Source organism: Streptomyces sp. NPDC088747 (assembly GCF_044751025.1).
GTDB lineage: Bacteria > Actinomycetota > Actinomycetes > Streptomycetales > Streptomycetaceae > Streptomyces.
Genome location: NZ_JBIVKZ010000025.1, coordinates 55487 through 112676, shown reverse-complemented (window position 1 = coordinate 112676; position 57190 = coordinate 55487). Strand labels below are relative to the sequence as shown.

49 protein-coding genes and 3 pseudogenes (2 of these 52 cut by a window edge) are annotated in these 57190 nt (G+C 70.6%); 20 read left to right on the top strand and 32 right to left on the bottom strand.

All coding sequences use genetic code 11. The features are described 5' to 3' along the window. A protein-coding gene (locus tag ACIP79_RS39740; protein ID WP_401232164.1) for a hypothetical protein crosses the window boundary here: on the bottom strand, positions 1 to 961 show its 5' portion. It extends 548 nt beyond the left edge of the window; only the first 961 of its 1509 coding nucleotides appear in the window; its start codon is at positions 959 to 961; the stop codon falls past the left edge of the window. Between the two features lie 334 nt (positions 962 to 1295). On the opposite strand from ACIP79_RS39740, the gene ACIP79_RS39735 reads away from it, so the two are divergent. Continuing rightward, positions 1296 to 2564, top strand: coding sequence for a cutinase family protein (locus ACIP79_RS39735; RefSeq protein WP_401232161.1), 1269 nt, complete (start codon positions 1296 to 1298; stop codon positions 2562 to 2564). Positions 2565 to 2736: 172 nt separating this feature from the next. On the opposite strand, the gene ACIP79_RS39730 is transcribed toward ACIP79_RS39735, so the two are convergent. Next, on the bottom strand, positions 2737 to 3270 hold the full coding sequence (locus ACIP79_RS39730) for a TetR/AcrR family transcriptional regulator (protein ID WP_401232159.1): 534 nt from the start codon (positions 3268 to 3270) through the stop codon (positions 2737 to 2739). A 22-nt stretch (positions 3271 to 3292) separates the two neighbouring features. Continuing rightward, on the bottom strand, positions 3293 to 4129 hold the full coding sequence (locus ACIP79_RS39725) for an alpha/beta fold hydrolase (protein WP_401232156.1): 837 nt from the start codon (positions 4127 to 4129) through the stop codon (positions 3293 to 3295). Positions 4130 to 4380: 251 nt separating this feature from the next. On the opposite strand from ACIP79_RS39725, the gene ACIP79_RS39720 reads away from it, so the two are divergent. Then, on the top strand, positions 4381 to 5181 hold the full coding sequence (locus ACIP79_RS39720; protein WP_401232154.1) for a hypothetical protein: 801 nt from the start codon (positions 4381 to 4383) through the stop codon (positions 5179 to 5181). Between the two features lie 86 nt (positions 5182 to 5267). Here the strand turns inward: ACIP79_RS39720 and ACIP79_RS39715 are convergent, their stop codons facing one another. The 9 genes and pseudogenes from ACIP79_RS39715 to ACIP79_RS39675 all read right to left on the bottom strand — a co-directional run bounded on the left by ACIP79_RS39715 (position 5268) and on the right by ACIP79_RS39675 (position 13460). Further along, positions 5268 to 6143: an ABC transporter permease gene (locus ACIP79_RS39715; protein WP_401232151.1), complete on the bottom strand. Its 876-nt coding sequence runs from the start codon at positions 6141 to 6143 to the stop codon at positions 5268 to 5270. 2 nt (positions 6144 to 6145) lie between these two features. Then, entirely contained in the window at positions 6146 to 7159 is a 1014-nt protein-coding gene (locus ACIP79_RS39710) for an ATP-binding cassette domain-containing protein (protein ID WP_401232148.1), read from the bottom strand. Continuing rightward, positions 7156 to 7584 carry a lasso peptide biosynthesis B2 protein gene (locus ACIP79_RS39705; protein WP_401232145.1) on the bottom strand — a complete coding sequence of 143 codons (429 nt, stop codon included), beginning with the start codon at positions 7582 to 7584 and terminating at the stop codon, positions 7156 to 7158. The genes ACIP79_RS39710 and ACIP79_RS39705 overlap by 4 nt, the downstream gene beginning before the upstream one ends. Beyond that, positions 7581 to 7841 carry a lasso peptide biosynthesis PqqD family chaperone gene (locus tag ACIP79_RS39700; RefSeq protein ID WP_383688510.1) on the bottom strand — a complete coding sequence of 87 codons (261 nt, stop codon included), beginning with the start codon at positions 7839 to 7841 and terminating at the stop codon, positions 7581 to 7583. Before ACIP79_RS39700 ends, ACIP79_RS39705 begins: the two co-directional genes overlap by 4 nt. After that, positions 7838 to 9682, bottom strand: a complete 1845-nt coding sequence (locus tag ACIP79_RS39695; protein ID WP_401232142.1) for an asparagine synthase-related protein — start codon at positions 9680 to 9682, stop codon at positions 7838 to 7840. Before ACIP79_RS39695 ends, ACIP79_RS39700 begins: the two co-directional genes overlap by 4 nt. 417 nt (positions 9683 to 10099) lie before the next feature. Beyond that, positions 10100 to 10225 carry a lasso RiPP family leader peptide-containing protein gene (locus ACIP79_RS39690; protein ID WP_383690461.1) on the bottom strand — a complete coding sequence of 42 codons (126 nt, stop codon included), beginning with the start codon at positions 10223 to 10225 and terminating at the stop codon, positions 10100 to 10102. Between the two features lie 193 nt (positions 10226 to 10418). Then, positions 10419 to 11093 (bottom strand): LuxR C-terminal-related transcriptional regulator, encoded by a 675-nt coding sequence (locus tag ACIP79_RS39685; protein WP_401232138.1) that lies wholly within the window; start codon positions 11091 to 11093, stop codon positions 10419 to 10421. Positions 11094 to 11302: 209 nt separating this feature from the next. Further along, positions 11303 to 12127: an SDR family oxidoreductase gene (locus tag ACIP79_RS39680; protein ID WP_387184374.1), complete on the bottom strand. Its 825-nt coding sequence runs from the start codon at positions 12125 to 12127 to the stop codon at positions 11303 to 11305. Between the two features lie 128 nt (positions 12128 to 12255). Then, positions 12256 to 13460, bottom strand: a pseudogene (locus tag ACIP79_RS39675) (hypothetical protein). Between the two features lie 313 nt (positions 13461 to 13773). Between ACIP79_RS39675 and ACIP79_RS39670 the strand changes: the two are divergent. Continuing rightward, positions 13774 to 14391, top strand: coding sequence for a TOPRIM nucleotidyl transferase/hydrolase domain-containing protein (locus tag ACIP79_RS39670; RefSeq protein WP_401232134.1), 618 nt, complete (start codon positions 13774 to 13776; stop codon positions 14389 to 14391). Between the two features lie 170 nt (positions 14392 to 14561). Here ACIP79_RS39670 and ACIP79_RS39665 read toward each other — a convergent pair. Next, positions 14562 to 15277, bottom strand: a pseudogene (locus ACIP79_RS39665) (SDR family oxidoreductase). A 235-nt stretch (positions 15278 to 15512) separates the two neighbouring features. Beyond that, positions 15513 to 16637 carry a glycoside hydrolase family 88 protein gene (locus tag ACIP79_RS39660; protein WP_401232131.1) on the bottom strand — a complete coding sequence of 375 codons (1125 nt, stop codon included), beginning with the start codon at positions 16635 to 16637 and terminating at the stop codon, positions 15513 to 15515. Positions 16638 to 17061: 424 nt separating this feature from the next. Between ACIP79_RS39660 and ACIP79_RS39655 the strand changes: the two genes are divergently transcribed. After that, on the top strand, positions 17062 to 17850 hold the full coding sequence (locus tag ACIP79_RS39655; RefSeq protein WP_401232128.1) for an SAM-dependent methyltransferase: 789 nt from the start codon (positions 17062 to 17064) through the stop codon (positions 17848 to 17850). Between the two features lie 135 nt (positions 17851 to 17985). Here the strand turns inward: ACIP79_RS39655 and ACIP79_RS39650 are convergent, their stop codons facing one another. From ACIP79_RS39650 to ACIP79_RS39635, 4 genes are all read right to left on the bottom strand, one after another. Further along, entirely contained in the window at positions 17986 to 18264 is a 279-nt protein-coding gene (locus tag ACIP79_RS39650; RefSeq protein WP_401232125.1) for a hypothetical protein, read from the bottom strand. Positions 18265 to 18611: 347 nt separating this feature from the next. After that, positions 18612 to 19448 (bottom strand): family 1 encapsulin nanocompartment shell protein, encoded by an 837-nt coding sequence (locus ACIP79_RS39645; protein ID WP_401232122.1) that lies wholly within the window; start codon positions 19446 to 19448, stop codon positions 18612 to 18614. Next, on the bottom strand, positions 19445 to 20512 hold the full coding sequence (locus ACIP79_RS39640) for a Dyp-type peroxidase (protein ID WP_401232120.1): 1068 nt from the start codon (positions 20510 to 20512) through the stop codon (positions 19445 to 19447). Before ACIP79_RS39640 ends, ACIP79_RS39645 begins: the two co-directional genes overlap by 4 nt. A gap of 117 nt (positions 20513 to 20629) precedes the next feature. Then, positions 20630 to 21265, bottom strand: a complete 636-nt coding sequence (locus ACIP79_RS39635) for a DUF1345 domain-containing protein (protein ID WP_401232117.1) — start codon at positions 21263 to 21265, stop codon at positions 20630 to 20632. Positions 21266 to 21642: 377 nt separating this feature from the next. Between ACIP79_RS39635 and ACIP79_RS39630 the strand changes: the two are divergent. Next, positions 21643 to 25706, top strand: a pseudogene (locus ACIP79_RS39630) (discoidin domain-containing protein). Between the two features lie 164 nt (positions 25707 to 25870). Here ACIP79_RS39630 and ACIP79_RS39625 read toward each other — a convergent pair. Beyond that, positions 25871 to 26884 (bottom strand): LacI family DNA-binding transcriptional regulator, encoded by a 1014-nt coding sequence (locus tag ACIP79_RS39625; RefSeq protein ID WP_401232114.1) that lies wholly within the window; start codon positions 26882 to 26884, stop codon positions 25871 to 25873. 144 nt (positions 26885 to 27028) lie between these two features. Here ACIP79_RS39625 and ACIP79_RS39620 point away from each other — a divergent pair, with 144 nt between their 5' ends. Together ACIP79_RS39620 and ACIP79_RS39615 are read left to right on the top strand one after the other, a co-directional pair. After that, positions 27029 to 27931, top strand: coding sequence for an amidohydrolase (locus tag ACIP79_RS39620; protein ID WP_401232111.1), 903 nt, complete (start codon positions 27029 to 27031; stop codon positions 27929 to 27931). Beyond that, entirely contained in the window at positions 27928 to 28428 is a 501-nt protein-coding gene (locus ACIP79_RS39615; protein ID WP_401232108.1) for a cysteine dioxygenase, read from the top strand. The genes ACIP79_RS39620 and ACIP79_RS39615 overlap by 4 nt, the downstream gene beginning before the upstream one ends. A 79-nt stretch (positions 28429 to 28507) precedes the next feature. Here ACIP79_RS39615 and ACIP79_RS39610 read toward each other — a convergent pair whose 3' ends face one another. Then, positions 28508 to 29452, bottom strand: coding sequence for an alpha/beta hydrolase family protein (locus ACIP79_RS39610; RefSeq protein WP_401232105.1), 945 nt, complete (start codon positions 29450 to 29452; stop codon positions 28508 to 28510). Between the two features lie 234 nt (positions 29453 to 29686). On the opposite strand from ACIP79_RS39610, the gene ACIP79_RS39605 reads away from it, so the two are divergent. Beyond that, positions 29687 to 30283, top strand: a complete 597-nt coding sequence (locus tag ACIP79_RS39605; protein WP_401232102.1) for a TetR/AcrR family transcriptional regulator — start codon at positions 29687 to 29689, stop codon at positions 30281 to 30283. A gap of 61 nt (positions 30284 to 30344) precedes the next feature. On the opposite strand, the gene ACIP79_RS39600 is transcribed toward ACIP79_RS39605, so the two are convergent. From ACIP79_RS39600 to ACIP79_RS39575, 6 genes are all read right to left on the bottom strand, one after another. Further along, positions 30345 to 31883: a DEAD/DEAH box helicase gene (locus tag ACIP79_RS39600; protein ID WP_401232099.1), complete on the bottom strand. Its 1539-nt coding sequence runs from the start codon at positions 31881 to 31883 to the stop codon at positions 30345 to 30347. Positions 31884 to 32203: 320 nt separating this feature from the next. After that, positions 32204 to 32407 carry a cold-shock protein gene (locus ACIP79_RS39595; protein WP_126388790.1) on the bottom strand — a complete coding sequence of 68 codons (204 nt, stop codon included), beginning with the start codon at positions 32405 to 32407 and terminating at the stop codon, positions 32204 to 32206. Positions 32408 to 32781: 374 nt separating this feature from the next. Then, entirely contained in the window at positions 32782 to 33399 is a 618-nt protein-coding gene (locus ACIP79_RS39590; protein WP_401232275.1) for a DinB family protein, read from the bottom strand. 88 nt (positions 33400 to 33487) lie between these two features. Further along, positions 33488 to 35035, bottom strand: a complete 1548-nt coding sequence (locus ACIP79_RS39585; protein WP_401232094.1) for a helix-turn-helix domain-containing protein — start codon at positions 35033 to 35035, stop codon at positions 33488 to 33490. 401 nt (positions 35036 to 35436) lie between these two features. Beyond that, positions 35437 to 36009, bottom strand: a complete 573-nt coding sequence (locus ACIP79_RS39580) for a transcriptional regulator (protein ID WP_401232091.1) — start codon at positions 36007 to 36009, stop codon at positions 35437 to 35439. Positions 36010 to 36218: 209 nt separating this feature from the next. Next, positions 36219 to 36881, bottom strand: a complete 663-nt coding sequence (locus ACIP79_RS39575) for a fibronectin type III-like domain-contianing protein (protein WP_401232089.1) — start codon at positions 36879 to 36881, stop codon at positions 36219 to 36221. On the opposite strand from ACIP79_RS39575, the gene ACIP79_RS39570 reads away from it, so the two are divergent. After that, the gene (locus ACIP79_RS39570) at positions 36845 to 37738 is read left to right on the top strand and encodes a LacI family DNA-binding transcriptional regulator (RefSeq protein ID WP_401232086.1); all 894 of its coding nucleotides are present in this window, start codon (positions 36845 to 36847) and stop codon (positions 37736 to 37738) included. The genes ACIP79_RS39575 and ACIP79_RS39570 overlap by 37 nt on opposite strands. A gap of 204 nt (positions 37739 to 37942) precedes the next feature. Then, a complete protein-coding gene (locus tag ACIP79_RS39565; RefSeq protein WP_401232083.1) occupies positions 37943 to 38557 on the top strand; it encodes a TetR/AcrR family transcriptional regulator in 615 nt (204 codons plus the stop codon). Between the two features lie 216 nt (positions 38558 to 38773). Here ACIP79_RS39565 and ACIP79_RS39560 read toward each other — a convergent pair whose 3' ends face one another. Both ACIP79_RS39560 and ACIP79_RS39555 read right to left on the bottom strand, forming a co-directional pair. Continuing rightward, a complete protein-coding gene (locus ACIP79_RS39560) occupies positions 38774 to 39082 on the bottom strand; it encodes a hypothetical protein (protein ID WP_401232080.1) in 309 nt (102 codons plus the stop codon). Positions 39083 to 39704: 622 nt separating this feature from the next. Continuing rightward, entirely contained in the window at positions 39705 to 40058 is a 354-nt protein-coding gene (locus ACIP79_RS39555; protein WP_401232077.1) for a hypothetical protein, read from the bottom strand. A 700-nt stretch (positions 40059 to 40758) separates the two neighbouring features. On the opposite strand from ACIP79_RS39555, the gene ACIP79_RS39550 reads away from it, so the two are divergent. Continuing rightward, a complete protein-coding gene (locus tag ACIP79_RS39550; RefSeq protein WP_401232074.1) occupies positions 40759 to 43803 on the top strand; it encodes a glycosyl hydrolase in 3045 nt (1014 codons plus the stop codon). Between the two features lie 76 nt (positions 43804 to 43879). On the opposite strand, the gene ACIP79_RS39545 is transcribed toward ACIP79_RS39550, so the two are convergent. Then, entirely contained in the window at positions 43880 to 44782 is a 903-nt protein-coding gene (locus ACIP79_RS39545; protein ID WP_401232071.1) for a LysR family transcriptional regulator, read from the bottom strand. Between the two features lie 97 nt (positions 44783 to 44879). Between ACIP79_RS39545 and ACIP79_RS39540 the strand changes: the two genes are divergently transcribed. Then, complete coding sequence (locus ACIP79_RS39540; RefSeq protein ID WP_401232068.1) at positions 44880 to 46037, top strand: nuclear transport factor 2 family protein; 1158 nt, start codon at positions 44880 to 44882, stop codon at positions 46035 to 46037. Positions 46038 to 46698: 661 nt separating this feature from the next. On the opposite strand, the gene ACIP79_RS39535 is transcribed toward ACIP79_RS39540, so the two are convergent. After that, positions 46699 to 47232, bottom strand: coding sequence for an SRPBCC family protein (locus ACIP79_RS39535; protein WP_401232065.1), 534 nt, complete (start codon positions 47230 to 47232; stop codon positions 46699 to 46701). A 142-nt stretch (positions 47233 to 47374) separates the two neighbouring features. Between ACIP79_RS39535 and ACIP79_RS39530 the strand changes: the two genes are divergently transcribed. From ACIP79_RS39530 to ACIP79_RS39505, 6 genes are all read left to right on the top strand, one after another. Further along, on the top strand, positions 47375 to 48307 hold the full coding sequence (locus ACIP79_RS39530) for a helix-turn-helix domain-containing protein (RefSeq protein WP_401232062.1): 933 nt from the start codon (positions 47375 to 47377) through the stop codon (positions 48305 to 48307). 179 nt (positions 48308 to 48486) lie between these two features. Further along, a complete protein-coding gene (locus tag ACIP79_RS39525; RefSeq protein ID WP_401232059.1) occupies positions 48487 to 49509 on the top strand; it encodes a hypothetical protein in 1023 nt (340 codons plus the stop codon). Positions 49510 to 49610: 101 nt separating this feature from the next. Continuing rightward, positions 49611 to 50516 carry an MBL fold metallo-hydrolase gene (locus ACIP79_RS39520; protein ID WP_401232056.1) on the top strand — a complete coding sequence of 302 codons (906 nt, stop codon included), beginning with the start codon at positions 49611 to 49613 and terminating at the stop codon, positions 50514 to 50516. 80 nt (positions 50517 to 50596) lie between these two features. Beyond that, positions 50597 to 52051: a carboxylesterase/lipase family protein gene (locus ACIP79_RS39515; RefSeq protein ID WP_401232053.1), complete on the top strand. Its 1455-nt coding sequence runs from the start codon at positions 50597 to 50599 to the stop codon at positions 52049 to 52051. 606 nt (positions 52052 to 52657) lie between these two features. Further along, entirely contained in the window at positions 52658 to 53509 is an 852-nt protein-coding gene (locus ACIP79_RS39510; protein WP_401232050.1) for an MHYT domain-containing protein, read from the top strand. A gap of 203 nt (positions 53510 to 53712) precedes the next feature. After that, positions 53713 to 54237 carry a hypothetical protein gene (locus tag ACIP79_RS39505; protein WP_401232047.1) on the top strand — a complete coding sequence of 175 codons (525 nt, stop codon included), beginning with the start codon at positions 53713 to 53715 and terminating at the stop codon, positions 54235 to 54237. A gap of 479 nt (positions 54238 to 54716) precedes the next feature. Here ACIP79_RS39505 and ACIP79_RS39500 read toward each other — a convergent pair whose 3' ends face one another. Then, positions 54717 to 55184 carry a winged helix-turn-helix transcriptional regulator gene (locus tag ACIP79_RS39500; RefSeq protein ID WP_401232045.1) on the bottom strand — a complete coding sequence of 156 codons (468 nt, stop codon included), beginning with the start codon at positions 55182 to 55184 and terminating at the stop codon, positions 54717 to 54719. Between the two features lie 93 nt (positions 55185 to 55277). On the opposite strand from ACIP79_RS39500, the gene ACIP79_RS39495 reads away from it, so the two are divergent. Next, positions 55278 to 55778 (top strand): PaaI family thioesterase, encoded by a 501-nt coding sequence (locus tag ACIP79_RS39495; RefSeq protein WP_401232042.1) that lies wholly within the window; start codon positions 55278 to 55280, stop codon positions 55776 to 55778. Between the two features lie 117 nt (positions 55779 to 55895). On the opposite strand, the gene ACIP79_RS39490 is transcribed toward ACIP79_RS39495, so the two are convergent. Further along, positions 55896 to 56528: a TetR/AcrR family transcriptional regulator gene (locus ACIP79_RS39490; protein WP_401232039.1), complete on the bottom strand. Its 633-nt coding sequence runs from the start codon at positions 56526 to 56528 to the stop codon at positions 55896 to 55898. A gap of 177 nt (positions 56529 to 56705) precedes the next feature. Here ACIP79_RS39490 and ACIP79_RS39485 point away from each other — a divergent pair, with 177 nt between their 5' ends. After that, positions 56706 to 57190, top strand: partial view of a zinc-dependent alcohol dehydrogenase family protein gene (locus ACIP79_RS39485; protein WP_401232272.1) — the 5' portion only. It continues 484 nt past the right edge of the window; 485 of the gene's 969 nt are visible here — the first part of the coding sequence; it begins with the start codon at positions 56706 to 56708; the stop codon falls past the right edge of the window.

Here is a 57190-nt window from a genome sequence, read left to right as displayed (position 1 = left end):
CATCCTTGTCGATGGCGTCGGTCAGCCCGGCCTGCTCCGCCGGCAGCCTGCGGGCCTCGGCCCCGAGGCCCTCCAGCCGCTGGACCGCGGCGCAGGGCTCCTCGCCGCCCAGCGACTTCACGGCCTTGCCGATCTCGGCCTTGACCGCGGGCTCGACCTTCCCGGCCTGCTCCGACTCCGGGAACGTCGTCAGGAGTTCGGCGAACTGCTGTGTCCAGTCCGCGGATCCGCCGCTGAGCGAGGCCGCCCCGCACTCGTGGAGCGACGTGGCCAGCCGGTCGTCGGGCCAGGTGGACAAGGTGCCGAGTTCCTTCTTGCTCATCGTGCGCGGGACCGTGCGGAGGTACTTCAAGGGGGGTACGGCGGCGCAGTAGCTCTTGTCCGCGTACGGGAAGGCCACGGTGGTGTAGAAGTTCTGGAGGCGGTCGGGGACGCGCTCGGCCGCCCGTGAGTCCGGGTGGTCGTTCGTCAGGCCGTGGTAGACGGCCAGAGCACGGCGGAAGTCCGCCTCCGACGTCTCGAACGGCTTCTCCGCGGCGGCGTTGACCAGTCTGTCGGCCCGCCCCAGCCGGTCCAGCAGCATCTGCTCGATCGCCTCGTCACGCGCGTCGTCGTACAGAACGGCTCCGCCGACGGGCAGGGCCAGGAGCGCGAGGCCGAGCACGGCCGCGATCGGCGCCTTCGGCGGCCACGTCATCCGGGTCCGCAGGCCCACGTACGCGCCGTGCGCGGCGGCCAGCAGCAGGAAGACCAGGTAGAACACGACCATCGCGCCGGGGACACCGTTCGGGTCCGCCGGCAGGGCGACGAGGAGCAGGATCGCCGTCGCGGCCCAGCACGCGATCATCAGCCCCCACTGGCGCACCAGGGCGTAACCGAGCCCGAGTCCGGACAGGTTGAGCAGTCCCACAGCGGCTGCCCGCCAAGGATCGGCTGGGCCGGGCGGCGGTGCGGTCGGCATCGGTGGAACGACAAAGTCGTCACGCACACCATGGTTGTCCCAGGACATGACGGTTCCCCCCGTCAATCACGCCTGCATTGCTATCACTTGTCAGAGTAGGGTCACCGGCTTCACGGCGACAGAGGGTGCGACCCGACGTCGGCAGACCTTCCGCTCGCCGGGGGCAATCTCCCTCACCACTCAAGCCGTTCGACCACGTTCGAAATGATGGTGGCATACCCGACAGGACGCAAGGCTGCCGCTGATCGGTTCAACAGGCCCCGCCGCAATGCGAGTTCACCGACTCCGACGGGGTTCCGTGGGACCTCGGCCTGCGACTACGGAGGGGGAACGAATGACGACCGCGGGAAAGATCAGAGAGGGCGGCGGAGCCAGAGAGACCAGATGGCAGGTCTGGGTGCTCACCCTGACCGTCCTGTCGGCCTTCGCACTGGCCCTGAACCTCGGGGGTGCCACGGCGGCACACGCCGAGTACCCGGGACCCAACCCACCCCAGGCGCCCGCCGACTGCGCCAAGCCCTGGGTGATCCTTTCGGCGTACGGGACCTCGGAGTCCACCGACGAAGGCCACCCCTACGGCACCGTGGGCGTCAACAGCACCTACATCCGGGCACTCAAGAGCGCCCTGTACGACACCGGGGTCCGGGACAGCGACGTCACCGTCCGCAACCTCCCTTATCCGGCGTCAGCCCTGGACTGGCCCGACTGGCTGCCCGGCAACTGGGGTCCCGACGACTACTGGACCTCGATGTACAAGGGCCGGGACAAGCTGGTCGAGGAGATCAACTTCTACGCGTCCTGCCCGACCCGCCCGACGCTCGTCCTGCTCGGCTACTCGCAGGGCGCCCAGGTGATCAAGAACGCCATCGCGCAGGACGCCGTCAAGGGCAACCAGCGCAACGCCGACGAGATCGGCGCCATCGTCAACGTGGGTGACGCCTCCCGTGAGAACGGGCAGATCGGCATGGGGCAGAACGGCCAGATGGTCACCCTCAACCCCGACTACTCGGACGGCACCGCCGATGTCTCGCGCGGCGGCCTGATGCAACGCCTCGACGTACCGGCCGTGTTCGCGGGGTTCATCGGCGACGGTCGCTACTTCGACGTGTGCCGCACGGACGACGCGGTCTGCGACGAGCAGGCGTATCCCGGCTCCGACGAGTGGCAGGGCCGCTGGCTGGAGGACTTCGGCAACAGCGCGATCGGTGACAACGCCCCGCATGTGATGTACCGGGACAACGGCCTGGCGCAGAGTCCCGCCGACAAGGCCAACGCCGCTCGGGTCGCCTCCCGCACCGCCGTCCGGGCGATCGCCGCGGCCGTGGCACAGCGCAACGTGGTGCACCCGCCGCCGGACACGCCGGAGGAGGTGTGGGCCACCAACGTCAACGTCCGCGCCACCCCGTCCACTTCGGCCGACATCGTGACCGTGATCCCGGAGCCGACCACGGTGTACGTGAAGTGCCAGAAGCACGCGGAGTCGGTGACGTACGGCGGGATCACCAACGACGCCTGGTCCTACCTTCCGCAACAGAAGGGGTGGATCAGCAACATCTTCCTCAAGGGGCCCGCCTGGATGCCGGGGGTTCCCGAGTGCGACTGACCTGTTGCATTCGAGAGTTCGTGAGTTCGTGAGCTCCTGACAGCGGCGCGTCCGGCGGGACCCTCATCGAGCGGGGGTTCCGCCGGACGCGTACGCGCGGTCAGCGGTCTCCAGGCCATGCCGGGCAACCTCTACGGAACGGTCGAGGCGACCGCCGACCGCCGCCGACGTCTCAGAGCGACCGCAACCCCCGATCGGCGAAGGTGATCAGCCACTCGAAGCTCTCGTCGATGTCGGCGCTCCACTGGAAGCCGTTGGCCACCTGCAGGGTGGCGAAGCCGTGGCAGAGGCTGCGGAGCATGCGCAGGGCGTGGTCCACGTCGGTGTCCGCGATCTCGTAGCCGCGCAGGGCCGCTCTGAACGCGCCGATCCCCCGCACCCCCGCGACGGCCAGCGGATCGTCCGGGCCGGACGGTTCCACACCGATCGTCGCGGCGTACCGGCCGGGGTGTTCCAGGACGAAGGCGCGGAAGGCGCGGGCCGCGGCGGCCAGGGCGTCGCGGCCCGCGTACCCCTGGACCGCACCGCCGACGGCGTCGGCGACCTCGCTCAACGCCAGTGCCGCGATACGGCGGTTGAGGTCCTCCTGACCGCTCACGTGCTTGTAGAGAGAGGGGGTGCGTACGCCCAGCCGCTCGGCCAGCAGACCCATCGTCAGGTTGGCGAGACCCACCTCGTCGGCGAGGGCGGCCCCCGCCGCGACCACGGCCGCAGGGTCAAGACCGGCCCTAGGCACGAGCCGCGTCCGCGCGGAGGAAGGCGAGGATGAGGGAGACCACCTGGTCGGGGAACTGGTCGTGCGGGTAGTGGCCGGCGCCCTCGATGGTCTCCAGGCGACCGAGGCCGGACGGCAGGGCGTCGACGATCGCCGAACCCTCGGCGTGCGGGTCGGTCCAGTCGGGGTCGAGCGTGCCCATCACGACCAGCACGGGGCAGCGGACGTTGCCGAGCTGCGCGCCGGCGTCGGTCGGGGCGCTGCGGCCCATGCCCTGCAAGGCCTTCATCCTGCCGGGCTCGCGGAGCAGGGAGTCGATCCGGCCGAGCCGCTCGGTCCAGTCGGCGGGCTTCGTGCCGGGGTAGGCCACGTCCAGGTAGGAGCGCCAGAGCGGCACGCTGCCGAGCACGCCCGCGCCGACCAGCCGCAGCATGCCCTGCCGGAAGCGCTTCACCTTCAGGTCGCCGAGGCGGACCGACTGCTTGCGGGTGAACGGCGCGAGTTCGACGACCGCGGTGATCAGCGAGGGCTCCAGCGCCGCGGCGATGGTGGCGGCCCCGCCGGAGATCGAGTGGCCGACGAGCACGGCCGGTCCGCCCAGGTGACGGACGACGGCGAGCAGGTCGCCGGCGATGGCGGTGCGGCTCCAGGCGGGCCAGCCGACGCTGGACTCGCCGCAGCCGCGCAGATCGACCGCGGCGACCCGGTAACCCGCCGCCACCAGCTGCGGGAGCACGGCGCGGTACGCGGCGCGGCTGTCACCCATGCCGTGCGCGAGAACGATCAGCGGTCCGGAGCCCGCCACCTCGTAAGCGATCGTGCCACCGTCGACGGCAAGGTACTCGGTCATGTCATCTCCCCGATCTGGCTAATGTTGTTAGCTAAAAGCTATTCCCGTTAGCCAGAGCTGTCAAGGGTGAGCCTCCCGGCGCGGCCGGGAGGCGGACGGGATACGGCCGGGACACCCGGCCCAGGTGCCCGGGACACCCGCCGCCCTACGGTGGCGGGGCCGTGGGCGGAAGCCCGGTCACGCCCACCAGAGCCGCCCCGCACGGGGAGACGAGCACGGGACCGGGAGACGCAGAAGCGGGGGAACCGTCCATGCCGAATCCACTCACCCACCGACTCGACCGCAGAAGCGTGCTGCGCGCGTCCATAGGAGCGGCGGCGCTGGCCGGTCTGGGGGCCGCCGCCGTCGCCCCGGCGAGGGCTTCGACCGGATCCGGCGCGGCGGGCCTGCCGCCGGTGCCGGGCATGCAGGGTGACCGCCGGGCCAACGAGGTCTGGTACCAGCTCGACGAGGTCGCCCTGTACCAGGCCTCGCCCGAACTCCTCGCCGCCTACCGGGCCATCGGCCAACATGTCGGCGGCAGCATCGAGAGCGGGTTCCGCACGGTCTGGCAGGAGATGAGCAAGTCACCTGAGTATCCAGGCAACTTCGCCTCTTTCATGGCCCCGATCGAGGCACCCCTGCGCGTGGTCTCGGGGATCCAACTGGACGTCTTCGACAGCCTCTACCGCCCCTACGACCTTCGACTCCCCGCGGCCTTCGCCGACTTCGGACAGGGCGTGCTCTACGACCCGCGCCGGGAGGTCGTCCGCTCGCCGGTGCACACCATGGACTCCCTGCCCGGCCGACCTCCGGTCGGCTATCACACCTGGCACGCCTACATGCGGGCGATGATGCTGCTGGGCATCGACCGGCACCGCTGGGCGGCGTTCGCCCCGCTCAACGCGTACGCCTGGGCGCTCCAGTCGGTGGCCAAACCCACGACGCAGACGCCGAGTCCGCCCCTGCCGCGCCGAACGGTCGTCGAGTTCGCCGCGAGCTGGCTGCCGCGCGGGGTCCGCCGGCTGGACGCGGACTTCCAGTCCTTCCCGTATCCGATGGGCATCAGCTGACCGCGCGGAGGAGCGCAGGTGGGAGGGGGCGGGCCGAATCGGCCCGCCCCCCTCCCACATGCCCCTCGTTCACCTCGCCAAGGCGCCTACTCGCTCCGGGAGAAGCGGTAGGTCGCGACGCTCAGCGCCGCCACCGCCAGGACCGCCACACAGCTGATCTCCGCGGCGACCGGCGGCGTCCAGCCCCACCACTGCGGACCGGCCGCCCGCTCACCGAGCCCGGACACGCCCTGCCCTGGCAGCGTGCGGCGCAGCGCGTCGACCGCGTACGTGAGCGGATTGACCCGTACGACGGTCCCCAGCCATCCGGGCAGTCCGCTGGCGGGGAAGACGGCACCCGACAGGAACAGCAGGGGCATCATGCACAGCCCGATCACGATCTGGAAGGTCTCGGGGCGTTTGGCGCACACCGCCACCAGGACGCCGAGCGAGGTGAAGGCGAACGCGATCAGCGCCAACTCGACTAGGACGAGCATCAGTTCGGGCCGGTACGGGACGCCGACGAGACCGCCGAGGCACAGCACCGGCACCGCGTAGCCGAGCCCGGCCGTCGCGCCGCCGAGGCAGGTGCCGATCAACAGCGGAGGCCTGCGCACCGGAGCCACGAGCAACTGGCGCAGGAACCCCGCCTGCCGGTCCCAGACGATGGACGCGCCCGCCGCCATGGCCGGTGCCTGCACGGCCATCAGGAGCACTCCGGGGAAGAAGAACGCGCGGAAATCCCGGAAGGCGTCCTGTTCCGCGGGGACCGCCGCGTTCAGGCCGGTGCCGAAGACGAGCAGGAACATCATCGGCATGATCACGCTCATGGCGACCCGCAGCCGGTTGCGGGCGAACCGGATCACCTCCCGCTGCCACAGCACGCGGACGGCCCGCAGGTCGGCGGCGAGGCGCCCCCGCCGGGCGGTGGACTCGACGGCTCCGGCGGTGTGCGGCGGGGCGGACGTACGGACACTGGTCATGGTCACCTTCTCGGGGCCGGTCCCGGAAACACGGTCGCCTCGCTGTCGGCCTCGCGGATGGTCCGGCCGGTGTAGTGCAGGAAGACGTCGTCGAGGGTCGGCGGGGTCACGGTCACGGAGTGCACGGTGAAGGGCAGCGCGGCACAGAGCCTGGGCACCCACCCGGCTCCGTCCGCGACCCGGATCCGCAGCCCGTCCTCGCCCGACTCCGCGTCCAGACCGAGCTGTTCGCAGACATCCCGGGCGGACGTGTCGTCGGCGGTGCGCAGGACGACCAGGTCGGATCCGACAACCGCCTTGAGGGCGGCGGGAGTTCCGTCCACGACGAGTTCTCCCTCGTCCATGATGGCGATCCGGTCGCAGTGTTCGGCCTCCTCCAGCTGATGCGTGGTGAGGAAGACGGTGACGTCCCGTTCCTCCCGCAGCCGGCGCAGGTGGTCCCAGATGGCGGCGCGGGTCTGCGGATCGAGGCCGGTGGTGGGCTCGTCCAGGAAGAGCACTCGCGGGGTGTGCAGCAGGCCGCGCGCTATCTCCAGGCGCCGCCGCATCCCGCCGGAGAAGGTGCGGACGGGGGCGTGGCGGCGGTCCGCGAGATCGACCAGTTCCAGCATGTCCATGATGGTGTCCACCGCCTCGCGCCGCGGTACCCCGAACAGGTGGGCGTGGAAACGCAGGGTCTCCATGGCGGTCAGGTCGCCGTCGAGAGTGGGTTCCTGGAAGACCAGCCCGATCTTGCGGCGCACTTCGTGGGGTTCGCGCCGCACATCGTGCCCGGCGACCAGTGCCCGGCCGCCGGTGGGGCGCAGCAGGGTGCACAGCATGCCGATGGTCGTGCTCTTGCCCGCGCCGTTGGGCCCGAGGAAGCCGAACGTGCGGCCGGCGGGCACGGCCAGGTCGAGGCCGGTGACCGCCTGCCGGTCGCCGTACGTCTTCGCCAGCCCCTCGGTCAGGACGGTGAGGCGTTCGCCGCCGTCAAGCGCGCGGGGGCCGCCCTTGGCCGCGGTGACCGTACTCATCGGCTGGCTCGGTCGCGGTGACGGACGCTCATGACGGTGTGGAACAGTGCCACGTCGCCGGATTCGCCGACCGCCTCCGCCCCGGCCTCCACCCAGGCGTGGGCGCGGAAGGGCTGGGTGCGGAATCCGGTGCACCAGTCGGGCCAGCGGCCGTGCAGCCGGCACAGCAGCACGGTGGCCACCGAGCGTTGCAGACAGCCCCGGCCCGCGCACCTGGCGCTCACCGTCACCACTGCCTGCCGGGCGGTCAGTGCCTCCTCCCGGGTCGCGGCACGTGCGCCGCGGGAGGCCACCGCCAGCACCTGGCGCAGCCGGCGCGGCGGCAGCAGCACCATCAGCCGGGCCACGGCGACCGCCGCCCGCGCGGCGGGCTGCCTGCGCCACGCCAGCGGTACGCGCGTCTCTCCGACGACCTGCATGCTCATGCCGTCACCACCAGCCGGGCTCGGTCCAGGGCGGCGAGCAGCGTCCGTACGTCCGCCAGGGCCCGTGCGGAGGCGGCGGGGTGCCGCCGGGTCAGCCGGTCGGCGGTCTCCTCGGGAGAGTGCCCGTCGAGGAGCAGTCTGAGGGTGGTGGCGCCGGAGCGGTTGAGCTGCCAGTACCGGCCGGTGCGCTGGTCGAGGAGCACCAGGCCGTCCTCCGTGTCGGTGGCGGTGACGTCGGGTTTCAGGGCAAGGGTCATGAGGTCTCTCCAGCCAGGGACGCGGCGCCGGGCGCGGGCTCCGCCACGGACCGCAGCCAGCTCTCGCAGGCCAACGTGTTCTCGTACGGGACGAGTTGCCGGGATTGGGGCTTGGGGCTGAGCAGGGCGGTGCGCAGGGCGTCGGGGTCGACCAGGCCGAGGTGGGACAGCCGCAGGTCCTCGCAGAGGTCCAGCAGGTTCGCGCGGTTGCGGCGCATGCCCTGGAATGCCTCCGCGCTGAACTCGCCCTTGCTGCGGCGGGCCAGGATCTCGTCGGGCACGATGCCGCGCACCGCCCGCCGCAGCATGGGCTTGAAGTCCCCGCTCACCAGCCGGTCCTCGACGCGGACGGACAGCGCGGCCTCGACGACCAGATCGTCGAGGTACGGCGCCTCGCAGGCGACGCCCGAGTCGCCCAGCGCCGCGTCGAGTTGGCGCACCCCGCTCCCTGTCTGCACGACGATGTCGAGCGTCTGGTGCTGGGCACGGTCGCGGTGGTGGGCCCGGGGCTGCTCCTGTTCGGCGGCGTTCCGCAGCAGCCCGCGTACGGCGTCCACCGCGTCGGGCGTCGTCCAGGGCGGCAGTCTGGGCTCCCAGCCCCAGGTGAGCAGCGCGTCCGCCGGGCCGGGCGCCGGGTCGGTGAGCCGGTCGGCGGTGCCCCGCAGCCAGGCGGCGTACGAGGCGCTGTCGGCGAGTCCGCGCACGGTCGAGGCCAGGCTCCAGCGGTTGAGGACCCGGAAGCGGTGGATCGTGGACAGGCTCCCCAGCGGGTGCCTGCGGACCAGTGACCAGAGGGCCGTGGGCAGGACGCCGAACAGTTCGTCGCCGCCGACGCCGAGCAGGTGGCAGCCCGATCCGTCCGCGGCCACCGAGGCGAGCAGCCGCGCCATGTGGGCGCGGTTGCGGGCCCAGGGCAGCGGGCCCTCCTCCTGGCCCGCGTCGACGTGGGCTCCCTCGTACCAGGTCGGGCTGTCCTGCGTGGCGGCGAAGTGGTGCCGCGCGGACGGCAGGTGGCCGGCTGCGCGTCGGGCCCAGTCGGTGTCGTCGTTCGCGCGGTCCGCGGGCTTCCAGTGATGGGTGACGAAATCGGCGCCCACCGCGTCGGCGAGGAAACAGAGGCTGGTGGAGTCCAGTCCGCCGGACAGGTCGGCGCTGAGGGTGGAGCCGGCCCGCGTGGCGACACAGGCGAGCAGTGCCGCCCGGATCCGCTCCGCCGCCTCCTCCGGGGACGCCTCGGGCTCCGGGGGCCGCCACCAGCGAACGGTGCGGGCGCTGCCGTCCGGGCCGAGTTCGAGCCGGTGGCCGACGCCCAGCGCCGACACCTTCGACCACACCGGGCGCAGGGACAGCGGCCAGGGCGGGGACGGCGTCAGCAGGCGCAGCGCGAGCAGTTCGGGATCGACGGACGGAGTGCGGTCCGCGCCGGGGTGCGCCAGTTCGGCGAGCCGGCGCGGTCCGTCAGCCGCCACCGTGACGCCCCTTACGTCGGTGAAGAAGATCTGCCGCGCGGTGGACACGCTGCCCTGCGCCCGCGTCCACCCGTCGAAGGAGACGGTGAGGTGGAAGCAGCCGGGCAACGAGCGCGCCAGATCGTCGAGTTGACCCATCGTCCGGGCATCGGCCAGAGCACGTGCGGTGCGGTTCCGGTCCACGGTCGAGCGGCCCAGGACCGCGAGCCGCCGGGCGCCGGCGCTCACCAGGGTCAGCTCCCGGTCCGCCCAACGGCCCACGATCCAGGGGCGTCCCGAGGCATGCCGGATCACCTGGACGCCGGGACCGCGGGTCAGCGGCTCGGTCACGGCCGAGGCGGCCGGGCTGTCGGGCAGGACGGCGAAGTCCATGTTCGGTGTCAGTCCCTCCGTGCGGTGCGGGGCCACTTTTGGATGCGGTGCGGGGCCGCTGTTCGTTGCGGTACGGATCCGTTGGTGGTTACGGAACGGGGCCGCTGATTGATACGGAGCGAGTCCGCCGATCGACGCGGTGTGGGTCGCTGATCAACGCGGAGCAGGTCCGCTGTGCGGAGCAGGTCCGCTGATCGACGCGGTGCGGGTCCGCTCGTCCGCGTGTCGGTGCCGACTCGTCCGGCGTTCCATCCCGCACGCGTGCCTGCGTATCCCCGCGCACGCCTCGGGCGTCGGCACCGCGCGGGTGGACGAGCGGACCCCGCGGCGGGAACGAGAGCCGGTGGTGGAGGACGGACGGCCTCCACCACCGGCCGTGGCAGGTCGGTCACCCGTCCCGCCGGTGGGGCTGCCGGATCAGCAGATCCAGGCGGTACCCGCGAACCAGTCGTTCTCGACACAAGGTCCGAAGGCCATGGTCAGTTCCGCGAAGTCGCCGATCTCGACCAGCGTGGGCGGCTCGTAGACGTCGTTCATCTCCATGCTTGTCTCACCTGTTTCCCTTGACGTGATGGCGAACGAGAGACGGGAACGAGGGCGCGAGTCCCGGGCTCGCCCCGTCTCTCCCGTGCGCTTTCACGCTATGGCGCCCCCGGTCCCGGGTACCTGGGTGCCGCGCCTCAGACGAGTCCCGGGATCAGCAACTCGGCGCCGCTGGATGGAAAGTGACATGCCGTCACATTCCAAGCCCGGCGTCCCTGGCCCGCATCGCCGCCTCCACCCGGTCCGCCACACGGAGCTTCGCGAACACGTGCGACACGTGGTTGCGCACGGTCTTCTCGGAGAGCACCAGCTCTCGGGCGATACGGCGGTTGGTGAGACCGCGGGCGACCAGATCGAGTACCTCGCGCTCCCGCTCGGTGAGATCGGGAAAGGCCGCTCGCACGGGCAGGTCGTGCACGGCGGAGAAGTAGCCCCCCAGGCGGTCCGCCACGACCGCGCTGAACACCGCCCCGCCCTGCGCCACCGTGCGTACGCCTCGCACCAGTTCCTCTCCCGGGGCACCCTTGACCATGTATCCGCGTGCCCCCGCCCGCAGCGCCGCCACGACCGCGTCGTCCTCGGCGGACCCCGAAACGAACAGCACCCGCGGGGCGCCAGGGCCCGCGGGTGCGTCAGCGGCGATCGCTCGGGTCGCCTCGATGCCGGAACAGCCGGGTAACAACAGGTCCATGAGGACGACATCGGCGACGACGTGCCCGCCCCGTAACGCCACGATCGCCTCTTCCCCCGTGGCCGCCTCCCCGACCACCTCCAGATCCCGCGCGCCCTCCATCGCCAGCCGTACCCCGGCCCTGAAGAGCGGATAGCCGTCGACGACGAACACCCGCGACCTCACGGCCGGTTCCATGACTTCCCCCGTTTTGTCACTCTGTCACTCCATGTTCATCGTTTCCTGCCGACACATCTCCATGAGATGTTCCTTGGGTCAAAGGTCTCAATTGTTCGCTCCCGGGGCAGGCGGTACGCAATCCTTTCGACGAGACTCGAAGCGGGGCAGCCCAGAGGCCGCCCCGCTTGGTCCACACGTACGAGAAGTCGCCCCGGGAGCCGGTCCGTTCAGCCCTGCGCCAGCTCCGCGACCGGCTGCCACTTCTCCCACGTCGCCAGGCGTCCCTCGTAGTCGGCCTTGGCGATGTCCAGCGGTGCCGTACCGAAGAAGCAGCGCAGCGGCGGTTCGGCGGCGTCCACGATCTCCATCACGGCCGCGGCGGACGCGTTCGGGTCGCCGGGCGTACCGACGCGCTTGCGGCGCTGTTCCTGCACCTGCTTGTGGAACTCGGCGTACGCCGGCAGGGGTTCGGAGGTGCTCGACGAGGAACCGGCCCAGTCCGTGGCGAAGCCGCCGGGCTCGATCAGGGTGACCTTGATCCCGAACGGCGCGACCTCCTGGGCGAGCGCCTGGCTGATCCCCTCCAGCGCCCACTTCGAGGCGTGATAGATGCCGACCAGCGGGAACGCGCTGATCCCGCCGATCGACGAGACCTGAAGGATGTGACCGCTGCCCTGCTCGCGCAGGAACGGCAGGGCCGCCTGGGTGACCCACAGGGCTCCGAAGAGGTTGGTGTCCAGCTGTGCGCGGGCCTCCGACTCGGAGATCTCCTCCACCATGCCGAAGTGGCCGTAGCCGGCGTTGTTGACCACCACGTCGAGGCGGCCGAACCGCTCGTGCGCCTGCCGCACGGCGTCGAAGTCGGCCTCGCGGTCCGTGACGTCGAGCCGCAGGGGGAGGAAACGCTCGCCGTAGGTCGCGACAAGATCGTCCAACGTGGACAGGTCGCGTGCCGTCGCGGCCACGGAGTCGCCGCGCTCCAGCGCCGCGATCGCCCACTCCCGCCCGAAGCCACGTGAGGCACCGGTGATGAACCAGATCTTCTGTGTCATGGCGTGCTCCTCAGGAAACTCGTCGCCCGCTCCGTCCGGCCGGCGGCAGGACGGAGCGGAGCCTCTCGCTCCAGCGAACACCTTCGAGTGCGCTCCAGGGCAAATCGAGGGCTCCCTGAAGGGGCCGTTCAGCAGAGTGGGACGCCCGGCAGCTGATTGTCCGGTGACTGTACGTAGATGTTGGTGATGTAGCCGCCGTACAGCGGGAGATAGGCCCACCAGTCGTTGACGTACGGCGGCACCTCGACCCGTTGCCCCTGCTTCTCGCAGCGGATCAGTACCTCCACGCCCGCCGGGAGCCTGGTGAGCGCGGTCGAGGCGGTGGTCGCGTCGGCCCGTACGCGTACGTCCGTCCCCCAGGTGCCGAACCAGGTGCCGGCCGGACGCACTCCACCAGGCACGTTCAGCGAGCGGACCAGCCGGTTGAGGTTGGTGTAGGCGGCGCCGAACGAGGTGTTCGTCGGCTGGAGGGTGAACACGGCGACGATCGTGCGGTCTCCGGTCCCGACCGTTCCGGTGCTGTGCAGCGCCCGCTGCGTCAGGTCGACGTCTGCCGCCCGGAGGCCGTCCGCCGCTCCCCCGGCGGCCGAGGTATCGCCGCCCGCCGCCGCGGCTGCCGTGTTGGAGCAGCTGCCGGTGTCGCCGAAGCCCGACCAGCCCTGTTTCACCGCCCACGGTCCCTCGAACGACGCGGGGATGCCGAAGCGCTGGTCGAATCCGTCCGCGCCGCACCGCGTGGACTGCCGCAGGTCGCCCATCACCAGCGTCCGGACGGGCGCGGGCGCGCTGTCCAGGAGATAGCGGTAGATCCGTACGGTGTCGGCCGCCGACAGTGCCGTGTAGCCCCAGTAGCCCGGGGAGCCCGCCGGGGGCCCCGCGGTGTCGGCCAGGCCGAGGCGGGAGACCATCCGGTCGACGATCGCGCTGCCGCCGTTCTGCGACCAGTAGTACGAGGCACTCGCGTCGTCGCTGGAGCGCAGCATCGAGTCGAACCGGGCGCGGTCGTCGGCGGCCAGGGTGTAGCCGGGGCCCCGGTTCCACAGGTGGTCGACTGCGATGAGGAGCTTGACGACCGACGCGACCGGACCCGCAGTCGTGGATTGAGCTGTTCGGTGAAGGTTCCGGTCTCCCGGTCGAAGACCGCGACGCCCGCGGTCACTCCCGGCGGCACCTCGACCGCGGTCGCCGCGGCCCGGACCTTTCCCGGAGCGGCGAGTGGCCCGGCGGGTGGCGCCGCGGCGCGGGCGGGAGCCGCCGTCAGGCCGGCCAGGACCGCCACGAGGAGACACCACCGCAGGACTACCGCGAGGCCGCCTCTTGCTGACGTGCGCATCTGTGATCCCCGATCCTCGTGTGCCGGTTGAGACGGTTGAGGCTGTCGATCCTGGGTGTGGACGGCTGCGCCCACACCTCCCGTCGGCGGCACCGCGCGTGTCCCCCGTATGGCATGGCTTCGCGGCCCCGTCGTATCCGTGCCGAAGCCGCCCCGAACCGCCGCACTTCGCGGCTTTTCCTCTACAGGCAGTCAAAGGCCGCATCGCACCCGTGTGAACCTCGGAGGTCCGAGGGTCGGGGCCGCCCACCACCGAGAGGCACTCGACAGAAAATCCCTACCGTGGCCGCGGGGAAAGACGCAGACTCCTCCTGTGACCGACATGGGGGCGTTCCAGGAGACTGTCATCGCGTGGGCGGCCGGCGGCCCCGGTGACACCGCGCACGAACTGGCCGAGCGGCTGCCCGTCCGGGCGGCCGTCCTGCTCGAAGGTCCGAGCGACGCCGCGGCGGTCGGCGCGCTGGCCGAGAGGCGCGGCCGGAACCTGGCGGCCGAAGGGATCTGCGTCCTGCCGATGGGCGGAGCGATGAGCGTGGGGCGCTTCGCCCAGCTCCTCGGCCCGTCCGGCCTGGGCCTGCGCCTCACCGGCCTGTGCGACGAGAGGGAACGTCCTTACTACGCCCGCGCCTTGGAGCAGGCCGGCGCTCCGGAGCAGGAGTTCTTCGTCTGCGCGGCGGATCTCGAAGACGAACTCATCCGCGCACTGGGCACGGCTCGGGTCGAGGAACTCGTCCGCGCGGAGGGCGACCAACGCGCCCTCAAGACCTTCCTGCACCAGCCCGCGCAACAGGGCCGCACCTCACAGCAGCAGCTGCGCCGTTTCCTCGGCACGAAGAAGGGCCGGAAGATCCACTACGGTCGCGTACTCGTCGAGGCACTCGCCCCCGGCCAGGTACCCGCCCCGCTCGACGACCTGCTCGCCGGCCTGTGACGACGAGTACGCGGCGGCCTGTCGTCCCTCAGAAGCCGTAGCTGTCCGTACAGCGCCGTGTCAGTGCTCCGGGCGCACGTGGGCGGTGATGAAGGCGGCGACCTGGTCGAGGGCCAGTGCCGCCTCCTCGACGACAGAGGCGGCATGCAGTGGGCGTGGGCGAGCGGGGCTCAGGCGATGCCGCCGTTGCTGAACAGCACCTGGCCGTTGACCCGGCGGCCGCCGGGACCGGCCAGGAAGGCGACGGCCTCGGCGATGTCCTCGGGGGTGCCGAGTCGCTCCAGAGGTCCGGCGGAGGCGATCCGGGCGATCAACTCCTCGCTCTTGCCCTCGACGAAGAGCCGGGTCGCGGTCGGTCCGGGGGCCACGGCGTTGACGGTGACGTCCCGGCCGCGCAGTTCGCGCGCCAGGATCAGGGTTAGGACTCGACCGCGCCCTTGGTCGCCGCGTACCCGCCGTAGCCGGGCTGCTGGAGCCGGGTCACCAAGGTGGAGAAGTTGATCAGCGAGCCGCCGGGGCGCAGTCGGCGGCCGGCGAGCTGGGAGACCACGAACGTGCCCCGGACGTTGACCCGGTGCATGCGGTCGAAGGCTTCCAGTTCCATCTCGGCGAGCGGGGCCAGCAGCATGATCCCCGCCGTGTTGACGACCGAGTCGAGTCCGCCGAACCGTTCCTCGACGGCGTCGAAGAGCCCGGCCATCTCGGCCGGCTCGGCGACGTCGCCAGGCAGTGCCACCGCCGTGCCGCCGGCCGCGGTGATCGAGTCGACGACCGCCTCGGCGCTCGCGGCGCCGCCCGCGTAGTGCGGCGCAGAGTTGTCCCCGTCGCCGGGAGAAACGCCCGCCCGACTGCTCGCGCAGCATCGCCAGGACCCCGGCGTCCGCATCACACGGGCCCCGAAGAGATCCGTCCGCTGCACTACCAGATGTCCTGGCACCCGCGCCTCGACGGCGACCTCGGGCAGCGCTGGCTACGGGACACCATCCGCGCCGTCACCGCCGAAGTGCCGGAACCGGAGCCGACACCCGCCACCTGAGCCACCTGAGCCCCGTGAGTCAGTAGTCCCAGTCCCCCAGGACTCGCTCCCAGGGCTCTCCGTACCCCCGTACTCCCAAGGCGCCTCAGACGGTCGACAGATCGATCGCCCGGTCCACGTCCTGCGGTCGCAGCACCCGCAGAATGCCCTCCAGCAGGTAGTAGTCCGCGTAGGGGAGCGACACCTCGATCCCGTCCTCGGCAGGCCGGTTGCGGGTGCAGCGGGCCACGACCGCCTCGGCCCGTGCCGACTTCTCCGTCAGGCAGGTCTGCGAGAGCGCGGTGAGTATCCGCAGCGCGACCGCGCGGTAGTCCTGCCTGCCCGTCGCCACGGCCAGGTCGAGCAGCCCGCACGCCATGATCGCGCCTGCCGAGGCGTCCTTGATGTCATGGGGCTGCTGCGGGGCGCGGAAGTCCCACACCGGGACGTGGTCCTCGGTCAGCGCGCCCACCGCGAAGTCGGCGAGTTTCCGCGCGGTGGCGAGGAACTGCTGGTTTCCGGTGCGCCGGTACATGGTGGTGAACCCGTACAGACCCCAGGCCTGTCCGCGCGACCAGCACGAGGTGGGGCTGTAGCCCTGCACGGTGCCGGGGCCGATCGGCGCGCCGGTGACCGGGTCGAAGTCGTAGACGTGCGGGGTCGATCCGTCGGCTCGCGGGAACACCCGCTGAGCGGTCTTCGCGTGCTCGACGGCGATATCAAGGTACTTGGCGTCACCGGTCTGCCGGCCGGCGAACGCGAGCAGGTCGAGATTCATCATCGTGTCGATGATGACCCGGCCCGCGTTGTTCGGATCGTTCAGCGAGCCCCACGCCCGGAGGAAACGTCCGCGCGGGTTGTACCGCTGGATCAGCGAGTCGGCCGCCTTCAAGGCACCCGCCCGCCAGGTGTCGTCTCCCGTCAGTCGCCATGCGGTCACCCATGACGGATAGAAGAGGAAACCGAGGTCGTGCGTACCGGTGTCGTACTGACGGGGAGCGAGCTTCCTCGCCGAGTCGAGCGCCAGCGTACGGAATTGGCCGTCCCCGCTGTGGAGCCAGGCCATCCACAGTGTGCCCGGCCAGAATCCGCCGACCCAGTCACCGTTCTGGGAGTAGGTCCACTTCTCGAACTTCGTCCCGACGGGAAAGGCACTCACTCCTGGGGCGACCGCGCGGAGTTTGTCCACGGCGTAGTCGGCCGCCTCGCGCAACGTACGCGCGGTCTCCACCGGTACCCGTCCTGCCGCCGCCGGTACCTGACTTGCCGCCCCTGGTATCTGACCTGCCGCCGCCTGTGCCGCCTGCGGTGCGGACGCGTACGCCGCCGCGGTACCGGCCGCCGTAGTCAGCACCGTTCGCCGGGAAATACTCACAGTCGCCTGCCTCTCCAACTGGTCGCCGCCGTAGGGAAGTTGAAGGAGTTTCGCACGCTGACCACATCGAGGTACACCCACGTGACAGGAGTTCATCCATGTGAACTCACGGAAGCGCCGAAGACCGCCCCCTTTGGACCCCGCCAATGACGAACCGGTCGGTCACGGGCACCACCCGCTCGCCAACCGTCCACCAACTCCCCGCACAGGCAGTCGAAACGCTGTGCCAAACTACGGTGATCGCAAGCACTGATGACCCCCGCTCACGCCGGAGCCCGCCATGACGACCGACGCACCCCACCCTCCGCACATCGACACCAGCACGGCTCACCCCGCGAGGGTCTACGACTGGCTCCTGGGCGGTAAGGACAACTACCCCGTGGACGAGGCCCTGGGCGAGAAGCTGCCGCCCGAGGCGCGTGACGCGGCCCGGCAGAACCGCCAGTTCATGCACCGGGCGGCCGCCTGGCTCGCCGGACAGGGCATCGACCAGTTCCTCGACATCGGCACCGGCATCCCCACCCGGCCGAACCTGCACCAGGTCGTCCAGCAGATCGCGCCGACCGCGAAGATCGTGTACACGGACAACGACCCGATCGTGCTGCGGCACGCGGAAGCGCTGCTGATCAGCCACCCGGACGGGGCGACCGACTACATCGAGGCCGACGTACGCCAGCCGGACGCGATCCTCGAACGCGCCCGCGCCGTACTCGACTTCGACCGCCCGATCGCGCTGTCGCTGATCGCCCTGATGCACTTCATCCCCGACGAGCAGGACGCCCACGGCATCGTCCGCAACCTGATCGCGACCCTGCCCTCCGGCAGCTACCTCGTGCTGTCGCATGCCGCGTCCGACCTCTTTCCGGAGCTGTCGGACCTGGTCACCGCCCAGTACGCCAAGAGCGGCATCAAGCTCGGCTTCCGCACCCGTTCGGAGGTCGCCCGCTTCTTCGACGGTCTGGAGCTGGTCGAGCCCGGCCTGACGACGGCCACGGAATGGTTCAAGACGACGCCCGCACCCGCCCCCGAAGGCAGCGGCATCTACTCCGCGGTCGCGCGCATCCCCTGACCGCCGCCCCACGTGTGACCCCACGCGTCGCCCGGCTCCGCACAACAGGCCGGAGGAGCCCATGAGTTCAGTCGTCCTGAACCATGGGCTCAGTCACGTGCGGGGGCGAGAGCCCGGCCGTTCGGACAGCGCGTCTCAGCCCTCGTAGCCGGAGGGCGGGAACGCCTCCCGGGACCGCCGACCGGTCCTGCCCGACCGGAGTTCACCGCTGCCCACCTCGCGGTCGATCTCCTCGCGCGCTTCCCTGTACTCGGCCTCCGGGTCCTCCGCGGCGCCACCCGACAGACCGGCCGCGCGCCGGTCGCGTTCCGTACGCGCCTGGAGTTCGTCCTCGTCGACCCGCCGGGGCATACCCCTGCTGTGGCCGTGGTCCGGGTCGCCTTCGACAGCTCGGTTGGACTTGTGGTGCGACATGCGCTGTCTCCCTCGATGACTGGCCGGGCACTCGCCTGCGCCCGAACACGCCTTCACCGTCAGGTGCCCTCCGTCCCGTCACTCGTCGTCCGTCGTGCCGCCCTGCTCGTTCCGCGCGTCACCGGCCCGACGAGTCACCGAGAGGGCCGGACGAGCCGAAACCGTACGACGACATGGACATGACCACCTCCCGGTGGCGTTGCCTCTTTCCACCCTTTCGCGCCCCCTGACGCTCCGCAACCGGAGCGGGCACCGGCGATCCGGGCACTCCGCGGGGAGGGAATAAGGCCAGGTCAGGCCATGCCCCGCACGGGATCAGGCCATGTCCCGCACGGCATCGAGCCCCGTCAGGCCGAGCCCGTACCGGTCCACGGGTCCAGTGCCACCACGGCCTCGTCCGTGTAGACGAGGAACGTCAGGGTCTGGCGGAAGTACAGCTCGATGCCCTCGGCGTCATGAGAGGTGTAGCCGATGGAGAGATCGTCGCCGAGCCGCAGTTCGTAGTCACCGCCGCGGGTGCTGAGCAGGAAGGCGCCCTCGATGGCGGGTGCCCAGATCAGCTCCCCGTCGAGCATCCGGCCCAGATGGGCGGCGATGGGGTAGCCGTGGTCGGAGGTCTCGTTGACCGCCGTGTACGCCTCGGCTCCCAGCAGCAGGGCGTACGGGCCCTGGACGCCGGCCAGCCGCAGTGTGGTCAGGGCGTGGCTGACCGCGTCGGGGAAGTCGCGGGGCTCGGCGGGGAGCGCGAGCACCGGGTTGGACGTGCGCTTGCGCAGACCCTCGACGCCCGCCGCCGCGTATCCGTCGAAGACGGTCCTGTCCTCGGCGAACGCCATGACGCGGGCGGCGTCCTTCACCGGCTGCCAGTCGGAGTCCTTGGCGCCCCGGTCGACGTCGTCGACGGCGGCGCGGCTCACCCGGAACGGCACCGTCAGCTCGACCAGGGGCTGGACCTCGCGCAGCCGCGCGGTGACTCCGGGAGACGGCCCGTCGATGCGGGCCAGGTGGCCCGTTCCGACGGCCGCGAGTCCGGGGCCGTCGGGGCCGGTGACGTCCACGACGCGCCGTCCGGCAAGGTTGCGCCGGAAGGTGCGGCGCGCCTCGTCCTCGATCTCGGCCCAGGCGGCGGGCGTGATCGGCGCGAGTTCGCGGTGCAGGTTGCCGCTGCCGTCGAACGTGGTCATGTTCGGACTCCTTTGAGGCTGCCGATCCGCAGTGATCCGTCCGCCGCCGCCCGCTCGACGGGATCGGCCGGAACGGGGTCAGCCCCGTCCTCGCCGGATACGCCGGCGACGGCGGGGACGTCCGCCTCCTCCTCGCCGGGGGCGGCGGGAAGGTCGTCGAGGAAGTCGACGGTCGGCACGTGGAAGAGGCATCCGGTGATCGCGGTCGAGAAGTCGAGAATACGGTCGTAAGGGGCCGTTCCGTCTCCGAGGAACATGTTCCGCAGCATCCGCTCGGTCACGTCGGGCGTGCGGGCGTAACCGATGAAGAAGGTGCCGAACTCGGCCGCCCCCACAGTGCCGAACGGCATGTTCTCCCGCACGATCTTGAGTTCGTTGCCGTCGTCGTCGGTGATGACGTTGAGCGCGACATGGGAGTCGGCGGGCTTGACGTCGTCGGGGAGTTCGACGTTGGCCAGCTTCGTCCGTCCGATGACCTTCTCCTGGCCGTCGGAAGGCAGGGCGTTCCAGGCGGTCATGTCGTGAAGGTACTTCTGGATGACGACATAACTGCCGCCCTCGAATTCGGGGTCCTCCTCACCGACGAACACGGAGTCGACGGCGAGTTGCCCGTCGGGGTTCTCACTGCCGTCGACGAAGCCGAGCAGGTCACGCTCGTCGAAATACCTGAACCCGTGGACCTCGTCCACGAGCGCGACCGCGCCGTCAAGGCGCGCCATGACCAGACTGGCCAGTTCGAAACAGAGGTCCATCCGCTCGGCCCGGAAATGGAACAGCAGGTCTCCCGGTGTGGACGGGGCCCGGTGACGGCTGCCGTTCAGCTCGACGAACCGGTGGAGTTCTCGGGGGCGGGGCCCGCTGAACAGCCGGTCCCAGGCATCCGAGCCGAAGCCGACGATGCAGGCGAGCCGGTCGCCGGGCGCGCGGAACCCGACCGAGCGGCGCAGCCCAGAGAGGTCCTCCAGTAGGTCACGGACCGTGTCCTCGCGGCCCGGTGTCACGGTGAGCACGAGGAACACGGTGGCCCTGGCGGGTCGGGAGATCACGGCCTGTCGGTCGACCAAGGGTCGGCCTCCTCATGAGACGTGGGAAGTTCCGACGCGCGCGGGACGGCCGGTTCCTCTCCCCATCCTGCTGTGTTCCGGGGAATTCCGCACAGGAACGGCACGGGCCGCTGTGCGTCAGCCACTGACAATGCCCACAACCACGTTGATGGCCGTGGCGAGAATGCTGGTGCCGAACGCGTACGACAGCAGGGAGTGCCTCAGCACGATCGAACGGATCGCGGAACTCGAGACGTCGGTGTCGGAGACCTGATAGGTCATTCCGAGGTTGTAGCTGAAGTAGAAGAAGTCGCGGTACGAGGGCGGCTCCGCGGAATTGAAGTCGATTCCGCCGTTCTTCTCGTAGTAGACGTAGGCATAACGGGTGGCGTACATCAGGTGCAGCGCGGACCAGGCCAGGAACACCCCGCACAGAGCCGTGACGGCCGCCGTGTGGCCGTCGTCGGACCTGCCGCCACGCAGAAGCAGGAGCACGATCGCGGACAGCCCGCACAGCGCCACCGCGATCACGACGATCTCGTCGGTCACGGGCCGGAAGTCCTCGCGCCGCGCGTTGCGGCGGGTGGCCGCGGCGTCCATCGGCCACAGCACCAGCCAGCCGGCGAGGACGAAGAAGAGTTCCGTCGCGGCGATTCCAGCCAGCAGACCCAATAGGACGTCCGTCGGCAGTGCCACCGCGACTCCGACCGCGGCGCCGAGGACCACCGCGCCGGTCAGACGCGGCACCGCGTCCAGGGGAAGCTTCACGCTCATACGCGGCCACGTTATCCCCGTCGCCGCCGGTCAGCCCGGTGGGGGCCCGCCCTGCGGACCGGAAGACGCCCGGGCACGGCGGACCGGAAGACGCCGCACGCAAGGCGGACCACAAGGCGCCGCGTGCGAGGACCGGGCGAACCGCACTCCCCCGGCATACGCACACCCCGGCAGGAAACGGTCCGGACCCATGGCCGCTCCGCGAGACCGCCCCCGGAGGGCTCGGGCGGCACCACCTCGCGATGCCGGCAAAGGCGATTCGTGCGGGAGACCTTGACAGGCGATCAGCGGGGACGGACTCTTTGGCAACGTTGTCATCACCACCCGCACACAGGTCACTTGCTCCCCTTCGGGACCGTAGGATTGGACCACCGCACATGTCGTCTCAGCCGCCCCGCCCTTCTCGCCGCGGGGTCCTGACCACCGGTTCCACCCTGCTCGCAGGCTTCGGACTGGGTCTCGTGCTCCCCCAGGGCAGCTACGCCGCCACCCCGTCGGCGTCCGGCGACGCGCCTCGTGAACTCGCCGCCTACCGCCCGATCTCGGTGTCGTCCACCGACTACGCGCCCACGCCCGGCGAGTTCGTCGTGGACAAGGTCAACTCCGTGGGCGTCAAGGGCACCGGTTGGCGTGCGGCAGACGGTGACCCGCAGTGGATATCGGTGGACCTCCAGGCGGACTGCGAGCTCGACTTCGTACGCCTCACCTTCGAGGCCACGGCCGACGACCCGGTCTTCGTCCCCTCAACCGGCGGCAATCCCCGTGATCGCACAACTGGTCAAGAGATCCTCTCCAGTTGCGCCGTGGAGTTCGTCGTCGAGACCTCCCGCGACCAGCGCGCGTGGACCGTCATCCACCGGACCACGTCCGGCAAGGGCGGCGTCGTCGAGATCAGGCCGGGCGAACCCGTCGTGGCCCGCTGGGTGCGGATGACGGTGACCAAGCGCTCCAACGCCAACCCGCTGGGCCTGAACGGCTTCGAGGTCTACGGCACGGCGAAGGGACACCGTCCGTCGGCGACCGGCTGGACCGACTGGGGCACCCACGACCACCGGGCGCCCGCGCTCAGGACGGCCGCCGACGGCACGGTCCCGCTGGAGTCCGGCTGGACGCTCACCATGGACGACTGGGCGGACGGGGACGGCGAGCGGTTGTCCGGGCCGGACGTGGACACGAGCCGGTGGCTGCCGGCGACAGTCCCGGGGACGGTCCTTGCCTCGCTGGTGGAGCAGGGCCATCTCCCGGACCCGGTGGAGGGCTTCAACAACCTGCACATCCCGGAGGCGCTGTCGCGGCACTCGTGGTGGTACCGGCGCGGCTTCGAGGTGCCGCGCGGCCTGCGTACCGGCTCGGGCAGGCACATCTGGCTGGAGTTCGACGGCGTCAACCACACGGCGGAGGTCTGGCTCAACGGCCGGAAGGTGGGCGGGCTGACGTACCCCTTCGCCCGTTCCACGCACGATGTGACGAAGCTGCTCGCCGGGAGCGGCGAACAGGCCCTGGCCGTCAGGATCACCCCCATGCCGTTCCCCGGCAGCCCCGGTGACAAGGGCACCGCCGGACTCGCCTTCGTGGACGCCGGCGCCACCATGATGAACCAGAACTCGCCCACCTACCTGGCCGCTTCGGGCTGGGACTGGATGCCCGCGGTACGCGACCGGGTCTCCGGCATCTGGAACCACGTGCGGCTGCGCTCGACGGGCCACGCGGTCATCGGCGACCCTCGGGTGGACACCAGGCTCCCCGACCTGCCGGACACCTCAAGGGCCGAGGTGACCATCGTGGTCCCGGTCCGCAACGTGGACTCCACGAGCAGACGGATCACCGTCACGGCCGCCTTCGACGACGTACGCGTGTCCCGGTCGGTCACGGTGGCCGGCGGCGAGAGCGCCGATGTCACCTTCGCACCGTCATCGTTCGCCGCGTTGCGGCTGCGCGACCCGAAGCTGTGGTGGCCCAACGGCTACGGCCGGCCCGACCTGCACGACCTGACGCTGACCGCCGCGGTCGACGGCCAGGAGAGCGACCGGCGTACCACCCGGTTCGGCATACGGGAGTTCGGCTACGAGTACGCGGTGCCGCTGCCGTTCGGCGGCAGCAGCAACCGGTACACCCAGCCGGTGTCCCTGGGCGCGCGGCAGGCCCGCTACGTGCGGGTCAAGTGCGGTACCCGGGCGACGAGTTGGGGCTTCTCGCTGTGGTCCCTCTCGGTGTTCGACAGCGCCTCGGCGGCAGGCACCGACCTGGCCCTCCACAGGACGGCCACCGCCTCCACGGAGGACTCCGGCAACAGCGCCTCGAACGCGACCGACGGCGACCAGGGCTCCCGCTGGTCCTCGGCCTTCGAGGACGACCAGTGGATCCAGGTGGACCTCGGATCCGTCGTCGCCTTCGACCGGGTCGACCTGTCCTGGGAGCAGGCGTACGCCAAGACGTTCGTCGTGGAGGTCTCCACGGCTCGGCGTGGACCGAGGCGGGGTCGGTGGACAACGGCGCGGTGCCCCTGCCGTTCAACAGCGGCGCCGCGAGCCTCCAGTCGGTGGACTTCACCGCCCACACCTCACGGTACGTACGCATCAACTGCGGTGCACGGGCGACTAGTTGGGGAACCTCCCTGTGGTCCCTCTCGGTCGTCGACAGCGCCTCCCCCGGTACCGACCTGGCCCTGCACAAGACCGCCACCGCCTCCAGCGTGGACCCCGGCAACGACGCCTCGCACGCGACCGACGGCGACCCCAACTCCCGCTGGTCCTCGGAGTACCGGGACGACCAGTGGATCCGGGTCGACCTCGGCGAGGCCGTCTCCTTCGACCGGGTGACGATCGTGTGGGAGTCGGCGTACCCGAAGACGTACGTCATCCAGGTGTCGGACGACGGCGACACCTGGACGGACGTCAAGTCCGTGGACAACACCCCGGACCCGCTGAAGATCAGCGTCAACGGTGTACGGGTGTTCTGCCGCGGCGGCAACTGGGGCTGGGACGAACTGCTGCGCCGGATGCCGGCCGCCCGGATGGACGCCGCCGTGCGGATGCACCGCGACATGAACTTCACGATGATCCGCAACTGGGTCGCGTCCAGCAACCGGGAGGAGTTCTTCGCCAGTTGCGACGAGCACGGCCTGCTGGTGTGGAACGACTTCCCCAACGCCTGGGGGATGGACCCGCCGGACCACACGGCCTACAACGACCTGGCGCGTGACACCGTACGGCGCTACCGGATCCACCCCAGCGTCGTCGTCTGGTGCGGCGCCAACGAGGGCAACCCGCCCGAGGCCATCGACACCGGCATGCGCGAGGCGGTCCGGGACGAGGCGCCCGGCATCTTCTACCAGAACAACTCCGCGGGCGGCATCATCACCGGTGGCGGCCCCTACGGCTGGGTGGAGCCCGACCGCTACTTCTCCCCCACCACCTACGGCAGCGGCAACTTCGGTTTCCACACGGAGATCGGCATGCCGGTGGTGTCCACCGCCGAGAGCATGCGCAACCTCGTCGGCGACGAGCCGGAGTGGCCGATCGGCGGAGCGTGGCTCTACCACGACTGGAGCACCCGGGGTAACCAGGCCCCGCAGAACTACCAGGCGGCCATCGAGGCGCGGCTCGACACCGCGACGGGCCTCGACGACTTCGCGCGCAAGGCCCAGTTCGTCAACTACGAGAACGCCCGCGCCATGTTCGAGGCGTGGAACCAGAACCTGTGGAAGGACGCCAGCGGCCTCATGCTCTGGATGTCCCACCCGGCCTGGCACAGCACGGTGTGGCAGACGTACGACTACGACTTCGACGTCAACGGCATGTACTACGGCTCCCGTGCCGCCTGCGAACCCCTCCATGTCCAGGCCGACCCCAGGACCTGGCAGGTCATCGCCGTCAACCACACCGCGCGGAGACTGGACGGCGTGACGGTCACCGCTCGCGCCTACGACCTGGGCGGCAAGCAGCTCGGATCGACCCGGCGCGCCACGGTGGACGTCGCCTCGTCCGCCACGGCCGAGGCGTTCACCGCCGAATTCACCGGCTCCCTGCCGGACTTCCACCTCCTGCGCCTCCGTCTCGAGGACCGCCGGGGGCGGCTCCTCTCGCAGAACACGTACTGGCGCTACCGCCAGGCGTCCGACATGAAGGCGCTCAACAAGGCCAGGTCCGTGAAGGTGTCCGCCGACATCGGGCAGGTGACACGGACGGGGTCGCGGCGCGCGGCGACGGCCCGGATCCACAACCGCGGCTCGGCCGTCGCGGCGATGGTGCGGCTGTCCCTGCTGGACGGCAGGTCCGGCTCTCGCGTCCTGCCGACGCTGTACGGCGACAACTACATATGGCTGCTGCCCGACGAGTCACGCGAGATAAGCCTCTCCTGGCCCGCCGACTCCCTCCCCTCAGGACGTCCCGCGCTCCGGGTCGAGGGGTACAACGTGCCGCGGACGGTGGCCGGTTCGTAGCCACAACCAGGGCTCTGTGCCCTCCCGGGCGTGTGGGCGGCAATGCCCGCACGCCCGGGTCAACGGAAGCCAGGAGAAGCAGAGTTCACGGCACAAAGGCCGAAGTCACCGATGTGCGGCGGTAAGAGGGGTCCCGCCGCCGCGCACCCGTGACGAGCACGCTCTCAGGAACCCTGCATCCGTACCGCCGAGCTTCGCTCGCTCATCCGCGGCGCACAGAGGATCCGCTTCCTGCGCACCCGCTTCCCCTCGATCGCCGCGACGATCAGCCGGGCGGCCTCGTCGGCGATCCCGGCCAGCCCCCAGTCCACCGTGGTCAGCGGCGGGGTCAGCACCCGGGACACCGGGTGATCGTCGAAGCCGACCACGGAGACGTCCCGGCCGACCTCCAGTGAGACCTCGGCCGCGGCCGCGTACACGCCGTACGCCAGGGAGTCGGAGAAGCAGAAGACGGCCGTCGCGGGCCGCGGGCCCTCAAGGAGGCGGCGCGCGACCGCTGTCGCCTCGCCCAACTCCTGTGGGCAGGGGACCAGTTCGGCCCGCAGCCCAAGCCGCTCGGCTGCCTCGCGCGCGTACACGTCGGCGGGCCGGTCCGGTGTGCTCGGCCGAGTCGGGGTCAGCACCGTCACCCGGCGGTGCCCGAGACCGTGCAGGTACTGCAGCACGGCGTCGATACCGGCGCGGTTGTCGAAGATGACCTGCCCCGCCGTCCGGGCCGCGCTGAGCGAGTCCCCGACGGCCACCACGGGCAGCGCCTCGGCGATAGCGGCCCAGCCCTCGGCCGCCGGATTCACAGGCGACACCAGCAGCGCGTCGACACGCTGGTCACGCAGTTGTTTGGCGAGCACCAACTCGCGGTCGGGGTCGCCGCCCGCGTCCAGGATCAGCGCGTAGCGGTCGCCGGCGAGCAGTTCCCGGCCGATCGCGGCCATCAACTGCTGTTGCCACAGGTCCTGGAGGTCGCCCGCGAGGACGCCGACCATGCTGGTGCGACCACTCGCCAGGGCGCGGGCGATGGGGTCGGCCTCATAACCGAGTTCGGCGGCAGCCTTGCGCACCCGCTCCTCGGTCTCCTTCGACACCTGCTTGCCACGCAGGGCGTACGAGACGGCTGCGGTGGAGAGGCCCGTGGCCTCGGCCACCTCCCGGAGGGTGGTGCGCTTATTCGGCCTGGCCATACCGGGAAGCCTACCGGGGCCGCCCCCTCATCCAGCGCACCCTTGACACGCCACGTTGTTAACCGCTTAAGTTAAGCGCATAAGTTAAGCGGTTAACCACCCGCTCGAACCACCCCTGCCAAGCACTTCCCCAAGGACCGCCGCGTGCTCACCGATGTCCACCAGCACATCTGGCCGCCCGACTTCGTCGAACTCCTGCGCGCCCGCACCGCGCCGCCGCGCCTCGACGGCTGGACTCTGTACCTGGCCGGTGAGCCGCCCTACGAGGTCGACCCCGCCGACCACGACATCACTGCGCGCACCGCACTGGCACGCGGCGACGGCCTGGACCTGGCCCTGGTCTCGCTGTCCAGCCCGCTCGGCGTCGAACACCTGCCGCCGATCGAGGCGACAGAGCTGCTCACCGCGTTCCACGACGGTGCGCTGGCTCTCCCGGCGCCCTTCGGGGTGTGGGCCTCCCCCTGCCTGTCATCGCCGGTGGCGGAAGCGGCCGAAGCGGTCGACCGGGAACTGCGGCGCGGCTGCCGGGGTCTCCAACTCCCCGCCGACGCCCTGCTGGACGCGGCGGGCTGGGACCGTTGCGCCTCCCTCCTCGACGTCCTCACCCGTCACGACAAGCCGCTCTTCATCCACCCGGGTGCCGCGCCGCTCACCCCCGGCGCGCCGTCCTGGTGGCCGGCCCTGGTCCCCTACCTCGCGCAACTGCACGCGTCCTGGTTCGCGTTCCGCGCCTTCGGCCGCGCCCGGCACCCCCGGCTGCGCGTCTGCTTCGCCGCCCTCGCGGGCCTGGCCCCGCTGCACGGCGAGCGGCTCGCGACCCGCGGCGGAGGGCGTGGCGAGATCGACTTCGACGCCTTCTACGAGACCTCGTCGTACGGAACACGCGCGGTCGACGCGCTCGTCCGCGCCGTCGGTATCGACGTGGTCGTCAGCGGCAGCGACCGCCCCTACGGACCTCTCACCGTCCCCGACCTCGGTGCGGACGCCGCCGTCCACGCCCTGCGCACCGTCAACCCCGCCCGGTTGCTGAAGGGATCCACCCCGTGACGTATCAGGCCCTGCCACAGCGTGCCCTCGACAAACGCGAACTCCAGGCACTTGTCGACGAGCTCGCCGGCCGCCCCGACCTCTGGCGCGAACAGGTCGCCTTCTCGGACCAGGACCGCCACTACGCGTCGCTCTACCGCGACGAGTACGTCGACGTCTGGCTGCTGTGCTGGACCCGGCAGAACGACACCGGCTGGCACGACCACGACATCTCCTCCGGAGCGGTCGCCGTCGTCCAAGGTGCCCTGGACGAGTCCAACCCCCGCATAGGCGGCAGCCACCTGTCCGTCACCGTCGGCGCGGGCGACTCCTTCTGCTTCGGTCCCGAACACATCCACCGCCTCACCGGCGCGACGGACGACGCGGTCTCCGTCCACGCGTACTCACCTCCGCTGTGGCGCCTCGGTCAGTACGACATCACCGACGACGGCCTGATGCGCCGCATCTCCGTCTCGTACGCCGACGAGCTTCGCCCCTTGGACACCCCGGCGGCGTGACGTCCCCGGGGAGCCTCGGGGTCGTCCCGGCCCGCCGACCGCGGCCTCAACCGCGCCTGCTGTCAGCGGAGTCGGGGCCTCACTTGGATTCGAGTCGGCCCAGCGGGTTCGTGCCGTCGGACAGCGCCTTCCGCGCGGCGGCCCAGGCGGTGTCGTCGATGCCGAGCGCGTGGCGGAGGTAGGCCCAGGTGACCCTTTGGACCAGGGCGACGCGTTCGGGGTTCTCGTCCGTCGTCTCCTGGACCTCGTAACCGGCGATCCCGCCCAGCGAGTGCTCCGCCCCGAACAGGGTGAGCAGGCTCTTGTCACCGGGGCTCAGGACGTACGGGTCGTACATCCACTCCGGTCCCCTGACGGTCAGCGGGGAGTCGTCCTTGTCCCCGGCGACGACGAGAGCCGGGGTGGCCATGTTCGCGAAGTCCGGGTTTATGAACGGGAAGTGCTCGGCCGCGAACGGTGTCAGGTCGGCGCCGCCCCTACCGGCGGTGGCGAGGAGCACGCCCGCCCTGATCCGGGTGTCGGACAGGTCCTCCAGCCTCCCGTCGACCGGGTCGTGGACACGCAGGCCCAGCAGGCTGCCCGCGGTCTGGCCGCCGAAGGAGTGCCCGGCCGCCGCGATGCGGGTACGGTCGAGCCGGCCGGCGAGACCCGGAACGGCGGCTTCGAGCACATCGAGCTGGTCGAGGACGTGCTTCATGTCCTCGACGCGGGAACGCCAGATGCGCGGAACGCGGGGGTCGTCCTGGGGAAGCCCCACGGTCCTGGAGTCGAGGTGGGTGGGCTGAATGACCACGAAGCCGTGCGAGGCCCAGAAGTCGGCCAGCGGACCATAGCCGTCCAGCGACGAGCCATGGCCGTGCGCGAGGAGGATTATCGGCAGCTCGCTCCCGGTCGCCGGCGCCGAGATCCGCACCCGGAGGTCCTCACCTCGTCCGCGAGCTTCCAGCACCACCGGCTTCACCGAGATGACGGGAGTCGCCTCGGTCAGGGGGATCTCCGTGATCGACGTACCGGATTCGGGCATGGCAAACACCTTTCTCAGGACTGTGCGGGGGCGTTCGACTGCGATCGGCCACGCCGGCACCCCTGCCGGGCCGCTCGGCGACACGGGGGTACAGGTGAGCCGACCTGGGCGAAAAGGCCGTAACAGTTTGTCGTGGCGAACCCGCTCTGCCATCATGACTAAGCGGGACACTGTCCCGATTGACGATACGGGACAGTGTCCCGCTTAGCAAACAGCAGGAAGGGAAAGGGCGCCGTGAACGACAGCGACCTGGGCCAGGGCAACCGAGGCGCGGCCCGGACCAAGCGGGCGGACGCGCGGCGCAACGAGGAGACCCTGCTCGAAGCGGCGGCGTCGGTCTTCGTCGCGTCAGGGGTGGAAGCGCCGATTCGTCAGATCGCGGCCGAGGCCGGAGTCGGGACGGCGACGATCTACCGCCACTTCCCGACCCGGGCGGATCTGATCATCGCCGTCTACCGGCACCAGGTCGACACCCTCGCCGAAGCCGGCCCCGAGCTGCTGGAGACCGCCGCGACCGCGCACGCGGCCCTCGCGCGATGGATCGATCTCTTCGTCGACTTCGTGGTCACCAAGCAGGGTCTCGCAGTCGTGCTCCAGTCCGCCGACCCGTGCTACGACCCGCTGCACTCCTACTTCCTCGAGCGGCTGGAGCCCGTGTGCGCCCAACTGCTCGACGCCGCCGCCGACTCGGGCGAGATCCGCTCCGGCCAGGACGCCTACGCACTCATGCGGGGCGTCGGCAGCCTGTGCGCCGGCGCCGGCGGCAACCCCCGTTACGACGCCCGGCAACTGGTCAGGCTCCTGATCGCGGGACTGCGGTCAGGAGCCTGATCTCGGGACTGCGCCGCCCCGGCCGACCTGCGGTCATGGAGCCGGCGGCCCGCGTCGCCGACTACGCGCCCCGACGGACCCGGGCGGCCTTTCGTGCCTCGGCCGCCTGGCGCGCCTCGGCGACCTTGCGGGACTCACCACTGGCGCGACCGGCCCGGCCGGGCCGGGTTCCCATGCCCCGGAAGGGGGCTCCGCCACGCGTGGGCCGCTCCGTGACCGGCGCCCCGCCACCGATGGGAACACCCGAGGGGGCCTTCGCGCCGGTGATGCGGCTCAACTCGGCCTCGCCCGAGCGGACCTGGGTGGTCTGCGGCCTGATACCCGCGTCGGACATCACACGGGACATGTCACGGCGCTGGTTGGGCGTCACCAGCGTGACGACACTGCCGGACTCGCCCGCACGCGCCGTACGGCCACCGCGGTGCAGGTAGTCCTTGTGGTCGCTCGGCGGGTCCACGTTGACGACGAGGTCGAGGTCGTCGATGTGGATGCCGCGAGCGGCGACGTTGGTGGCCACCAGCACCGTGACGTGACCGGTCTTGAACTGCGCCAGGGTGCGGGTCCGCTGGGGCTGCGACTTGCCGCTGTGCAGCGCCGCGGCCTTCACTCCGCTGCCCATCAGGTGCCTGGTGAACTGGTCCACGGCGTGCTTGGTGTCCAGGAACATCAGCACCCGCCCGTCACGGGCGGCGATCTCGGTGGCGATGGCGTACTTGTCGGCGCCGTGCACCTGGAGCAGGTGGTGTTCCATCGTGGAGACCGCACCTTTTGACCGGTCGACCGAGTGGACCACCGGGTCGTGCAGGTAGCGACGGACCAGGAGGTCGATGTTGCGGTCCAAGGTGGCGGAGAACAGCATGCGCTGGCCGTCGGGGCGTACCTGGTCGAGGAGTTCGGTGACCTGGGGCATGAAGCCCATGTCGGCCATCTGGTCGGCCTCGTCGAGGACGGTGATGCTCACCCGGTCGAGACGGCAGTCCCTGCGCTCGATGAGGTCCGCGAGGCGGCCCGGCGTCGCGACCACGACCTCCGCTCCGGTGCGCAGCGCGCCGGCCTGCCTGCCGATCGACATCCCGCCCACCACGGTGGCCATCCGCAGCTTCAGCAGCTTGGCGTACGGGGTGAGCGCGTCCGTAACCTGCTGGGCGAGCTCACGGGTGGGGACCAGGACAAGCGCCAGGGGCTTCTTGGCCTCGGCACGCTGTCCGGCCAGACGCACGAGGAGCGCCAGGCCGAAGGCGAGCGTCTTGCCCGAGCCGGTGCGCCCGCGACCCAGGACGTCGCGGCCCGCGAGGGAGTTGGGCAGGGTGGCGGCCTGGATCGGGAACGGTTCGTTCACTCCGAGGTCGGTGAGCGCCTTCAACAGCTCGGCGGGCAGGCCGAGTTCACTGAAGGCGGCGACCGGGGGGAGCGCCGGGGTGATGGTGTCCGGCAGGGCGAACTCCCCCTGCGGCGCCGACGGACGGCCCCCGCCGCCACCCGAGCGGGCACCGGGACGGTCCTGGCCCTGCGGCCGGAAGCGGGCCCCGCGGTCGGAACCGGCGGTGCCGCCCTTGCGGGTCCTGGAGAAACGGTCGTTCGTGCGAGCTGAGCGGTTCATGGAGAACCTTCCTCGATATGGCACGCATCGAGGAATTCCCGGCATGAATGAGCCGAATGAATTGCAAGCACGAGCCGAATGTAAACCAAAAATCCGCCGGTCGTACCGGCGTTGTATGCGAGCGCCAGATGGGCGCTGTAGGGGCGCTAAACGGAATCGGAACCAACCGAATCAGCTGGAATGCGCGCCCTGTCGAATCGTAGGAGTACGAGCGGACCGCGAGGGCCGCCACCCGCACGTCGAGCGGAACCTGTAAAAAGCAACAAGCTGGGACCCCCACCGTGAGGTGAGGGGTCCCAGCTGCCTCAGACGCTTCAGCGTCAGGCGGGAGTGATGTTCTCCGCCTGGGGGCCCTTCTGGCCCTGCGTGATGTCGAAGTTCACCTTCTGGCCTTCCTGGAGCTCGCGGAAGCCCTGGGCGGCGATGTTCGAGTAGTGGGCGAAGACGTCGGGGCCGCCGCCGTCCTGCTCAATGAAGCCGAAACCCTTTTCCGCGTTGAACCACTTAACCGTACCGGTTGCCATGTCAAATCTCCTTCGAGGCCAAGCCCAGAGGCTCGCACTGTGTGAACCTCCGCGTCGCCGAGATGAACCCCGTCCGGTAAACAGCACCGGAAATACAAAAATGCCCGACGAAATTGCTTCGTCTAAGGCACTTGAAGTCAACGGGAACCACAACTGCAACTGTGATCAACCTTAGCACGGTACGCGGATCCGGGCACGGCCCGTACTACTTTGCTCCCGCCGCTGTGACGACGGCACACTCCGCGGATTTCCGCACCCGGCACCGCGGGAATCCGTCTCATCGGGCTACGACGGGGCTCGACGCGGCACGGGTGGCCCGCTGCGCACCTCTGGACGCCTGCCGGCGTCCCTTCGATGGGTCGCCGACGCCGGGGTCAGTGCGCTCGTTCGCGGTAGAGGTCGCGGATCAGTGCGATCTCGGCACCGTGGTGCAGCACCTCCTGGTTGACCCACCACACGATGTCGATGAAGGGTTCCTCGGCGTCACTGCCGTGCGGATAGGTGCAGTACCCCACGGTGTCGAGCGCCTCCTCGTCGGCGCCCAGCAGGGCCGTCCGCCAGGCGGCGGCCCCGGCGTCGAATGCCGCGATCGCGTCCGTGGCGTCCGCGTCGACCGGGTGGTCGTCCCGCGTCAGCGCGTGGGTGCCGTTCGTGTGGTCGGCGCGCAGGGCGAGCATCTCGCCGAGGTGGCTCAGGCGCCAGGCGATGGTGGTGAAGGGCGGCGGCCAGGGGTGCGGGTAGGACGCGGCGTCACGCCCCCAGGCCCCGCCCCCGGCCAGAAGCGTCGCTCGCGGTCCTGGTCCGTCCGCGCGCGGCCGCAGGGACCAGCAGTTCGGCACCGGCTCCCAGAGGAACTCCTCGCCGGTCATGGGACCGACCTTGGTGTCCGTCCCGTCACCGCTGTCCATGACCGGCCCCGCCATACGGGCGACGAGGCGCTCCCGCGCGAAGTCGAACTGTTCGAGCAACGGGGCCAGGCGAGGCGGGATCACGGTCACTGAACACTCCTGTGAAGGGTCGCCGGTCCATGGGTCGGACTCCTGGCCCGTCAGGCTGTCAGAATCGCCCCGGCCCCGCGTCTCATTTTCCGGCGCCCGAACCGGCGTCCCCGCCGACGGTGTAGGTGTCCTTGACCTTCACCTCGGAGACGCCGCGTCCCTCGGGGAAGACACCCCGCCAGTCACCGCTCACGTGCAACTCGTCGGTGCCCATCGCGCGGACCACCACGAGCCCCTCGTCGTACGCCTTGTAGGCCTTCATCCAAAGGTTGGCGAAGGCCTGGGAGCGGATCAGGTGCATCCAGTCCGGACGGTAGAGCTCCCGGTTGTAGTTCGACTCCCCCATCGTGGCGACGAACTTCGAGTACATGGCCTTCACGTACTCGAAGGTCACCTCGTCCCCCGCCACGATCGCCCTGTCCCGCGCGTCCTTCAGCGCGACGCGGAACTTCTCCAGCAGTCCCTCGGTGGCACCCGAGGTGAACGACTCATGGATCACCGGCGGGTCGCACAGCCCGTGATCGGGGCCCGACATGCGCAGCAGCAGGCGCAGCGTGGGTTCCGTGACCCACAGGGGTCCGGGTTCGTCCCGGTTGCCCAGCGGGTTGGGCAGAACCGCCTCGTGCTCCCAGACGGGCGGGGTGATCAGGTGGACCCCGGCGCGGCGGCGGTCGTGAACCGAGTCGGTGGAGTGTTCCAGCCGGCCGATCGGAAGGTGCGTTTTCAGGGCGGAGAGGTAGGCGCCGTTGATGTCGAGGGCGGTCACCTCGTGCCGCCCCGCGGGGAGTTCGGGGCGGAACCACTTCGGGCGCGCTTCCCAGATCTGGTCCGCGCCCCGGGCGGTCTGCTTGCGCAGGACGTCCGGGATCCAGGGATGGGCCACGATGTCGTAGCGGCCGCCCTTGCGGGTTTCGTCCAGCAGCGCCATCGCGTCGGGGATCGCCCGCCTGACCAGCGCGGCGGTCGCCGCCTCCACGTCACCCGCGTGTGCGGCGAGCGCGGCCGTCACGGCGTCGCCGATCCGATCGGGAACTTCGGCCGCCGACTGGACACGCCGCCCCACGGGGACGACCTTGACGGGTTCCCCGGAGACGAGTCCCCCAGAGGGAACCGGCGTCGCGGTCGCGGAGGGCGCATCGGCCGTCCGTACGCCTTCCCCGAGGTCCGTCGCTGGTGCGGCTTGTCGTAGCAGCTCGTCGGGGCCGCCGCACTCGGCGGGGTCCAAGTGCTGGGGAAACCCGGCGACTTGGTGGAGTGCGGGGTGACCGCACAGGACACATGCCTCGGAGGCGGGCAAGGTCTCCACCTCGTCCGCGCCGCCCGGCCCCTCGGACTCGGCAGTCGCGGAACTCTCGTCCACCGGCGCCGACTTCTGGGGCGACGCGGGCTCCTCCAGCTTCGTGCGCGCTCCCTGAAGGAAGTAGGCGTACCTCTCGCGTACCTCTCCCGCCGGTTCACGGCCGCTCTCCCAGCCGCCGACCGTGGACGGCCCCACTCCGAGCACCCTGGCCACCTGGGTTCGGGACAGGTTCAGCGACTCACGCAGTGCGCGCCGCTCTTCGGCCGGGGGCAACTCGACCTCCTGCCGGGACTCGGCCAGCAGCGCGTCGATCGCCTCGAAGCCGGTCACCGCGAGGCCCCCTTCACACCCGCCGGGACCGCGGTCGCGGAGTGCGATGTCGTACGTGCCCGGCGCCCGCGCCCGGCGGGAGTCGCGGAGTCGTCGGGACTCCACGCCGCGGCGCCGGACGGGCAGCCGCGGATCCGTGTCCGGCTCACGCCCGGGAATGTGGCGAGGTGGGCCCGCGAACCCCCCGTGATCTGCGTCGCCGCGGCCATGGGGCCGTCGTCCGCCCGCCCGATTTCAGTGTCACGGGACCACCCTAAGGGCTGTCCCGTGATCCCCGGCGGGCGCACGACGACAGCTACGGCACCTCGCCGCGTTGCCGGATCGCCCGAATACGCCCAGTACGAGGACGGCCCTTTGGCGATGCCGTGCGCGGTTCTACGTGGGTGCGGGCGCGGCACTTCTCAAGCCGCGAACCCCACGTTGGTCACGTACTCGTACTGGCCCCACTGGCTGCCCAAGTCCACGATCTGCTCCACCCAGGCGTCGTCGAGCGCCTGATCGTCGCCGGTCGCCCAGGCTTCCACGACGCGGTCCCAGTGCCGCACGTTCAGCGTGCGGAACTCCACGACGCGCTGACGCGGGCGGTCGACCTGGGACTGGTTCAGCGGATGGATCTCGACCCGGGTACCGCGGCCGGCGGCGTTGAGGCGGCCGAGGAGATGGCGGGCGACATTGTGCCTGCGCACCGTGCGGTAGGCGGCCTCGATCCTGTCGAGGTTCTTCTTCGAGGGACTGCGTCGGCCTTCGAGCCAGGCCTTGACCGTACGGTCGGTGACCGTCAGACCGGCCTCGCGTGCCGCCGTGCGGGCGTGATCGGTGCGGGTGAGGTAGTGCAGCCGCGCCAGCAGGCCACGCCGTGCGGTGACGGGGGTCGCGACATAACCCGCGAGGGAGTCGAGCCGACGAGCCACGGCTTCGAAACCCTTGAGGCCACGGGCGCCGTACTTGCCGAACTCGATATTCCTGTCCGGCACCCCGTATCCTCCCGCCGCCGACAATTGACGGAACCTCAAAGGTTCATGACATCAGACCGATTCGAGTCTACAGGAGGGGCGGGTTCGAGTTTCCACCGTCCTGAATTCCTATAACCGTCGCCGCGGACAGGGCACGGCTTTGCGGGAAAGGCGCGGTACTCCGCCGGCACCGGCAAAGAATGCCGGTGCCGGCGGAACGTGGGGATTTGTCAGTGGACGGTGATGGTGATGGTGTACTCGACGTCTGTGACCGAGCGCCCCACGTACACGGGGACCTTTCCGGTGGGGGTCACCCATGTGCTCCTGGACTCATCCCAGTAGGACAGCGTGCGCCGCGTGACGGTGATCGTCAGCCTGCGGCGCCGGCGCGGTTCGAGGGTCACCTTGGCGAAGCCGGCGAGGGTCCTGGCCGGGGTGTCGACCTTGATGGGCAGGTGTCCGACGTAGACCTGCACGACGTCGGAGCCGGTGCGCCGGCCGGTGTTGCGGACGTCGACGGAGACTTCGGCGGCCTGGTCTCCGCGGCCGTGGCTGGTGACACGGAGGCGGTCGTGGCTGAAGGAGGTGTAGGACAGGCCGTGGCCGAAGGGGAAGAGGGGCTTGGCACGGTGTTTGTCGTACCACTTGTAGCCGACGCGGATGCCCTCGTCGTAGGTGATGGTGCCGTTGGCGTCGTCGGCCTTGCCGCCGGTGTAGACGGAGGGTCCCTGGTGTTCGTCGGCGGGGAAGGTTACGGGGAGGCGGCCGCCGGGTTCGGCGTCGCCGTAGAGGATGTTGGCGATGCCGGTGCCGGTGGCCGCGCCCTGGTACCAGGCCTGGAGAGGTCCGCGCCGCCATGACCGAGCTCGACTACCGGCCCCACGCGGCGGCACGCGGAATGCGCGGACGGACGTACACGATCGGCGTCCTGCTGGACAACATCCGCAACACCTTTTTCGCGGACATCCTCGACGGCATCCGCGACGAGCTGCACAACAGCGAGTACACCGTGCTGATCGCAGCGGCGGGGTTCGGGGCGGACGCGCAGAGCAAGACGATCCGGTCGATGGTCGACCGGCAGATGGACGGCCTGGTGCTCATCGCCCCCGGAACGCCGCGCGCCGAGATCCTCGCCATGGCCGAGTCGACGCCCACCGTCGTCATCGGCCATCACGACCCCTCCGAACTGCACCACTCCGTCGTGGACGCCGACGGGGTGGGCGCCGGGCTGGTGGTCGACCACCTGGTGTCGCTCGGCCACCGCAACATCACGCTCGTCTCCTCCCGCGGCACCCGCTCCAGCAAGTGGGCGCGCACCCCGGAGATCGTCCTGAGCAACGGCTACACGGAGGCCATGGGCCGGCACGGCCTCACCGCCCAGACCCGGATCTGCCGTACCACCTACTCCGACGAAGGCGGCTTCAAGGCCGGCATGAGCCTGCTGACCGGCGACGAACGGCCCACCGCGATCATGGCGGGAGCGGACGTGGCGGCACTCGGCGTCTGGCGCGCCGCTCACGAGCTGGGCCTGGTGCCCGAGGACATCTCCATCGTCGGCTACAACAACACCGTGGTCGCCGACCTCGCCACCGTCCAGCTCACCAGCGTCGACCAGGCCGGCCACAACATGGGCGCCACCGCCGCGCGGCTGCTCATCGAACGGGTGGAGGGCCGCCGGGAGTCCGCCGTGCAGACCAGCATGACCCCGCGCCTCGTCGTACGGGGGAGCACGGCGGCGCCGCGGGGCTGAGGGGGCGTGGGTCGAGGAAGGGGGCGTGGGTCGAGGGGGCGTGCGCGGCGCGGTCGCCGAACAGGTCGCGGTCGCGACGGCTCGACACCTGTGGCGTCGTCATCGTCGTCGAACGTGATCGCCTGATTCGTGATCATGGGCTGGGTGGCCGTGAGGGGCTCCGCACGAGGCCTTCAAGTGACACTGTCAAGTAGACTTCGGACCGTGGTGACACGAGTTGAAGCTGCGGCAGCGACCAGGAGCGCCCTCGTACGTGCGGCCTCCGAGCTGCTCGACGAGGGTGGGCCGGACGCGGTGACGCTCCGCGCGGTCGGGGCACGTGCGGGAGTCTCGCGCGGCGCGCCCTACGGTCACTTCGAGCACAAGGCGCATCTCCTGACGCAGCTCGCGATCAACGCCTGGAACACACTGGCGGACGAGGTGGAACTGCTGCGGGCCGACACGGACGCCACCGCGAGCACTCGGCTCGAGAGAGCGGTGATGACCCTCATCGGGGTCGCCCGCCGACAACCCCACCTGTACGCCCTGATGTTCAGCACCCCGGCGGATGATCCGGAAGCGGCCACTGCCGCGAGCCGTCTGGAGAATCAGTACCTCGCCATCGTCGCCGACCTGGTCGGCGAGTCCGACGCTCCCCGCTACGGCGCTCTGTTGATGTCGAGCGCGCACGGGATCGCGGGGCTGGAACTCAGCGGTCACCTGGCGAAGGACAAATGGCAGGTCGACGGGGAGGAGCTCGTGGGCATGCTGGTCGACGCGGTTCGGTCCGGTGCGGGGGGCGTTGATGCGCGGGGCGGCGGGGCAGCGGGACAGCGGTGAGGCGCGCGGCTCAGTCGCCGGGACGGGCCGGCGGAGCGGCTGATGGTGTCGACCTGTCGTGGGCAGGCCCGCTGCCCGACTGCCGTGGAAACACCTCCGGTGCGCGCCACGGGACTTGGGGTGCCCGCGGCGCGCACCGAAGCCGCGCTGGACCGCTGACCAGCAGCTCAAAGCTGACCAGCAACTCAAAAAGGAGATGACGCAACGCGAACCGGGTCAGCAGTGCGGAAGGGTTCCATTGGTTCCGGCACTGCTGTTGTCCACGAACGGCGCGTACGTCCATCCGGTCACGGTCAGCTGGAGTCCATCGAGGCGGTTGTACTGCTCGAGGACGGTGAGGTACCACTTGTTTCCGTGGCCGAGGTTCTCGCCGGTGTTCCAGCAGGTGGCGAGGAGTGTGTCCCCGGCCCAGAGGTCCGGGATTCCGACCGTACCGGAGGCCAGGCTGCGGCCGTTGAAGATGGCCGCCCCCACCTCCACCCTGAGCAGCGCCGCCGCGGACGCGCTTCCGGTCGACAGAACCATCCCACCTGCGCTCAGCGCCGCCACCGCCGTAACCATGGCACTTCGACGGCGTAACTTGCCTCTCATACCAGCCTCCTGATCATTGCCGACTGTGCACCGCTCCACTGAGCGTGCAGACCCTCCATGAACTCGCCGCGCAACCACCTCCCCGCCGTGCCCCGTTTCTCCTGGTCAAGGGCCCGGTGGAGGTGGATCGCGCCGACTCTCAGAGAGTGCCCTGTGCCGCTACGGCATGGCATGAGCAACCACTACTCATCCGCTGCCTGTCCGTCAGGAGATCTCCGGTCCTCGGGCCTGGCGGTCCCAGGGCTTGCCGGTCCCCGGGACGGGCGGGTCGGAACCCCCTGACGAAGACCGCGGTCCCGTAGGTGTGCCCGTCCGCCTTCTCGGCCCGCATCGATCGTCTTCAACCTGTGGTTCGCCTGGTTCCTTGTTCCGTGGCTCGGCCTGCCGGACTCCTACCCCGCCCCGCTGTGCCCGGCGAACGTTCCACCCTGGTGGCCAAGCTTCATCCCAGCGTGGCTCCGGCGAAGCCCCCGGACAATCCTGGCATCGGGGAACGGCACCGTACTCAACAACCCCCGGATCAGCCGCAGCCCGCCAACAAGACCGTGTCACGAGGTCAATGGGCAAATATCGCGATGACACCACCGACAATTCCGACGACATTCGCGGCCACCCCGAGCCACATTTTCCAGTCGGAGCTCTCGTTCTGTGGCCTCCGCGAAGCGGCGGCGGTCTCGGCCCTCTGCCCCGCGTTCGGGTAGCTGGGAGGGAGGGCGGTCCCGAGGTCGGGCCAAGACTGGGTGGGCTGTGCCGAACGCCCGGAGTTGGCCCGCGACTGTCGGGCGCGGGCTTTCCGGTCCTTCTTCACCGCCTCCCACGCGAGGGCCACGTTGACCGCGGCGAGCCACGCCACCACCAACATCCACCAAGGCAGATTCACGATGTAGAAGTTTTCGCTGGAGACGTTCATGTTCCCCCGTCCATGACGCGGCCCGCGCCCCACTCAACAACCCCGCCGCTGCCGCCGTACCAACCGACTATGCCCGATGTGGGCGGGGTCGTCCCACCCGAATCCGAACTCTTTCCGCCCACCCGCACACCCCCACATCCGGACACCACCGTGGAGGGTCGATCACCCATGCCCGAACCCCGAACTCGGTCCAGTGCAGACCACAGGTCGCAGATCAAAGCTCGCCGACCGCTCACCGCCCACCAGTGACCGCACTCCAGGACCCGCACCCCGCCCAAGGAGGGCTGGAAATCGTCCCCCTCCCCCACTCCCCCTCAGCTTCACACCAGCCTCCCGGCGCTAATCCACAGCCGGCTCCCGACCATCGACAGATCCGCCCGCGCCCGCGACCACGGCGAGCCCCCACCCCAGGAACCGACCGCCTCAAACCCCGTTCCCCCTGGTCAACACGGTGTCGGGATCGGCGTCTCCCCATACGCGGGCACCAGGAGAGCCCCGTCGGCACGGCGACACGAACCCCGCCTCCACCTGAGGGCACCCACCCCAACGCCCCCTCCACCCCACCCGTCCGTTTCCCCTCGATCTCGACCTGATCGTGCGCGTGTCTTGACCGTGGCCGAATCTCAGGCTTAGCGTTCCGGCGTCGATACAGATTGAAACGATTCAATCACCCGCACTTCTCCCGGACTTGGGGCGCACCATGGATGAACGCATACCGCGACGAAGCGGAGTGGCCCGGCGTACGGCACTGGCGGCCGGACTCGGGGCGACGGTTCTGAGCGCCCTTCCTGGCGCGGCGAACGCCCAGGCAGCCACGGGTACCGGGGCCGCGGGAGCGTCGGTTCCCGGAACGACAGGGGCGGGAGCCGGGACGACGGCCGACTGGTTCGCGAACCCGCCGCGTTCCGTGCGCCCCAAGTTCCGCTGGTGGTGGCCGGACGGTCTGGTGGACCCGGACGAGATCGCCCGCGAGATCGACCAGATCGCCGACGCGGGCTTCGGCGGCATGGAGATCGCCGCCGTCCACCACAGCATCAAGGACAAGTCCGTGCTGGACACCGCGCACCACGGCTGGGGCAGCAGATCCTGGCGGGACGGTGTGGAGGCCGCTCTGAGCAGGGCGGCCCGGCGCGGGGTGACCATCGACCTGACGCTCGGCCCGAGTTGGCCCGTCGCGGTCCCCGGTGTGACTCCCGACGACGACGTAGCCGCGCAGGAACTCGCCTACGGGCGGCTCGCGTTGGCGGCCGGTACCGCCTATGAAGGGCCCGTTCCCGCCGCCGTTCACGCACCCGAGTCCGGCGTCACCCGCCAGACGCTCGTCGCCGTGCAGGCCGCCCGCGTCGATCCGGCGAACTCCACCCGCAAGGAGACGGGCCTCGACGTGAACAGCGTCCAGGACCTCACCGGCCTCGTCACCGACGGCACCCTGTCCTGGACGGCACCGGCTGACGGCGACTGGGTACTGATCTCGTACTGGCAGCGCGGCTCCGCCCAACAGCCCGAATCGGGCCCGCACTCGTCACCGGACGCCTACGTCGTCGACCACTTCAGCGCCGCGGGCACCAACACCGTGACCGACTTCTGGGACCGTACGATCCAGACATCGTCCCTGCGACGGCTGCTGAGGACCGCGGGCGGTGCCTTCTTCGAGGACTCCGTGGAGTTGGAGACCGACGGACTGACCTGGACGTCCCAACTCCCCGAGGCCTTCGAGAAGCACACCGGACGCCCCCTGTTGCCGTACCTCCCGGCGCTGGTGCTGGACAACAGCAACCAGGTCTTCGCCTTCGAGGCCCAGTTGACCCGGCAGATCCGGCACGACTTCTGGGAGACGGTCTCCGGCCTCTTCAACCGGCACCACCTCGGCGGCCTGCGCAACTGGGCGCACTCGCTCGGCATGGGCCTGCGATCACAGCCGTACGGCCTGCAGACCGACGCGATCGCCTCGGCGGCCCTGCTCGACATACCCGAGGGCGAGTCCCTCGGCTTCAAGAACCTCGACGACTACCGCTGCCTCGCCGGCGGCCGTGACATGGCCGGGCACACCATCCTGTCCTGTGAGGCGGGCGCCTACAACGGCACGGCCTACAGCACCACTTGGGACCGTTTCCTGCGCACCATGGGCGGCGCCTACGCCGCCGGCGTCAACCAGACCGTGATGCACGGCTTCTCCTACGCCACCGCACCCCAGGTGGCCTGGCCCGGATTCGCGGCCTTCAGCCCGTACAACGGAGTCGCCGGATACGGCGAGTCGTGGGGGCCGCGCCAGCCCACCTGGAAGCACGTCGCGGACATCGCCGGCTACCTCGGCCGGGTGCACAGGGTGCTGCAGAGCGGCACGGCCCGCGCGGACGTGGCGATCTTCCGGCAGACCGGCTACACCGCCACCGGCATCGGCGCCTCCTGGTTCACCGCGACGGGCATCACCCTCGGCTGGAGCCACCAGTTCCTCAGCGGCCCGCTTCTCGACCTGCCCTCCGCGACCGTCAGGCGAGGGCGCCTGGCTCCCGACGGGCCCGCCTACAAGGCCCTGTTCGTCGAGGGCGACTTCTTCTACGGCTCCACGCCCACCCTCTCCGTCGACGACGCCCGCAAGATCTTCGCGCTGGCCCGCGCGGGACTGCCCGTCGTACTGCTCGGCGCCTTCGACCAGGGCCTGACCCCCGGCGTGCCCGCCGACGACGAGACCACCGAACTCCGCGCCCTGCTGGGCCGGTTGCTCGCCCTGCCGAAGGTCGCCCTCGTCAGCGACAAGGCCACCGTGGGTGACGCGCTCGCTCGGCTCGGCGTCACCGCGGATGCCCGCTACGCCACGTCCTCCACCCTTCTCAACGCCCACCGCGCGACAAAGGAGGCGGACTTCTACTACTTCTGCAACGGCAAGCACGCGGAGACCGTCAAGCCGCCGGTCGCCGCCATCGACCACGAGGTCACCCTGCGCCGCACCGGCTCGGGCAACGCGGTTCCCTACCTGCTCGACCCGTGGTCGGGCGAGGCCGTCCGGCTCGCCCAATACACGCGGGACGGCGACGACTTCACCGTCCGGATCACGCTGCAGCCGGGCGAATCGACGATCATCGCCCTCGGCCGCACCGGGCTCTTCGGCGACCGGCACGGCTCCCTGCCGAGCGTCGTGGGAACCGACGCCGATCAGGCCCGTTACATCGACGGGGGCCTGGCCGTACGGGCGAGCGCGCCCGGGACGTACACCACTCGCCTGGACCGCGGCAGGCCCGTCACGACGACGGTCCGATCCGTCCCGGACGCTGTCACTCCGACGCGCTGGCAACTGGACGTCGACGACTGGCGGCCCGGCAGCACCGCGACCCGCACGGAGCACGTCACCGTCTCGGTCACCCTCGACACGCTGCTGCCGTGGTCGGGGATCCCCGAACTCGCCGACAGCGCGGGCATCGGCCGCTACCGCACCACCGTCGACCTCCCCTCCGGCTGGACCTCCGCCCACGGCGCCCGGCTGGAACTCGGCCAGGTCAGCGACACCTGCCGAGTGACCGTCAACGGCCACCGTCTCCCGCCGGTCAGCCGACTGAACCCGGTCGTCGACCTCACCCCCGGCCTCCTGCGCCGCGGCGCCAACCAGATCGAGGTGGAGGTCGCGACCCCGCTGATCAACCGCCTCCGGATCGCCCAGCCAACGGTGTTCGGCGGTACCGCCCGCCAGAACCACGGCCTGGTCGGCCCCGTCCGCCTGACGCCGTACGCGCAGATCCGCGTGTCCTGAGTGGGAGTTGTCCAGGGGGCGCCGACTCTGCGGGAGACGGCGCCCTCCGGACGCGTCGGCGAAGGTGTCCGTCCCGTCAACCGGCGGGCGGGCGGCCAGTGTTGAAGGCCTTGCTGAGGTGTTCGCACAACGGCGCTGCTGAGGGGTGAGGGTCGCGGAGTGGTGTGATCGTGTAGATGCCGCGGGTCGGAGGGTCGACGAGGGGCGCGGTGGTGACGTCCGTTCGGAGCGCGCGTGTCAGCGTGCCGGGGATCAGGGCGATGGCGTGGCCGCTGGCGACGAGGGCCAGTTTGCCGAGCAGGTCGGCCGCCGTGAGATCGATGCGGACGGTGACGCCGGCGCGGGCGGCGTGCCGGCGCAGGAGCGCCTCCGAACCGTCGTTGTCCTCGACCCAGGTCTCGTCGGCCAGTGTCTGGATGTGCACGGGACCACGTCCGGCCCGCGGATGGCCGGTGGGCAGCACCACGACCATGTCGTCCAGGCCGAGGAACCGCCGTTCGATCCGAGGGTCGTGAGGCAGTCCCGGTGGCGCGTCGGTGACGACGGCGACATCCAGGTCACCGGCGATCACACGGTGGTGCAGGTGTGCGCTCAGGCCAGGGACCAGGCTCCACGGGACGGCCCCTGCGTCCTTCAGCAGGCTCCCGATCGCATCGGGGACGATCCCCGCGGCGAGCGAAGGGGTGGCGCCGATGGCCAGCGGTCCGTCGAACGCGCCGTCGCGGACCTCTCGTACGGCGCGAACGGCACGGTCGGCCTCGTTGAGCGTCGCCTGCGCGTGTCGGCGGAACACCTCGCCGGCGGGTGTCGGACGTACACCGCGCGCATGGCGCTCCACCAGCCGGACGCCGAGCTGCCGTTCGAGCCCGGCGATCTGCCGGGAGACGGCCGACTGCGTGTGGTTGAGCTCGGTGGCCGCCGCCGACAGCGATCCGAGACGGCACACGGTCACGAAGGTCTGCCACACGGTCAGTTCCATGGGCACAAGTATGCCTGGCAGGTATGCGTGCTCCGCAGGGCTGGCCTGCCATATCTGCGCTTGTCGCAGGCGGGCGCGGTGCGCCACTGTGGCGGTCATGACCACACCGCACACGATCACCGTCCTCGGCCTGGGGCGTATGGGCGGCGCGATCGCGGCCCGGCTCGCCGCAAAAGGTTGGGACGTCGTCGGCTGGACCCGTTCCGGGCGCGCGGCAGGAACCGTCACGACGATCGTCGATCTTCACGAGGCGGTGTCGAAGGCCGACTTCGTGCTTCTGGCGCTGTTCGACGGCGGTGCCTGCCGGCAGGTCCTCGACGATGTCCGGGACGCGCTGCGCACGGACACGATCGTGCTGAACACCAGCACCATCGCGCCCGCCGAGGCGGCGGAGCTGGCTCGGCGACTGGGCCCGTCCTACGTCCACGCGCCCGTCCTGGGTTCGGTGGCGGCGGCCGCCGCCGGCTCCCTGCACCTCCTCGCCGCCGCGGAACCAACTGTGCTCGAACGCGTCGGCCCGGTGCTGGCAGCCCTGGGCACGGTGCGGCACGTCGACGATGCCGGGACCGCCGCCGCGCTCAAGCTGATCGCGAACCACAGCCTCGCGGGCGCTGTCCTCGCGCTGCGCGACTCGCTACGGCAGGCCGAAGCACTTGGCGTGCCTCGCACGCAGGCACTGGACCTTCTCGAACAGGGCCAGCTCGGCTCGCTCGTGGCCCGCAAACGCCGCTTCCTCACCGACCCGCCGACCGCCACCGGAGCCGAGTTCACGATCGGCGCGCTGGTCAAGGACATGGCTCTGCTGGCCGCCGCGTCACCAACTCCCCTGCGCGGCGCGGCCGGTCTGGCCGACACTCCTGCCGGCCCGGAGGCCGACATCGCTGCCGCCGCCACGGCCCCAGCCGTGCCGGACGCCGTCCTCGAACCGCTCCGCGCCTACGTCCGCGGACACGCCACCGGCGACCCTGGCCACTTCCGCGACGCGTTCCTGCCCACGGCCCACGTCGAGGGGATGCGCGACGGCGCGTTCGTCTCCTGGCCACTGGACGAGTACTGCGCTCTCTTCCAGGGCCGACCGGCAGTGGACGAATCAAGCCGCTCACGCCGCATCGACGCCGTCGACGTCCACGGCACCGTGGCGACCGCCACCATGACGCTCTCGCACGGCGCGGACACGTTCACCGACATCTTCCTGCTGGTCCGTGCCGCCGACGGCTGGCGCATCGCCAACAAGGCGTACCACCGGCACCCTTGACGCGGAGGACAGCGGCCCTGGCCTCGCTGCGCCACGCTCCCAGCTCGCCTGCCGATGCCCTGTGCCCTGTGCCCTGTGCCCTGTGCCCTGTGCCCTGTGCCCTGTGCCCTGTGCCCTGTGCCCCCTGATGCTGCCAGGCAGTGGCGCTTCCGCACGCCTGATCTGCTGCGGCGCCACGGTCGCGGGTTCTGGCCGGGTAATGGCGGGCGCCCGGTCCGCGGGGCTCGTCCGGGCCCGTACGTACGAGGATTCCAGCGGCACCGACGCCTCGCTGCTGCGGGCGGTGCTATGGACGGGCAGGTGGCCGACGCGTGGCAGCGCATCACCGCCCGGCTGAAAGACCGGGCTCCCACCTCCTACGCCGCGCTCCGCGCCGGTGCGGGTCCCGCCGCGATCGCCGCCCTCGAAGGGGACCTCGGCATCCGGATACCCGCCGAACTGGACGCGTTGTGGATGCTGACGGCAGGCGACGACGGGAGCGACGACGGGGGATGCTTTCCGGGCAACAAGGCGCTGATGACCCTGGACGCCGTCGCCGCCGTCCACAGGCTGCGTGTCGACTCCCAGGCGCGCATGGACGCCCTCAGCGCCCGCCGCTCCGAGGACGAGCGCGTCACCGTGTGGAAGGCGACCCACGAAGGGAGCGTGCGGGCGAGGTCGGTCACAGGACCTCGTCCTGGCCGTCGAGTTGTGCCGCGTCTTCGGCTATCCATCGGGCGAGGGAGACCAAGGTGGTTTCGACGCTGCTCGTCATGTAGGCGCGTAGTGCGTCGAGTTCGCCTCGGGTGGTGCCCAGAACCGGGTCCAGGCGCAGCAGTTGCCAGGATTGTTCCACGACGGTTCCGCGCCCCTCGGGGTGGAAGGTCCAGCTCCACCGGACGATGCCGTCCTCGGCGCCGCCGACCACGAAGGTGAAGGCGTCGCCGGGATCCGCTCGTACGACCTGGGAGCGGGTCGTCCATTGCCTGCCGTCTCTACGGTTGCGGCCGCCGAACCAGGCGCCGGCCCGGGGACCCGCGCCCTGGTCGAAGGTGACGTCGTCCGCGTCGGGGCTCCAGCGACTGATGGTGGACACGTCACTGACCAGGTCGTAGACCCGGGCGGGTGCGGCATCCACCCACGCCCGCCTGGTGAAGGCGAAGGTCGACGCGTCCAGGCCCTCGAAGGGGTCGTGCCCGGTGGTGGTGGCGGTCAAGGTGTTCTCCTGGGTGACTGCGAGATGGTGGTGGGTTGGCTTCGCCCACGTCATCACCGGTCCCGAGAGGGAGCCAGACCCGGCGTTGCCTATCCACAGCTGGGGCAGGCTGTGCGTTCCGAGGCGGCCCATACTCGGATCCATGACCGGAAAATCGCAGCTCGGGGAGTTTCTGCAGACGCGGCGCTCCCAACTGCGTCCAGAGGATGTAGGGGTGCCCACCTACGGCGAGCGTCGGCGTGTGCCGGGGCTTCGGCGCGAGGAGCTGGCGCTGCTGGCGGGGGTGAGCGCCTCCTACTACACCCGCCTGGAGCAGGGGCAGTCACTGAGCGCGTCGTCCGCGGTCCTTGACGCGATCGCCGGGGCCCTGCGGCTGGACGACTCCGAGCGGAGGTACCTGCACGACCTGGCCCGCGCGGACAGGCATCGCACCCGTGGCCGCCGACCGTCGCCGGAGCGGGTGACCGAAGCGACGGCCCAGCTTATGGACGTACTGGCGGACGTTCCCGCGCTCGTGCTCGGTCTGCGCAGCGACGTGCTGGCGTGGAACCGACTGGGACACGCGCTGTTCGCCGGGCACCTGGATCCGGACTCTCCGGACGCGCCCGTTCGGCGTCCCAACATGGCCCGGCTGGTGTTCCTCGACTGCCATACCCGCGACCTGTACGCGGACTGGCCGAGCAAGGCCAGAGCCGTGGTGGGCAACCTGCGCCTGGTGGCGGCCCAGCATCCGCAGGACACGGCGTTGCACGCGCTCCTGGGTGAACTGAGCGCGAAAAGCGCCGAGTTCGCCTCGATGTGGGCCGACCATCGGGTCAAGGCGTGCACCGTCGCCACGTACGAGATGCGGCATCCGCTGGTCGGCCCGCTCACCGTCGTCCAGCAGACCCTGAGCGACGGGCAGGGGCCCAATGTCGTGGTCGCCACCACGGAGACCGGCTCCCCCTCGCGGGCCGCGCTGTCCCTGCTGGCCCAGGCCACCGACCAGCCCGGCACCCGGCACAGCACCCAGGACACCCAGGACACCCACCCCGACGATTCGGCTCCGACCCGGCCCTCGGCCGAAACCGCCTGACCCCACAACACGTCACCGGGCGCTCGTCCCGCACCTCCGAGCACCCGTCCGACCCGGGCAGGGCCGACAACCGGCCGCCGCCCGGAGCAGCCGCGGGCCCACGCCCGCAGGCAGAGCCACCCACCTCACCCATGCGCCGGCATGCCGCTGCCGCATGCCCGAAATCCACTGAAGGAACCATGTTCAGGAAGCTCTCCACGTCCACCGTACCGGCCGCTGTCCTGGTCGCGACGGCTGCCGTGACGCTCACTCAGGCGCCAGCGCCAGCATCGGCGGCGTCGTCGTCGGCAGCATCGGTATCCGCATCATCGACCTCGATCTCGACCGAGTCCGCCCCGCTGAGCCACGCACGGATCGCCGCACACTTCGACCTCGCCAAGGGGCAGACACCGGAGAACATCGCCCTGGCCCCGGACGGCACCGCCTACGTCACCTTCGCGCAGGGCCGACAGATCGCCGAGGTCTCTCCCGGTGGCAGGACCCGGATCCTGGCCACCCTGCCGCTGCCCTCCGACGGCGGCGTACACACACCGGCCCTGGGCTTCCCACTGACCGTCGGAATCGTCCGTGCCCCCGACGGCACGCTGTATTTCCTGTATGCCACCGGAACCGCCGACCTCACCGGCGTCTGGCGTCTGCGCCCCGGCGGCGAGCCGCGCAGGATCGCCGCGCTGCCCGCCGACGGCCTGCCCAACGGGCTGGCACTGGACGCACGTACCCGCACCCTCTACGTCACCGACTCCGTCCTCGGCACTGTCCGGCGGGTACGGACCACCGGTGGCACCCCCGGCGTCTGGTCCGCCACCCCCGAACTCGCCCCCGCCGGCTTCCTCGGCGCCAACGGTCTGAAGATCCACGACGGCGCGGTCTGGGTCGGCAACCTCGACAAGGGCACCGTCGTGCGGATCCCCATTCTCCGGGACGGGCGCGCCGGGACGGTCACGACCGAGGCCACCGGTCTGCCGGGGATCGACGACTTCGCCTTCACCGGCCGCGGCGAGCGGCTGCTGGCTGCCCTCAACGGTTCGAGCGAGGTGGCGCTCGTCCAGCCCGACGGCAGCCACTCCGTCGTACTGGACCCCGCGGACGGCCTGCAGAACCCCACGTCCATCGCCCTGCGCGGCAACAAGGTCTACGTGCTCAGCGCCGCCTACCTCACCGCCAAGGACCCCAATCTGCTCGTCGCCCGCCTGAACGACTAGGGCCCCGGCCGCAGGCACACCCTCAGCACAGGCACAGCTCCGGGGCGGCGGTGTCGCGCCGCCCCGGGTCATCACGCAACCCACACCGTACGGAGAACACCATGCAGAGCACGCACGAGATCATTCTGGGCGATGTCACCGTCACCCGGATCGAGGAGATGCACGGGCCGATCATGCCCGCGGACCAGTTCTTCCCGGACCTGCCCGAGCACGCCTGGCGGGAACACCGCGAGATGCTGGTGCCCGACCACCTCGGGGACGACGGTTCGACGGTCCACGTCGCGATGCAGACCTGGCTGCTGCGCAGTGAGGGCCGGACCATCCTGATAGACACCGGCGTCGGCAACGACAAGTCCCGTCCCGCCGTGGCCGGTTGGGACCATCTGGAGCTGGACTACCTCGGCAACCTGGCGCGCGCCGGTGTGCGACCCGAGGACGTCGACCTGGTGGTCAACACCCATCTCCATGTCGACCACGTCGGCTGGAACACCCGCCTGGTCGACGGCGTCTGGGTGCCCACGTTCCCGAACGCCACCTACCTGATGCCCAAGGCCGACTTCGAGTTCTGGAATCCTGCGAACAACCCGGACGTCACTGGTGGTGTCAACGAGAACGTCTTCGAGGACAGCGTCGCTCCCGTACACGCCGCGGGCCAGGTGCGGTTGTGGGAGGACGACCACACCATCGACGCGAACCTGCGCCTCGAAGCGGCTCCGGGCCACACGCCGGGATCCAGCGTCGTGAAACTGGCCTCGGGCAGCGACCAGGCCCTCTTCGCCGGCGACCTGGTGCACACCCCTCTTCAGGTCATGCGACCCGACCACAACAGCTGCTTCTGCCAGGACCCGGCCCAGGCCCGTACGACCCGCCGCAAGCTGTTCGGCTGGGCCGCCGACGCCAACGCCCTTGTCCTGCCCGCCCACTTCAGCGGTCACAGTGCACTCGAAGTCGAAAGCAAGGGCGGCGAATTCGCGATCAGGAACTGGGCGCCGATCACGAAGTACTGACCCGCTTCCCGTCCCGCCGCCGCTCCGTTCACCCGGAGCGGCGGCATTCACGTGAGCAACGAGCAGCGAGGAACAGCCCGATGGCATCCGTCGACCCCACCACCGTCACTGTCACCACGACGTCGGGCCCCGTCCGGGGTCGCCGCGACGGAGACATGACCGTCTTTCTCGACGTCCCCTACTCCGCCCCGCCCGTCGGTCGCGGGCTGTTCGCCGCACCGGCGCCGCACGAACCGTGGGCCGGAGTCCGTGACGCGACGCGGCCGGGGCCGACCGCGCCCCAGCCCACCCGCGACTCCTTCGGCACCCTCGACATGTCGCCCTACTTCGGTCCGGGCTGGCAGCGCGGCGACGACTACCTCACCGTGAACATCTGGGCCCCCAGGCCGGCCGGGCCGACCCGGCCGGTCATGGTGTTCGTGCACGGCGGAGGGTTCGTCGCGGGTTCCGGCCGCGGCCCGCTCTACGACGGTACGGCCTTCGCCCGCGACGGTGTCGTGCTGATCACCGTCAACTACCGCCTGGGCATCCCCGGTTTCCTGCACCTGCCCGACGCCCCGGACAACCGCGGAATGCTCGACGTCCTGGCCGCCCTGCGGTGGGTCCAGGAGAACGCCGCCCGCTTCGGCGGCGACCCCGACAACGTCACCCTCTTCGGCCAGTCCGCGGGAGCCATCATCGTCGGCGGGGTCCTCGCCGACCCGGCCTCCTCCGGCCTGATACGACGGGCGATCATCCAGAGCGGCACCGGGACCGGCGCGTTCACCCCGGAACAGGCCGGCATGGTCACCGCGGCGGTCGGACGCGAGCTGGATCTCGAACCCACCGCCGGAACCCTGGCCGAGGTTCCCGACGAGCGTTTCGTCGCCGCCACGGCCGCACTGACCGGCCTGGACCTGCGTACGTCCACGCACCACGACCCGCTCGGTGGCATCACCTCCTTCAGTCTGGTCGGCGAGCAGCAGCCCTTCGCGGCGGTCGCGGCCGGTCAGGGAAGCGAGGTCGACCTGCTGATCGGGGCCAATCTCGACGAGGGCAGCCTCTACCTGGCCCCCTTGGGACTCCTGACTGACACCACCGAACCCGATGTCCTGGACACCGCGGCAAGGTTCCACTCCGACCCCGCCGAAGCCGTCCGCGCCTTTCGTGCACGGCAGCCGTCGGCGTCGGCCGCCGAACTTCGTACCGCGGTCCTCGGAGACGGGCTGTTCAAAGCCGGCACACGGCGGATGGCGGCCGCACACGCGAGCGCGGCGACCGGAGGGACGTACTGCTACGAATTCGTCTGGCGCTCCGACGCGCTCGACGGACAACTCGGCGCCAGCCATGTCATGGAGTTGCCCTTCGTCTTCGACCGTCTCGCCCTGCCGTCGCTGCACGGCCCCCGAGGACTGCTCGGCGGCACGGAACCGCCCGCCCCACTCGCCGCCGGTATGCACCGCTCATGGATACGTTTCGCGGCGACCGGCGATCCCGGCTGCTGGCCGGGCTACGCGGGAGCCGGGGGGCACGTCCAACGGATCGGCGCCGCCTGACAGGCCTGCGAATATCGCTGGGGCAATTGCCGGACACGGAAATACCCCTGTTCCGAAGGGCTGTGGCGTGATCAAGATCTTTCGGCTGACGCCCTGGTCTATTCAGCTGACGCCCTGGGGGTTCATCCGGTTTTCCCCTTCAGGGCGTTCGGGCCATCGACGGCGGTAACCGGGGCGGAATCTGAACGCGCATCAGCTCCCCATTCCCGTATATCGATTCAAACGCGAATGACGGGCGTGGTCGCACTGTGTGGGAAATGTGCTTGAATGACGAACATATCGGCCAGGCGGCTTGAAAGAGACCCTGGCCGGTCGCGGCCGTCCTGTCTTCGCAGTGGGCGGGTCAACGTGCGCAACCCGGCGTACGTGGGGTCGCGCAGGCACGTACGGGCGCGGGTCGGCCACAACCGGCCCACCGTCTCGGTCCGTTCCGTCCTCGTCGGCGGTAAGGCCCGTGTCATGGCGCAGCCCTCCGATCGGAGGGCACGTTCACTGCGCGCCGCGCTCCGGTCGGCAGGCCTCCGGGGGGAGTTCTGCCCTCAGACCGCGCGCGGTCCGCCGCCGGCGTTCGCCGAGCTGCTGTCCGATCGAGGGGGGATGACTGTCATGAACGAAACGGTGTCCAATTTTCACTACGGGGCCGTCACGCCGATCGCCGCCTATCTGATGGCCTGCCTCGGCGCGGCCCTCGGCCTGCGCTGCACGACACGGTCCATGCTCCGGCACGGGCCGGGCTCACGCCGGGTCGGCTGGCTGACGCTCGGCGCGGTGTCCATCGGCTGCGGCATCTGGACGATGCACTTCATCGCGATGATGGGCTTCACCATCGAGGGTTCGCTCATGACCTACGACCCCGCGATCACGATGCTGAGTCTCGGCGTCGCCATCCTGGTCGTCGCGGTCGGCGTCTTCCTGGTGGGCTACCGGGGTTCGAGCCCCACCACGCTGAGCATCGCCGGGGTGTTCACCGGCCTCGGGGTCGCCGCCATGCACTACCTCGGCATGTCCGCGATGAGCGGCCACGGGAGCATCGACTACGACCCGGTGTATGTGGCCCTCAGCGTGGTGATCGCCGTGGTCGCGGCGACGGCGGCGTTGTGGGCGGCGGTGTCGATCCACGGACTGGGGTCGGCGGTGGGCGCGAGCGCGATCATGGGTATCGCCGTGACGGGCATGCACTACACGGGCATGACCGCGATCACCGTCCACGTCAGCGACGTCGCCGCGAACAACCAGTCCTCGGTGAGCCTGCTGTCCTTCCTCCTGGCCATGATCGCGGGGCCCTTGACGATCCTGATCATCGTCTCCGTGATCGTCATGTTCGACCCCGAGGTCGTACTAGGCGACAACAGGTGGAACAACAGCGACCCTCAGCAGCACCGGACCGGCGACGCTCCCACCCCGGCCCACGCCTCCGCGGCGGACCCGAACCACACCCGGCCGCCGAGAAGTTGGTAGTCGCACCCGCGACACCACGACATCGGGCCCCGGGTTCGGGCAGGCTCCCGGGCCAGGCCGAACGCCGGGCCCGGTCCTGACCGCACGCGTGCGTGCATACGTGTGCTGCGCTCCCGGATAATTCTCGGGCGGCGCACCGGCCGCCGTCCTATCGTGGACCGCTGCCGTCCGGTCGGGGACGGCCCGACGGGAGAGGCGGCCGGGTGCCGGACGCGTACGAGGTCATGCTGGACGCCGAGTTGAGCAAGGCGTTCGACGTGTGGTCCGGGTACCTGGACGCCGAGACCGGTGACGACCCTCAGGTCCGTGCCCGACTGCGGTCGGTGTTGGAGTCGGCCCGCAAGGCCGCCGCCGAGGGCGATCCCGTGACCGCGCGAGCCCTGGTGACGGACATGTATGACGCCGCCGGGGAATCAGCCCTTCGCTGGGCCCCCTCGCCGCCCCGCCCTTGCGAGGCGGACCGACAGGCGCGCGACTACGCCAAGGACACCCTGCCGCAGGTGCTTCCGCTGAGCCTGCGGGACCGTCTCGACCACGTCGTGATCTCCATGAGCGTCACGCGTCGTCGCCTTGAGGCCGCCCCCGGCCTCGACGCGGCCACCCGCCAGGATGTCCTCTACATCACCGCCCGCGCCGGGATGGCCCTCGACCTCGCGCACCTGACCGCCGCACGGCGCGAACTCGAACGCCTCAAGGTGATCGCCCACCGCTGCGGTGTGGAGTCATGACGCACCGAGCGGCCGCGGCGACACCGCGTCGGATTCAGCTTCAGCCGACCGGGGAGTCGGCGGCCTCGGCCTCAACCGTGCCGCGGACGGCGGTGCGTTGTGGGCGGCGCGTCAGGACGTAGAAGACAGGACGTGTAAGAACAGGGCCGCCATGACGGCGACTCCGGCCCACATCGCCTGCTGCCAGCCGTCGACAAATGATTCCTGGGCGGCTCGGATCAGCGATCGCGCGTACGGGCCGGCCTGGTCGGCGGCTTCCAACGCGCTGGCGATGCTCTCGCGGGCGGGTCCTGCGGCGTCCTCGGGGGTCGAGCCGAGCCGGGACTCGCTACGCGCTCAGCAGCCTGCGGCGCCTGCGCGGCAGCATCGCCCAGGCGCTCCCGGCCGAGGACCTGGCCGCGCTCGACCCCACACCATCCGTTCGGTTCGTACGCCGAGATCGGCCCTCGACGCACGTGTCGTCGACCACGTCGACCGCCTCACCCGCGATGACGGGCACCCGGTCCCGGCCGGGCGTGGATGTCCTTGGGAGTCAGGGGGGTGTGCTCCTCCGCGCACTCGACGATGACGCGGACCTCGGCCCCGCAGTCGGCGTGGCGCATGTCCAGAACCGGGCCTCCGGGGTCCGGGGCGTACGACTCGCCCCACTGGCGCAGGGCGACGAGGACGGGCCAGAGGTCCCACCCCTTGCGGGTCAGCCGGTACTCGTTGCGTGCCCGGCTGCCTTCCTCCTGGTACGGAGCGGTTCTGAGGATGCCGGCGGCGGTCAGCTTTCGGAGTCGGTCGCTGAGGACCGCGTCCGACAGGCCGATATGGCGGCGGAAGTCGTCGAACCGGCGTACGCCGTTCGCAGCGTCGCGCAGGATCAGCAGCATCCACTTCTCCCCGACCACGTCGAGCGTGCGCTGGACGGGACAGTTCTCGGTACTCGCGTCGAGCCACTCCATGCGGCAATCGTAGGACCCTGGCTTCGTCATTGACAGTCAGCCGACGAGGGAGCTAGCTTCGCTCGAAGAAGCCAGCCGAAGGAGCGCCGGGACATGGGACGGACACGTACGTACGAGTGGGAGGACCCCGCCGTCACGGCGTCCGCCGTCGGGCGGGCCGCCGGCCTGGACTTCCTGCGTGACGTGCAGGCGGGCCGCCTGCCCGGGCCGCCCATCGCCGCCACCATGGACTTCACGCTCGACGAGGTCGCCGAGGGCAGGGCGGTCTTCTCGCTGACGCCGGGCGAGGAGCACTACAACCCCATCGGCAGCGTGCACGGCGGCGTCTACGCGACACTGCTCGACTCGGCAGCGGGATGCGCCGTGCAGTCCACACTCCCGGCGGGCATGGGCTATACGTCACTCGACCTGACCGTGAAGTTCCTGCGGCGGATCACGGTCGACACGGGCAGGGTCCGGGCCGTCGGCACGGTCGTCAACCGGGGCCGGCAGACCGCACTCGCCGAAGCGACACTGCTCGACGCGAAGGACCGTCTGCTGGCCCACGCCACCAGCAGCTGCATGCTGTTCCCGGTGCCGGCGTCGTCGGCCTGAGAGGCGTGCGCTGAGCGGTTCCTTCCGCCGTTCCTTCCGCCGTTCCTTCCGCCAAGGCGAGCCCGCCCCCCGGCAGGACCCCTGGTCGAATTCTTCCGTCCGTCGGCGGGGGATCGCTCAGGTGGGTGTCGCCGCCGTGGATGCCAGCCGCGCCGCCGGCGGCAGCGGAGCCCGCTGGGGGCCGGTCTCGAACGCCTGGATCACCAACCCCGCGAAGCGGCGGGAGGCCGCCACCTGTGTGGTGGTCGAAGCCGTGTGGATCCCCCGGTTGGCCATGAGGATGAGGATGAGGTCGTCCAGGACGAAGTCGGGACGCAAACGCCCTGTCTCCTTGGCCCGTTGGGCCAGTTCGGCGACGGCCCGCACCGTGTACTCACGGTTCGCGGCGACGTCCGCCACGTCCGGGAAGGTCGACAGGAAGGCCTCGGTGAAGCCCCGGTCGCGTGCGTGCAACTCGCACACCTTCTCGACCACCAGGCAGAAGCCACGCCAGGGATCGGGATCCGCGCACGCCTCGTCGACGATGACGCGACACGCGTGCACCTGGTCGGCGAAGGCTTCGGTGACCAGCGTCTGCTTGGTCGGGAAGCGGCGGTACAGGGTGGCGGGTCCGACCCCGGCGCGCCGGGCGATCTCCCGCATCGGCACGTTCAGGCCGTCGGCGGAGAACAGCGCTCGGGCCGCGTCGAGGATGCGTTCGCGGTTGTCCAGGGCGTCGGAGCGCAGGGTGTGAGGCAAACGGTCGGTCACCACTCTCACTTTAGCCAAGTGGACGGGGGCGTCCACTACCGTCCGAAGCATGGAACCCCGCCGGACAGCCGGTGCGTGGCCGGTGACGTACCGGTGCGCGACCGGCGCGTACGGCACCCTGACCGAGCCCCGGCCGCGACATGAAAGCCCCGGTCGGCGGAGAACGTGGAGACGGCTGTGAAGGCGATCGCGATCCGGACGTACGGACCCCCTGAAGGTCTGGTCGTCGTCGACCTGCCGGTCCCGACACCCACCGCCGGCCAGGTGCTGATCGCCACCGAGGCGGTGGGCGTCGGTGGAGTCGACACCGTGATCCGCAGCGGGGCGCTGGCCGCCTACGGCTTCCAGGAGGGACACATCCCGGGCAGCGAGGTGGCGGGCACCGTGACCGCGGTCGGTGACGGCGTCGACGCCTCGTGGATCGGCCGACGGGTGTGGGGCTTCACCGGCACCGGCGGCGGCTATGTCGAACACGCCGCCGTGTCCGTCGAGGAGACCTTCCCCCTGCCCGCGGGCCTGTCCGCCGTCGACGCGGTGACGCTCGGCGGTTCCGGCGTGGTGGCCCACTTCGCGCTGCGCCACGCGCACTTCGCTCCCGGCGAGACGGTCCTGGTGCGTGGCGCGGCCGGCAGCATCGGGATCATGGCCGTTCAGCTCGCGGC

Bases quoted from the DNA above. Each gene is read 5' to 3' on its own strand.
- ACIP79_RS39510 (WP_401232050.1), top strand. From the start codon at position 52,658: ATGAACGAAACGGTGTCCAATTTTCACTACGGGGCCGTCACGCCGATC.
- ACIP79_RS39500 (WP_401232045.1), bottom strand. From the start codon at position 55,184: ATGGAGTGGCTCGACGCGAGTACCGAGAACTGTCCCGTCCAGCGCACG.
- ACIP79_RS39555 (WP_401232077.1), bottom strand. From the start codon at position 40,058: ATGAACGTCTCCAGCGAAAACTTCTACATCGTGAATCTGCCTTGGTGG.
- ACIP79_RS39595 (WP_126388790.1), bottom strand. From the start codon at position 32,407: ATGGCAACCGGTACGGTTAAGTGGTTCAACGCGGAAAAGGGTTTCGGC.
- ACIP79_RS39610 (WP_401232105.1), bottom strand. From the start codon at position 29,452: ATGCCCGAATCCGGTACGTCGATCACGGAGATCCCCCTGACCGAGGCG.
- ACIP79_RS39720 (WP_401232154.1), top strand. From the start codon at position 4,381: ATGCCGAATCCACTCACCCACCGACTCGACCGCAGAAGCGTGCTGCGC.
- ACIP79_RS39705 (WP_401232145.1), bottom strand. From the start codon at position 7,584: ATGAGCATGCAGGTCGTCGGAGAGACGCGCGTACCGCTGGCGTGGCGC.
- ACIP79_RS39690 (WP_383690461.1), bottom strand. From the start codon at position 10,225: ATGGAGATGAACGACGTCTACGAGCCGCCCACGCTGGTCGAGATCGGC.
- ACIP79_RS39735 (WP_401232161.1), top strand. From the start codon at position 1,296: ATGACGACCGCGGGAAAGATCAGAGAGGGCGGCGGAGCCAGAGAGACC.
- ACIP79_RS39525 (WP_401232059.1), top strand. From the start codon at position 48,487: ATGTTCAGGAAGCTCTCCACGTCCACCGTACCGGCCGCTGTCCTGGTC.
- ACIP79_RS39570 (WP_401232086.1), top strand. From the start codon at position 36,845: ATGACCGAGCTCGACTACCGGCCCCACGCGGCGGCACGCGGAATGCGC.
- ACIP79_RS39685 (WP_401232138.1), bottom strand. From the start codon at position 11,093: ATGGAACCGGCCGTGAGGTCGCGGGTGTTCGTCGTCGACGGCTATCCG.
- ACIP79_RS39540 (WP_401232068.1), top strand. From the start codon at position 44,880: ATGACCACACCGCACACGATCACCGTCCTCGGCCTGGGGCGTATGGGC.
- ACIP79_RS39725 (WP_401232156.1), bottom strand. From the start codon at position 4,129: ATGACCGAGTACCTTGCCGTCGACGGTGGCACGATCGCTTACGAGGTG.
- ACIP79_RS39550 (WP_401232074.1), top strand. From the start codon at position 40,759: ATGGATGAACGCATACCGCGACGAAGCGGAGTGGCCCGGCGTACGGCA.
- ACIP79_RS39515 (WP_401232053.1), top strand. From the start codon at position 50,597: ATGGCATCCGTCGACCCCACCACCGTCACTGTCACCACGACGTCGGGC.
- ACIP79_RS39715 (WP_401232151.1), bottom strand. From the start codon at position 6,143: ATGACCAGTGTCCGTACGTCCGCCCCGCCGCACACCGCCGGAGCCGTC.
- ACIP79_RS39635 (WP_401232117.1), bottom strand. From the start codon at position 21,265: ATGAGCGTGAAGCTTCCCCTGGACGCGGTGCCGCGTCTGACCGGCGCG.
- ACIP79_RS39625 (WP_401232114.1), bottom strand. From the start codon at position 26,884: ATGGCCAGGCCGAATAAGCGCACCACCCTCCGGGAGGTGGCCGAGGCC.
- ACIP79_RS39545 (WP_401232071.1), bottom strand. From the start codon at position 44,782: ATGGAACTGACCGTGTGGCAGACCTTCGTGACCGTGTGCCGTCTCGGA.
- ACIP79_RS39680 (WP_387184374.1), bottom strand. From the start codon at position 12,127: ATGACACAGAAGATCTGGTTCATCACCGGTGCCTCACGTGGCTTCGGG.
- ACIP79_RS39560 (WP_401232080.1), bottom strand. From the start codon at position 39,082: ATGGTTCTGTCGACCGGAAGCGCGTCCGCGGCGGCGCTGCTCAGGGTG.
- ACIP79_RS39520 (WP_401232056.1), top strand. From the start codon at position 49,611: ATGCAGAGCACGCACGAGATCATTCTGGGCGATGTCACCGTCACCCGG.
- ACIP79_RS39710 (WP_401232148.1), bottom strand. From the start codon at position 7,159: ATGAGTACGGTCACCGCGGCCAAGGGCGGCCCCCGCGCGCTTGACGGC.
- ACIP79_RS39650 (WP_401232125.1), bottom strand. From the start codon at position 18,264: ATGTCGCACCACAAGTCCAACCGAGCTGTCGAAGGCGACCCGGACCAC.
- ACIP79_RS39695 (WP_401232142.1), bottom strand. From the start codon at position 9,682: ATGGACTTCGCCGTCCTGCCCGACAGCCCGGCCGCCTCGGCCGTGACC.
- ACIP79_RS39600 (WP_401232099.1), bottom strand. From the start codon at position 31,883: ATGAACCGCTCAGCTCGCACGAACGACCGTTTCTCCAGGACCCGCAAG.
- ACIP79_RS39495 (WP_401232042.1), top strand. From the start codon at position 55,278: ATGGGACGGACACGTACGTACGAGTGGGAGGACCCCGCCGTCACGGCG.
- ACIP79_RS39530 (WP_401232062.1), top strand. From the start codon at position 47,375: ATGACCGGAAAATCGCAGCTCGGGGAGTTTCTGCAGACGCGGCGCTCC.
- ACIP79_RS39645 (WP_401232122.1), bottom strand. From the start codon at position 19,448: ATGACCACGTTCGACGGCAGCGGCAACCTGCACCGCGAACTCGCGCCG.
- ACIP79_RS39700 (WP_383688510.1), bottom strand. From the start codon at position 7,841: ATGACCCTTGCCCTGAAACCCGACGTCACCGCCACCGACACGGAGGAC.
- ACIP79_RS39655 (WP_401232128.1), top strand. From the start codon at position 17,062: ATGACGACCGACGCACCCCACCCTCCGCACATCGACACCAGCACGGCT.